Origin of the sequence: Clostridium liquoris (assembly GCF_002995785.1) — a bacterium.
Lineage (GTDB): Bacteria > Bacillota > Clostridia > Clostridiales > Clostridiaceae > Clostridium_AO > Clostridium_AO liquoris.
Window position 1 is genome coordinate 57672 of record NZ_PVXO01000066.1, and the last position, 57671, is coordinate 115342.

Sequence of the window (57671 nt, forward strand, 5' to 3'; positions counted from 1 at the left end):
ACGCCTTTTTTTTTAAAGTATTTTAACAATATGTAGGATGTTATAATCAATATTAAAAATATATTTTCAGGCATAAAAGCTATTATGATAGATGCTGAGTTATATAATATATAATCTAAATTTTTCTTTATAAGGAAATCGAAAATGGCAATTGCAGTGGTAACTATAACTACCATTTTGCTAAAATTATTCATTAATTTTTGCAATTTATCTTTTAACATATACTTTTCTGTCTTTTCTTCAAAAAGCATACTTATTATATTGGCTATTTGAGTATCCATTCCTGCGGCCACTACTATTGCAGTAACACTTCCTTCTATTATTACAGAAGATTTAAATAAAATATTTTTCATTTCACTTAAACTTATTTCTAAATCTTCAATTTTAGTATTATACTTTTCTATAGTATATCCTTGTCCTGTAACTGCACCTTCCTTAACTTTTAGTGAATCACTTTCGATAACTCTAAGATCTGCTGGAACTATATCCCCTTTGTTTAATACCACAATATCGCCCAATACTAAATCCTCAGAAGGTATTTTTACTTCTTTTCTATTCCTAATTACAGTAGTAAAGTGAGAATCTAACTTTTCAAGTTCCATTAAATTTTTTTCTTCTCTATATTCATCTTTTACCAAAAATAATACATTTAAAAATAAAATTAAAACTAAAGGTACGAAAACCTTTATTTCTCCTAGATACAAAAAAATAATCAATGAAATTAAAAGTAGTATTACCCATAACTTACCTAATTGTATTAAAAACATAGATATAAAGTTTTTACTTTTAGGAATATTTATAATATTTTTCCCATATAATCTTTGAAGTTCTTCAATTTTATCATCATTTAATCCACTATAAACATTACTATTTAATTTTTTTACTACATCATTCCAACTAATACTATACCATTCAGTCATGTATATTACCTCCGTAAACTGTATGCCCCTCCTTATTTATCATATGAAAGTTTTATGGATAAGTAAATATGTTTTTTAATCTTTTTTTAATTATTATTTAATTATTAATAAAAAGCAGTGAAATAAATCACTGCTTTTCATAATATCTCCATAGTTATATCTTCTACTACTGCTTCTGTATTACTCTCAATGTAGTCTAGTACATTTTGTATTACACTATTTGCATACCTTGAATCATTGCTAACGGAGGCTATTCCCAAAACTATAGATTGGTGTATATCCTGATTTTCTACTTCTGCTATAGATACATTGAACTTATTTCTTACTTTAGCTGTTATACTTTTCACTATCATTCTTTTCTCTTTTAAAGAATGTACCCAATTAGCTCTTAAATAAATTGTTCCTATGCCTATAATCATATTTTTCTCTCCTAAAACATTTGATAAATTTCCTAGTATTTCTTATTTAAATCCACTAAATTAATTAATTCCTCTCCATTTTTAATCTTTTCTAAATTCTCCATAAATATATTCACTGCTCTTTCCATATAATGCGGAGAATTTCCTGACTGATGAGGGGTAATTATAACATTGTCCATATGCCAAAGAGGGCTATCTTTATCTAAGGGTTCCTCTTGAAACACATCTAGAGAGGCTCCTTTTATTATTCCCTGTTGCAGAGATTTAATTAATGATTCCTCATGGACTATTTTTCCTCTGCCAATATTAATAAAATAGGCGTCCCTTCTCATGCTTTTAAAAGTTTCTAAAGTAAACAATCCATTTGTTTCCTCTGTTAATGGCAAAGCTATAACTACTACATGGGATTTACATAGCACTTCCTTTAGGTTATCCATTGAATACATTTCATCTACATATTCTACAGGTGTAGGAGTATTCTTTATGCCTAAAACCCTCATATCAAAAGCTTTAGCTTTTCTTGCAATTTCTCTTCCTATTTGTCCCACACCAATTATAGCCATGGTTTTATCCTTAAGCTCTTCTATAGGCTGCTGTCTCCAACATTTATTTAATTGCTGCTTATATAAAACATCTAATTTTTTTTCTAAAAATAAAAGTGTGGCAAATACATGCTCTGATATAGGTGTAGCATGTATTCCGCTTGAGTTAGTTACCTTTATATTCTTTTCCTTTAATTCCTTAAAGGGCAGCTTATCAACACCTGCAGCCAGCACATGAACCCATTTTAATTTTTTACTCATACTTATTCTTCTTGCTGTAAAATCATTAGTGTCTCCCCAGCCTATTAATATATCAGCATCCTGTAATTCTTTGTCACCTTTTTCAAAATTATTCTTATTTAAAGTTACTACTTTATTCTCTCCGTCTTTTTCAATATCTTTAATAGAATTTTTGTCTAATTCATCATAAACCAATATCTTCATTTTAGTCTCCTCCTATGTTTCAAGTCTATATGAAGCACTATTAATTTCCCCATAGTAACTTATCATATAATTCTATATATTTATTAGCGGATTTATTCCAACTATTATCTTCTCTCATAGATTTGTTTACCAAACCATTCCATATATCTTTATTATTATAAAAATCAATGCTTCTTTTTATAGTATATAACATGTCATAAGCATTATAATTTGTAAAAGAAAATCCATTTCCCTCTCCTGTACACTCATTGTATGAATGTACAGTATCTTTAAGTCCTCCAGTTTCTCTGACTATAGGTATACTGCCATATCTCATAGCAATAAGCTGCCCTATACCACAGGGCTCAAATTGAGAAGGCATTAAAAACATATCAGATGAAGCATATATCTTTTGAGCTAATTCATTGCTGAAAAAAATATTAGAGGATACTTTATTAGGATATCTGTTAGCATAATATTTAAACATATCTTCAAATTTAGATTCTCCTGTTCCTAAAATGACTAACTGCATATTTAAGTTCATTAATTCATCCATAACAGAGCATATCAAATCAAAGCCCTTTTGCTGAACCAATCTTGATATTATTCCTATCATAGGTATATCTTCTTTAACAGGCAATCCCAATTTCTTTTGTAATTCCATTTTATTCTTACACTTGTATTCAATATTATTCTCATCAAAATTAAAGTCTATTTCTTTATCATATTTAGGATTATACAAATCATAGTCTATACCATTTGTAATGCCATATAGTTTATAACCTACTTCATTTAATAATCCATGAAGTCCTTCACCATAATCCGGTGTTTTTATTTCTTTTGCATAGGTGTCACTTACTGTGGTTACTATGTCTGAAAATACTATTCCACCTTTCATGAAGGAAATCCCATCATAATATTTTAACTTATCTTCTGAAAAATAATTTTCTCCTAGGGATAGCAGCTCCCCCAATGTTTCTTTAGCAAATGCGCCTTGATACTTTAAATTGTGTATGGTGAATATAGTTTTAATTTTTTTATAGGTTTCATCAGAACTATAATGTTCTCTAAGTAGTACTGGAATTATACCGGTATGCCAGTCGTTACAATGAATTATATTTGGTTTGAAATCCTCTATATATTTAATAGATTCCAATACCCCCCTAGAAAAATATGCAAATCTTTCTCCATCATCATAATACCCATAAGATCCTTCATTCCTCTTGAAATAATATTCATTATCCATAAAATAGAAAGGAATTCCATCTTCTTCTAAATATAATAAACCTGCATATTGATTTCTCCAACCTACTGGTACAGAAAAGCTACAGATTTTTTCCATTCTTTCTTTATATCTAACGTTTATATCTCCATAATTGGGCATTATAACCCTTACATCTATTCCAAGTTGTCTCAAAGCTTTAGGAAGAGCATAGGCTACATCCGCGAGTCCTCCTGTTTTCATAAAAGGATATACTTCTGATGCTGCAAAAAGTACTTTCATTACTAACAACTCCTAACTTAATGTTCTCTTCTCTATGACTAATGGAAACTCACTATCTCCTTTTAATTCTTTTCCTTTTTCAATAATATTATTTTTATCAATAATTACATTTTTTAATGTTACATTTTCTTGTATTTCTGCCCCTTGCATTATAATACAATTTTCTATTTCAGCACCTTTTCCAATAATTACTCTTCTTCCTATTATGCTGTTTTTTACTGAGGCATCTATTATACATCCGTTAGCTATCAGTGAATTATAAACCCTTGCATTATCGCTGTATTTTGTTGGTGCTTCATCCTTTACCTTAGTATAAATTAAACCATTCCTATAAAACAATTCGTTTCTTATTTCCTCAGACAACATGTCCATATTAGCTTTAAAATAAGAGTTTATAGAATTTACGCATTGCAAATATCCTTTAAATTCATAGGTGTTAATATTTATTTTTTTAAGATTATTCTTTATATAATCTTTAATATTTTTTGCACATCCAGTTTGTAAACAGGTGTGTATTATATTTATTATAAATTCCCTTTCCATAATATACATTCCTGTAAAAATGTTTAATTCATTATCCTTTCCTATGTTTTTACCAATGCTTATTATATTTTTATCCTTATCAAGATTAATTGCATCACAACCGATAAAACTATTTTCACCATGCTGAATAGTTTTGTATATTAAAGTAACATCTTTTCCCGATTCCTCATGACATTTTGCAGCCTCTCTAAAATCTATATTACAAATCATATTTGAAGAGGCTAGTATAACATACTTTTCCTTACTTCTTGTAAAATACTCCATATTGTTTCTTAAGGACCCTACATCTCCATCATAGGAAGCTATATGACCAAAATTAAATAAAAATAATCCACTTATCTTCCTATCTAAATCCCAAGGCTTTCCTGACCCTAGATGGTCTAAAAGAGATCTGGAATTTGTTTTTGTAAAAATCCCCACATTTTCTATACCAGCATTAACTAAATTTGAAAGTATAAAATCTATAATTCTATATCTGCCCCCTATAGGTATAGAAGCTAGAGGTCTACACATAGTAAGAGGTCTTATATTATCTTCATTTTCATCTAAATTTAAAATCCCCATATAATTATTTAACACAAAATTCACCCTCTCTATAAAATTTTTTCCCCTTCACTAATTACAGTTATAGTATTACCATCACCTATGATTGTATTTTTGTCCACAGTCACTTCCTCACCAACTATGGCCCTTTGAATAGAAGTATTCTCATTTATTATAGAATTTGACATAACCACAGAATCACTAACCTTAGCATTCTTACCTATAAAAACTCCTGGAAAAATAACGGAATTTATAACTTCCCCATGTATTGTGCATCCTTCTGTTATTAAAGAATTTTTGATTATAGCTCCATTGCCAATATACTGGGGAGGTCTTATAGGGTTTACAGAATATATTTTCCAACTGCTGTCATATATATTTAAATCTTTATGGTCATTGATAAGATCCATATTAGCCTGCCAATAACTTTCTATGGTGCCTACATCCTTCCAGTATCCTTTAAAAGCATAGGCATAAATTTTTTTGTCCATATTAATCATATTAGGAATTATATTTTTACCAAAATCATTACTAGATTCTTTATCATTTTCATCTGCTTCTAAAAATGATTTTAATATTTTCCAGTTAAATATATATATACCCATAGAGGCTAAATTATTTTTAGGTTTTTCAGGCTTTTCTTCAAACTCATAAATCTCACCATTTTCCTTTGTATTCATTATGCCAAATCTATTTGCCTCCTCTAAAGGAACTTCTATAACAGCAATAGTAGCATCCGCTTTTTTCTCCTTATGGTATTTGAGCATCTTTGAATAATCCATTTTATAAATGTGGTCTCCGGATAAAATAAGTACATATTCTGGATTGAATTTATCTATAAAATTAATATTTTGATAAATTGCATTAGCTGTACCTTTGTACCAGTCTCCTCCACTTTTTGTCTGATAAGGTGGCAGCAAAGTTACTCCGCCATTTATTCTATCTAGATCCCAAGGAATACCTATTCCTATATGGGAACTTAAAATAAGAGGTTGGTATTGCGTAGGTATTCCAACGGTATCTATACCTGAATTAGAACAATTGCTTAATGTGAAATCTATTATTCTATATTTTCCACCAAATGGTACTGCTGGCTTAGCATTTTGTTTTGTAAGGGTTCCAAGTCTTGTCCCTTGTCCCCCAGCTAAAATCATAGCTATCATTTCCTTTTTATGCATTTAACCCCACCGCCTATCTCATTTTTTTATTATTAAGTAGATCCCGTTATTATACATTTTACCAAAATTCTGAAAAACATTCTAGTTTATAAAAGATATAACATTGAATAAACACGTATATTTAAAAAATATATGCACCTTGTTAAAAATTTATGTAATTAAAAATGTATAAAAAATTTATAAATTCTTAAGATATATTTAATATAATAATTAAGAAAGAAGTATTAAAATAAGCTTATGGTTAAATAATACCTTCAGGAGGCTAAAATGGAAAGAGTAAAAAGTAATTCCAATCATTTATTAGCATTATTATCAATTCCAATAATAAATGTTTGTTATCAACTGCTAAATAATAATCATAGGGGAGTTTTTACCATTATTACAGGCATAGATAGAAATATACCCTTTATAAAGGCATTCATAATACCATATTTACTGTGGTATCCTTATGTATTTTTAGTTTTAATGTATTTATGTATGAATGATTTAAACACCTATTATAAAACCATAATAAGCATAGATATTGGATTAGTTGTATGCTATGTAGCCTACTTTTTCTTTCAAACTACAGTCCCAAGGCCTGAACTTTATGGAAATGATTTATTAATAAAATTAACTGAGTTAGTCTATAGATTTGATAAGCCTTTTAATTGTTTTCCTAGTATACATGTATTAACCTGCTACCTAGTGATTAAAGGAATAAACTTTCAAAATAATCATAATATATTAAGTAAATTCCTTGTTTATTCTATTTCAATCATAATAATATTATCCACTCTTTTTGTAAAGCAGCATGTTATCATGGATTTAATTTCTGCCATAGTAATAGGTGAATTAATCTTTCATATGGTAGATAAGTTCCTTTGGAAATCCCTATTTATAGTGGATATAGAATAAGAGCATGGAAATCCCTCAAAAGATTTCCATGCTCTTCACTTTAAAAATTCTTTTCTTTTTCTAGAAGCCATCTTTGTATTTCATCTATTATTGTTCTTTCTTCATCATCTTTTGAAATGTGGTCTAAACTATGGATAACTTCAGATATATTAAATTTTATTCCTTTAAATGATGTTTTAATTTTATCTATTAGATTTGTATTCATAAAGTCTGAATATATAGTTACTTCATCTATTTCTCCATTTTTTAAAGTAAATCCAATTTCAATTCCTCCAAAAGAAAATCTTTTAGCAAAGCTTACATCAAACTGGGGGCTTTCTCCAAATCTCCACTGCCAAGAAGAATACTTTTCTATTAATTTCTTAAACTCTTCATTTTCCAAGGAAACATTTAATAATTCTAATTCTCCGCCATAAACTTCGCAAAAACTTTTTTCAAGGGCTTTTTCTGTTTCCTCTAAAGTAATATTTCTTTTAATCTCGGATAAATTTACTACTCTAGATCTTACAGAATCAATCCCTTTAGAAGCTATCTTTTCCTTAGATACCTGAAGATACTTTGTAAGCTTATTCATATCGCTGTTAATTAATATGGTTCCATGATGATATGCCTTATCATTATCAAAATAAAAGGCATTTCCAGAAAATTTTCTTCCTTGTACTGTGATGTCATTTCTTCCTGTAAACTCCGCATCTATTCCTATACTTCTTATTCCCTGCAATATAACCTGAAGCTGTTTTTCTAAATTGTATAACTCCTCTTTCATTAAAAAAGTAAAGTTTAAATTTCCTAAATCATGAAAAACTGCTCCCCCTCCAGATAATCTTCTAGCTATGTTTCCTCCAGCCTCTTCCAGATCATGCACCTTACATTCCTTCCAAGGGTTTTGATTTTTCCCAATGACAATGGTATCTTTATTCTGCCATAAATATAATATTACTTCATTTTCTCCCACATTATTTAGTAAATATTCTTCTAAAGCTAGATTATAATATGGATCTACTCTATGTGATTTTATATATTTTAATGCTAAACTATTCTGCAAAATGTATTGCACCGCCTTCTGTTGCCAAGGCAGCCTCATGGATTACTTCTGATGTAGTAGGATGAGCATGAATTGTTTCTATAATTTGCTCTGCTGTTAAACCATTCTTAACAGCTAAAGTAACTTCTGCTATTAAATCCGATGCATGTGGTCCTATTATACTGCAGCCTATTATCTTCCCAGAACTACTTTCTTTTATAATTTTTATAAATCCTCTAGTTTCTCCATAAGTCATAGCTTTACCATTGGCTGCAAAAGGGAATTTTCCTACTACTATATCCATACCTTCCTCCTTTGCTATTTTCTCAGTGATGCCTACAGCAGCTATTTCTGGCTCCGTAAATATAACACTTGGTACAGAATTATAATCCATTTCTTCAGCTGTACCTAAAATATTTTTTACAGCTACAATTCCCTGATGTGAAGCCACGTGAGCTAACTGCATCTTGTTAGTTACATCTCCTATAGCATATATATTAGGAATACTTGTTTCCATTTTATCGTTAACTTTTATTCCTTTTCCTCTTTCATTTAATTCTATATTTAAATTTTCTATTCCTATGTTTTCAAAGTACGGCTGTCTTCCAACAGACATAAGAACCTTATCACAGGAAACATATTTATATTCACCATTTTTATTGAATTTTACTATGCATTCATCTTCTTCAGCTGCTAATATCTCTTCTACTTTGCATCCAGTATATAATTTTATTCCCTTATCTTTTGATATATTGGTTATTTCATCAATTACATCTTGGTCTAACATAGTTAAAACATTATCAAAGTATTCCACAACATATACTTCTACTCCCATATTAGCATAAATAAATGCAAATTCCATTCCTATAACTCCACCACCAATGATTACAATCTTTTTTGGCAATTCCTTTAAATCTAGAGCTTCATCACTAGTAATAACATTTTTAAAATTTGCCCCTTTTATTGGTAAACAGCATGTTTTTGAGCCTGTGGCAATTATAATATTTTTAGCTTTTACTAATGTTTTATCATCTATTGTTATAGTATTATTATCTACTAATTTGCCCTTTCCTTTTATGAATTTTATATTATTTTTATTTAATAAGTATTCTATTCCGCCAACTAAATTATCTACAATTTTATTTTTTCTTTCAATTACTTTTGTCATATCTACAGAAGGATTTTCAATGGATATTCCAAAGCTTTCCGCTTCTTTTATATTGTTGTAAACTTCTGCTGAACGAACTAGTGCTTTAGTAGGTATGCAGCCCCTATTTAAACATGTACCACCTACCTTATCTTTTTCAATTAGTACTACTTTAGCGCCAAGTTTAGCCGCCTGTATAGCTGCAACATATCCTCCTGGGCCTCCCCCAAGTATAGCTATGTCTCCTTCTACAACATCTTTCTCTTTACAACAACACTTTTCTTGTATATTTTCCATAGCTGATTCATTACAGCCCTTATGTTCTTCATTATTTTTTTCCACATCTATTTTAAATAATACATCTCCAAGTTTCACCCTAGAGCCTTCCTCTACATCTAAGCTGCAAATTTTCCCCTCTATATTGGATTTTACAGGTATATTACCCTTTCTCCCTTCTACTTCTAATAGCACATCTCCAGCTTTTACTAATTGTCCAACAGTTTTATGAATCTTACCTACTTTTCCTTCCTTAGATCCTGGAGATAATTTTTCCAATTTAACCTCTATAATCATATAAACTCCTCCTAAAATATAAATTAAAACAACAAAAAACAATTGCCATGCTAATTATTAGTATAGCAATTGTATTTAGAAAAACCAAGACTTTTATATGAAATTTTATTTTTATATGGCAAAATTAATTATTCTTCATTGCTTACATTTTTAGTCATCTTTTTTAAAACTTTCTTAAATGTTTCAATTTCTTCTTCCGTCAAACCCCTTGAAGCTAATTTCCTCATTTTTTCTCCTTCAGGTAAAAGCTTCAATCGTAATTCTTTACCATCTTTCGTTAAAATAAGATTTGTCATTCTTCTATCCTTTGGGTCTCTTTTTCTTATAACATAGCCATCCCTTTCCATTCTATCTATTAGCCTTGCAACAGAAGAAGCTTTTATATCCATCTTCTTCCCTAACTCACCTTGGCTTATATTTTCGTATTTACCCATAAAATATAATGCAATCCATTGCACTCTTGTAATTCCTAATTTACTTAATCTTTCATTAAAACATTCCGATAATTTTTTAGCAGCATTATTAGTAATAAAAGCCACACACGTATCTAAATCAAACACCAAACCACTCCTTAGTTTCATAATAACATATTTTCCTATTTTAAGCCTGTAGATCCAAGACCATTTTCTCCTCTTTCACTATCTAGTAGTGTAGTAACCTCCAATATTTTCACTTTTAACACTGGTTTAATTACCATTTGAGCAATTCGCATATGTTTTTCCACTTTAAAAGTGTTATTTCCATGATTTATTAATATTATACATATCTCTCCCCTATATCCCTCATCAATAGTGCCAGGTGTATTTAAAACCGTAATAGAATGTTTTAAAGCTAGTCCACTTCTAGGTCTTATTTGAGCCTCTGTTTCCTCAGGCAACTGTATACTTATTCCTGTATGTATTAAAGTGGTTTCTCCAGGTTCTATGGTTTTCTCCTCAATTGAATATAAATCCATACCTGCATCGCCTTCATGAGCATATTTAGGTATAATTGCATCTTCATTTAGTTTTTTAATAAATAATTTGTACATTGCTGATAATCCCCTACCTTTATCAATTTGGTATATTAACATATTTTATTATTAATTCATCTTTTTCGCAACATAAAATTAAAAAAACCCCGTTTACACGGGGCAAAAATGAAGAGGTTATCTATTACTTTATTATTACCAACTTTAATATAATTATGATAACTATAAAAAAATTTAGTAAAAATAAAAAACCTTGATGTTTCAAGGTTTCCATTTATGATAAACAAAATTTTCATTTTTATACTTTAAATATTATATTCTCTGCCCTGCCTTCTTCAATTTCAATTTTAGACTTCTCTAGGAGTTCTTTTATTTTATCCATATCTGGTTTAAAATAAACTGTATTATTTATTATTTGTGGAGAACTTATTTTAAAGTATTTTACTATTATATTTATCCTTTTAATTACTTCCCCTGTATCAAAATCATACTTACCTTCATCTTTTAGACTAGCTACTGCTAGTAAAATATATAACCTTACTTTATTATCTTTACACCTAATGTATATATCTGTGTTCACAGCAATAAGCAAAATATTCCTGACTTTCAAAAAATCCAGTTGACTACTATTGCAAGAATTATTGTCAGCAGAATATATATATTGGGGAAAATCCCCTTCTTTTAATAGTTCTATTGATTCCAAGTCATATTCACTCATTAACTTCCCCCCTCCACAGCTCTCATATTTCTATATATTCTACATTGTTATTAAAACTCCTTCTAATATACATGTAAAAACTAAAATATAAGTTAATGTTTACCAAAATCGGGGTAAAAAAATAAACACCAGATTATACTGATGTAGTATTATAATATTTATATATAAGTTTGTCCATTTCCTTACTGAGTTCTAAAACTTCTCCCCTGCTTAAAATGGTTTCTTTTTCAGCTAGCTGATTTAATTTTTCCCTTAGTACTTCCATATACTCCTTATATTCCTTCAACGCTTTCATCTCCAATTGTTTTTTCAATATAATGTTATTATATATTACACTAAAGCATCATTCAATTAATATAGTAATAGTCCGAATATTTAATTTAGTTTACTTTTATACAATAAGCTTGGTGTTTTTACATTTTTTTCAACATATTAAGACAAATTTACACACAATAACAAAGCGGCCAGTAGGCCACGTTTTTTTGCTTTATCCTCTAAATTAGGCGATAGCCTGTAATTCAAACTATAATTCTGTATTAAAGTTGATTTAATTTAAGTTTTTTACATATTGATTTTATGCGCTAGCATCATGAATTTAAAAGTTTTTTCTTTTTAAATTCTTCATATACTTCATTACAATATCCATCTTATGTATAACATACATTTCCATAAATAATTTTGGTACTTCTGTTTCTAAACCACAATTTAGGCACCTATAAGTTATTGTTTCTCTTCAAAGAATTCATTTACTAAAGCTTTCGTTTTTCTTATTTTATTTTCATTACTTAATATTATTTAATTCTTTAACTTATCTCGTATACTTATTCCATAATAAACTATATCATTAAATTTCATCCGTGCTCCACACTTTGAGCAAGTCAAAGGATTTACTTTAAAAGTTAACTTTTCCTATAAAATCAAGTGCTTCTAATTCTTCTTCAACTTCCACTCCATCTTCATGCCTTTTATAATAAAAAGCTACCTTTTTACCACTATAGCTCTTGATTCTTGATTCTGCGATAACAGATCTTGATGTATATATGGTATCTTTCTCTATAGTGTTATATTCCTAGCTCCACCTTCTGTAACAATTAAATGTATGTGCTAAGGATACTATCTCCAAAAATGAAAAAGCTCAAGTTGAACGTATATCAGAATATGATATCGTTACTAATCTAAAATCTAAAACAGATACAGAATTAAAGCAAAATGGATTTAGCGATATTGAAATTAAAGAAATTAGATCATTTGACTATAAGAAAAAAATATTCGAGTTATCAAAACTTGGTAAAAGTGAATTAGTGCATAGGGGATATAGTGCTGATAAGGCTGAAGCTATAAGCAATTTTACTGGAACACAACAAGAAATTATAGCTTTAGCAGCTGGTGCAACAATATATTCTGGTTATTCTTATACTTCAGGCTCAGGAACAGATTGGTATATATCCTTTAGTTGGGGGTGGAGTAGCGAGCCATTTTTCAAAGGAACTGATTTAATAGGTATCAGAATATTGGGATCTGTTAACGGTACTACAGCTGCATGTACAGTATCATCATCTGGTTCTTATGCAATAGCAAATTACTATGTGCAAAATGATAGCACTGTATCCGGGGGACCTAATTATCTGACATTCTTTAAGCCAGATGTATCTACAGGACAATTCATATACCTATGCAAGCATGGTTTAAAGCATATCCTGATAATCCTAACTTAATACCCTGTTGGGTACAAGAATATTTTTGTAATTAGCTTAACTAACAAAACATATAGACTTTATATATAGTATTCGGTGAATGATTTTAAGACTCAGAATAAACGTTAAATACTTTATAACTATACTTTTCAAACATAGTCCAGCGACTCATATAAAAAGGAAAAGTGGTTTTTTGCTTAATTTTATAGAACCTTTTACTGGACAAGTATAGATAATTATAAATTCTGCCTATACTCATGCTACTTTGCATTTTATAATAAATACTTGTAAAACTGTAAAACAGATTGCAAACTCTTTATAAATCAACATTTCAGTTAATGGTATCCTATTCCTTTCTTAATAGAGGTTAATGCACATAAAAAATGCAAATCCAATTTGTTTTGGATTTATTTGAATTTTGATAAGTTGTAAATATCTATGTTAATAATAAGATCAATTAATTTAAATAATTATTTTTTGTTGCTTTCTTTAATAGTCGCAATAATTAAAGCTGTAGAACCAACAATAACAGCAATAATTAAAGTTATTCCAACTTCAATAAATGAAAAATCTGAAACAGTACCATCAGGTGATTTACTTAAATTTAAAATCAAAAAGGATATAATAAAATATGATATGAACGTTAAAAGCAATGACAGTATATACTTTAAATACTTCATAAAAATCCCCCCAACTAATAAATACAAGCAAAACGTTTAACATATTTCCAAATAAGTAAAATAGTTCCATTTAATAGTAACATACTCTATTAAATATAATCAAGATATGATACACTTATGATTAAGCTAATATTATAGGCTATAGGCTTTTTTTGTTTTGCTTTTGAATGTATTTTTGGTAGTATAATATAATAAGGAAATATTAGGAGGAAAAGATTTAGAAATAGCAATTCTCAAAGATTTAAAAACACTGTATTTTCAAACCCTATCGGGCTATTTCTCAAAGCAAACTTTTTTAAATTCCTACTAAATAAAAAAAGCCCTAAGGGCTATTAAATACTTGGCGGGAGCATGTGGGAATCGAACCCACCAATGACGTTATTAGCGCCACAACACAGTTTTGAAGACTGGTAAGTACACCAGTACACATCTACTCCCATATTAAATATAATCTAATGTGCAGTAGCTAAATTATGCTTACGATTATTAATCTTATATTAAAATCTTAATTATGTCAATACTCTTTTATCATCTACTCTTTTAGTTAATTTAATATAATCAAAATATTCTATAATGGCTACCGCATATTTTCTACTAGTATTAAGTAAATCTCTAAACTCACTTAAGGTAATAGATCCTTTTTCATTTATATACCTTATTACTGTATCCTTTGCTTTATTATAGCTACTGAATGAAAGGGATATATCCTCATTAATTTTTATAATTTCACCATTTTCAATTAAGGAATCATATACCATCTTAAATGTTTTTTTATCCTTTTCTTTGCTAGCTAACTCTTCATACTTTGGAGGTGAAAAACCCGCCTTATTATATATTAATATCAATTTTTCCTTTATTTCCTTTTGTTCTTTCGTATATTTTATACTAAATGTATTTAAAGAAATATAATTACCATTAATATTTATTATGCCCTTCTCAGCTAATATGTGCAAAATCTCATCATATATTTTTTGTTTTAATTTCTTTCCAAAGACTTTGCCTTTTATTTCCTCTTTTGTCATACCAACTTTTAAAGGGTTATCCATATGAAATTTTTCTAATTGGTGAACCATGAGTTTTGCTTTTTCATCCATATATTTAACATGAATATATATGGGATTATTGTCAATTAGCAATTCTATTATTTTTCCATGTTGTTTTAAATTATTTATTTTCTCTTCTATGATATTGGGTTTTAAATCTATGGATTTTTGTATTAAAGATTTATCAGGAAATTTTGGGCTTAGATTTTCAATAATATTTTCTAATATACTTTCTGTACTCCCACTTTCTTTAATCTTTAATTCATCAATGTGGCCTTGGTCAAATTGTTTAGCCTTCTTACTTAAAGGTTCTATTATAATTCCCCCGCCTATAGTATACATGGGCGAATAATTTCTTATAACAAATCTATCATCTTTTTTGCAAGCAATAGGGCTTTCAAGCCTTAATTGCACATAAGCATTTTCCCCTGGTTTTATCTCTTGTTTATCTAATATTATTACTCTACACAATAATTCTGAAGTACCATGATGAAGTCTTACTCTCTGTCTATTCTCCAAAGGCCTATTATTACTTTGTAAATAATGCAGATTACAGTCTACCATAAGGGATGGTTCCATACTATCAACAGCCGATACAACATCTCCTCTTCTGATGTCCTTCACCTTTATATTAGATAAGTTCAAAGCAGATCTTTGTCCAGCTTCAGCTAGTTTTACTTTTTCATCATGAACCTGTATTTCTCTAACTTTACACTGAATTTTAGAAGGATATATTTCTACCATATCGCCTTCCTTTACGCTGCCATTTAATATGGTGCCAGTAACTACAGTACCAAAACCACTTACAGAAAAGACTCTATCCACAGGAAGTCTTAAACTTCCTACAGTATTTTTACTTTCAACTTCCTCTGTAATAGAATCTATAGCATTTACTAATTCTTCTAACCCCTCTTTAGTTGTAGAAGAAACTAATTGTATCTTTGCATCCTGCAGAAAGGTTCCTTTCATTTCCTCTTTTACTTCTTCTATTACCATGTCCAGCCACTGACTATCTACTAAATCTATTTTAGTTATAACTATAATACCCTTTTTTACATTAAGAAGCTGTAGTATCTGTAAATGCTCTTTGGTTTGAGGCATTACTCCCTCATCTGCCGCTATAACCATAAGCACTAAATCTATGCTGCTTACTCCTGCTAACATATTTTTTATAAATTTTTCATGTCCAGGTACATCTATTATTCCCCCCCTTCTCCCTGATGGCAAATCAAAATAAGTAAATCCTAAATCTATGGATATACCTCTTTCCTTTTCTTCTTTTAAATTATCTGTATTTCTTCCTGTCAGAGCCTTTATAAGTGTTGTTTTACCATGATCAATATGCCCTGCAGTTCCTATAACTATATGTTTCATTTTTTATATTCTCCATTTCACTTTAAAGCTTATCCATAACCTTAAATGCCTCAGAAATTACATTAAAATCATCATCATCTATTGTCCTTAAATCCATTATTACCTGTTCCTTATTCACCCTTGTGATTATTGGAATAATATTTTTTCTAAGGCTTTTTTCTATTTCCCAAGCTTTATACTTATTGCTATTAATTTTCAAAACAAAGGTTTCTATTGTTTCTTCTGGCATGGATCCTCCACCCACCATGGAATAATCCTGTTCTAAGGAAAAAGTAAAATTATTAAGCCCTCTTAATTTTCTTTTAAGCTTTTCTCCCCTTTTTTTATGTACTTCCTTTGGAGTTAGAAGCATATAAAGAGTAGGAATATTTTCTATTGCCTTTTCCTCATTTAAATACATCTTTAAGGTTCCCTCAAGGGCAGCTAAAGTCATTTTGTCTATTCTAAGCGCTCTTGTCAATTGATTTTTTTTAATTTTTTCTATGAGATGCTTTTTCCCAATAATAATTCCTGCTTGAGGTCCACCTAGCATTTTATCTCCACTAAAGGTTACTATATCCACACCTTCTTTTATGCTATTTCCAACTGTTGGCTCATAGTGAAATCCATACTTTGTAAAATCTATTAAAGTGCCGCTGCCTATATCCTCTATCACTGGTATATTATTTTTCTTACCCAATTGAACTAAATCTTTTAGAGGGACTCTTTCTGTGAAACCTATTATTTTAAAATTAGAGCTATGAACCCTTAACAAAACCCCTGTATTTTCATTAATATTATTTTCATAATCATAGAGATGAGTTCTATTAGTAGTGCCCGCCTCTATTAATTGTGCACCACTAAAGCTCATCACATCAGGTATTCTAAATGAACCACCTATTTCTACTAATTCCCCTCTGGATACTATGGCTTCTTTATCTTTGCATAAAGTGTTTAAAACTAAAAGCACCGCTGCTGCATTATTATTAACCACCATGGCAGCTTCAGCTCCTGTTAATTCTTTAATCAGCTCTTCTACATGATCATATCTAGAGCCTCTGCATCCTTTATCTATATTATATTCTAGATTACTATAACCTGACGCAATCTGTATTACATTTTTTATAGCTTCATCACATAGAATTGATCTTCCTAAATTAGTGTGTATTATAATACCTGTAGCATTGATAACCCTTTTTAAATGTAAGTCATTTTTCTTGCTTATGCAAGACAATATAGTTTTTATAATATCCTCATGGGTAAACTCAGTTATTTCCTCATTGATTATTCCATTTCTATACTGCTCTATACTTTCCCTTATACACTGAAGGATTAAAGTCCTAGAATTTTTTTGCATCTCCTCTATGAGTATTTTTTCTTTCAATAGTTCATCAATTTTAGGCAGACTTCTTAACAATTCATTTTTATTCATCAGCTAATTCACCTTATTCCACTATTATAATTTTTTCATCTAATGGAATTACTTCTCCTATAATTGAAGATTCCAATTCTAAATCTGATAACTCTTTCATTATATTTTCACTATAATCTTTAGATATTGAAAATAAAAGACCTCCTGAAGTTTGTGGATCAAATACTATATCCTCTAGCCATTCAGGTACATTTAACAAATCATATTTTCCTTTTAAATAATCTTTATTTCTATAAGTTCCTTCTGGTATAATCCCCATATTAGCGTATTCTTTAGCCGTTGCATAAAACTTATAAAAAGTTATAAATATATAAATTTTACTTGTGCTATTCATTGCTGAATAACATTTCCTGTTCATAGAATTCTATTTCAAATAATTGCTTATTCTACTCTAGTTTGGTGTAATTCTCCAAGGACTTAAATTCCCCTACAACGCAGGGTACACATAACATAATTTTTTTAAATCACCAATTATGCTATTTGATAATTACCAAGATTAATTGAAGCATTTTTATCTCTATCTATTTCTAAGCCGCATTTATCACATACATAAACTCTATCTTTTAACTTTAAATTTTCTTTTTTACTGCCGCAACAGCTGCAAATTTTACTTGAAGGATAAAATCTATCTGCTGTAACAAACTCTATTCCATTAAACTCACATTTATATTTCATCTGCCTGATAAATTCATAAAATTTTTGTTCCTGTATGCTTTCTGATAAATGTTTATTTTTCATCATGCCGCTGATATTTAAATTTTCCATAACAACTCTATATGGTTTTAATTTAACTATCATATTAGTGGCTTGATGTATGTGATTAAGTCTTATATTATTTAGTTTTCTATGGATAAGCTTAATTTGTTTTTCTAACTTTATTATATTTTTAGTTTTGACAAATTCCTTACCCTTTTTATTTGCTTCATATTTTCTTGATACTTGTCTTTGTAATCTTTTTAATTTCTTTTTAAGTTTTCTAATTTTTACAGATTTATTAACGTTTTTTATTGGCTTATCTAAACAATTTACTATAGCTAGATTAGAAACTCCTAAATCAATCCCAACAGATAAATCCTTGTCTAGCTCAACTTGGTTTTCGTTGTGTTCAAAGCCTAATGTTAAATACCAATACCTGCCGTCAAAATAGCACCTAGGATTAATATACTTAGGTAAATTAGGAATATTATAATTAGTTTCGTATTTGGCCTTACCTATCTTCTCTATATTTACCATTCCATTTTTAAATTTAATAGCATCATATCTAACGTAAAAGGATTTTCTAGAATGTCTTTTAGTTTTAAATTTAGGATATTTTGATAAACCTTTAAAGAAATTATTATAAGCATTATCTAAATCTTCAAAAGCATGCTGTGTAACTTGAGCAGATACTTCATTTAACCATACATAACTGTCATCCTTTTTGATTGTATTATTAAATTCAGCTCTTATTTTTGCTTTCGAAGGCTTACCGCCTTGCTTATAGATTTCCTCCCATTTTGAAAGTCCCCAGTTGTAAGCAAACCTTGCACAACCTACGGATTTAAACATTAATATTTCTTGTTCATTAGTGGGCTTTAACCTTATTTTTATTGCCTTTATCACATTTTCACCTCCCCTCCATTATTATTATCCCCTATATTACTAGAGTATATAATGAAACTGAGGTAAATTAAAAAGACTACTGAGTGTTTTATATACTTATAACTTCCTATAAGTTTTATGCCTCATTCACTTAGTATCGCTATCACTAAGCAGTTCTCAAAGTCTTGTAAAACTTATGAACTTCTCATACTTTCATATGAGCGTAGACTATATCATCACCTAATCGGTGTCCTCCACTTCCACTACCAAAGGCTTGTAGTGTACTCCCATTACAGGATAGTCGTTGAAGTTTCCTCTTTTCGAGGTTTACCTGCTGATTGCCCATTATCGCAACCTAACGGTTTTTAACCATAAGGTCAGTGCACTTAGGATTTAACCTTATGCCATCTAACTAATTTTTTCTACTTTCGTGACTATCACGCTTAGGCTTATTTCATCCTTACGTTGTAGTTTAGTTAGCTTTAGGGGTTTCCAGCAATTCAAAGGATTTTGGATGTATGTAATACATCACTCCATGCTCTTTACGAACATGGGAGGCTGTCAACAATTTTCTAAGTTATAATTTTATTAATGTTTTATAACCTTTTATAACTTATTTGTAACTGTTAGTTACCTCTTCTATATATGGAATTAATTCTTTATAGATTTTAAAGCTCACCTTAGACGCATATGCCATTTCATAGCTATGTCCCATAAGTCCAAAGCCTGTTATATCTGTGCAAGCTGTTACATCATATTTATTTATAATTTCTCCAGCATATTTATTTAAGGTTTTCATTACCCTTACAGCCTTTTCATATGCTTCCTTTGAAGCAATTTCACCTTTTATAGCTGTATTAATTATGCCCGTACCAAGAGGCTTTGTTAGGATTAATACATCTCCTACAAGTGATCCAAAATTTTTTAAGATTCTATTTGGATTTACTATTCCTGTAACAGACAGTCCATATTTAGGTTCATTGTCATCTACTGAATGTCCTCCAACAACTACCGCTCCAGCCTCTAACACCTTATCTGCTCCACCATTTAATATCTGGCCCAAAATTTCTATAGGCAAACAGTTAGGGAAACACACTATATTTAATGCAACAACAGGCTTACCTCCCATAGCATATATATCACTTAAGGCATTAGCTGCAGCTATTTGGCCAAAAGTATAAGGATCATCTACAATTGGTGTAAAGAAGTCTAAAGTCTGTATCATCGCCGTGTCTTCATTTAATTTGTAAACCGCTGCATCATCAGAAGTTTCTATTCCAATCATTAAGTTTTTATCTTCCATCTTAGGTAAACTGCCTAGTATTTTTGAAAGGACCTCCGGCCCTATTTTAGCTGCTCATCCTGATGTTCTAGACATAGAAGTAAGTTTTACCATGAAATCCACCTGCTTTCCGTCATTCTAATTATAAGACTAATCTTATTATATATTATCGATAAGTTTTTTTAAATACTGCAGCAATATATGAATCTTATCTAACATCAATTTTATCTTTTAATTTTTCAAAAGTTTTTTCTCCAATTCTATCCACCTTTTTTAGCTCTTCTATAGAGTTAAAGCCTTTATTTTTCTCCCTATAATCTATTATCTTTTGTGCTGTTACTTCTCCAACTCCAGGAATAGTTCTTAATTCTTCTTTTGATGCTGTATTAATATTAATTTTCCCTTGATTATTAATACCATCTTTTTCAGCTTCCAAAGTATCCCCTTGGTTTTTTATTTTATCTACATATATGTAATCTTCATCCTTAATTAATTTTGCTAAATTCAATTTGTCTTTATCTGCATTTTCTGAAAATCCTCCAGCAATTTTAATTGCATCCTCTATCCTGCTATTTTCTTTTAATTTGTATACTCCTGGCTTTTCAACTGCACCATTTACGTAAATGGTAATGATATCATTGGTATGTTCTTTTTCAATGCTATCTGTAAATATCTCTTCTTTACTATTTGCCTTTCCAGATGAAGATATAATGTATCCTACACCCATAAAAAAAATAAACATGGTCAATATTACTATAGAGCCTATTACTTTTTTCTTTTCCTTCAAATAAATACCACCTACTCCATATATTCTTTAACTAAATTATTGACAATTTTGAAAAATTTAATATCGCATATTAGAACAATTTTTGATATAATTACTTTTAAGAACGCAAAGGAGGATGAAATGAGAAAGTTATGTATTTTTTTATTAAGTTTATTATTTGTTTATAGTATAAATTTAAATACAACAGTAAAGGCTCAAGGTGTCCCGCCTAAAGTTTCAGCAGATGGGGCAGTTTTAATGGATGCCGCTACTGGTAAAATATTATATGGAAAGAACATGGATAAACCCTATCCACCTGCTTCTACAACTAAAATAATGACCGCACTATTAACTTTAGAAAGATGTAATTTAGATGATGTAGTAGTAGTAGGCAAGAACCCACCTCTTGCAGATGGAAGCAAAATATATATCAATGAAGGGGAACAATTTAAAGTAAAAGATCTATTATATGCTTTACTCTTAGCATCTGCCAATGATTGTGCTGAAGCCTTAGCCGAACATATAAGCGGATCTAATGAACAATTTGCCAAACTTATGAATGAAAGGGCAAAAGAATTAGGCTGCACAGATACCAACTTTGTAAACCCCAACGGTTTATATAATGATAAACATAGAACTAGTGCCAAGGATTTAGCTCTTATAATGAGGGAACTTGTAAAGCATCCTGAATATACGAAAATAGCCACTACACCTTCTTATAAAATTCCACCTACTAATAAGTCTAAAGAAGCTAGACCTCTTTGGAATGGAAATAAATTAGTTCAAAAATCTTCTATATATTATTTTAGTGGCTGTGAAGGTGGTAAAACTGGATACACAGTTCAATCAGATCATTCTTATGTAGCTAGTGCAACTAGAAATGGACAAAGACTTATAGTAGCTCTAATGCATGATAAAAACAAAACCTTTTTCCCAGATTCAATAAATCTTTTTAACTATGGATACAATAATTTTCAACTAGTTAAAATGTATTCTAAGGGTGATGTTGTAACTAACTATAGTGAAAAGGGTTTAAATATAAAGTTATTAGCTGGTGAAGATTTTTATTATGTAAAAGATAAGAATGATGCTGCAAAAGCTACATTAAAAATAGAAAATAAAGATTTAAGTTCACTATCCTTCAAAAATGGTGATAATGTTTTAAATGCTTCTGTTACTTTGAAAGGTGCTCCTATAGAGAATTTAAAATTATTAAGTGATTCGGATCATATTGTAAACATTTCCACAGCCTATCAAAGTATGACAAATAATGTAGGCAAAGTTATAACAGCTATGGTTTCTGTGGTTATACCTATAATTATTATAACTTTTATTATAAGACGTATAAAACTAAGAGCTAATAATTAATTTTTAATTATTAGCTCTTTTTCTTAATATATCTATTAAGTTATTAATATCCTTCGGTAGATCACATTCTAAATTGATTATTCTTCCGGTTCTTGGATGAGGAAAGGATAATCTGTAGGCATGCAAAGCCTGTCTATTAATATAATTTGAATCATCAAATCCTTCTCCATATAAAGCATCTCCAAATAAAGGATGACCTAAATGGGTCAAATGCACCCTTATTTGATGGGTTCTTCCTGTTTCTAAACTAAGGCTTATCAATGAAGCTTTATCATAATTTTCTACCACATTATAGTGAGTTATACTTCTTTGTCCCTTATCATCTACTATTCTTTTAATATTGCCTTCTCCTGGTCTATAAATAGGCAAATCAATTATCCCTTCAGGCTTCTCCATAACACCATGGGCAACTGCTAAATATCCCTTTTTAAATGTATTTTCTCCCATATCCCTTGCCAAAGCCATATGAGAAAATTGATTTTTAGCAACTATTATCAAACCTGATGTGTCCATATCCAATCTACTTACTAATCTTACTATACAGTTTTCACCCTTACTCTTAAAATAATATAACAAGCCATTGGCTAAAGTTCCATTTGGATGACTCTTAGTTGGATGAACTACCATACCTGGGCTTTTATTAACCACTATTATATCTTCATCTTCATATACTATACTTAAATCCATTTTCTCTGGCTCTATATTCTGACTTTCTTTCCTTTGTACACATATATCTACTATATCACCTTGATTTAGTATATGTTTAAGATCAGCTCTCTTTCCATTGACTCTAATTCTTCCTTCTTTAGCTGCACCTCTTATCAATCTACCAGAAAGCTTTAAATCAACTCTTAAAAATTCTTTTAACTTCAGTTTTTCACTCTTATCATATTTGAAGTTTAACAAACTACTCATATGCCACTCCTCAAAATTATTTATTAAAGTTCTCTCCTATTAACACAGTAATACTTATATCTCCATTTCTAGAATTATCAATTTCCACATTATTTATATGGAAATCCCTTTTAATTAGAGGTATAAATTTTTTATCTATGCCACTTACAATTATCTTGGACTTAGCAGTTTTTTCTCCATTGCCTGTTGTTACATTGGAATATCCTTTTTTCTTTACTTCAGAAGACAAATTTCCTGCTAATCCGGTTATATTAGTGCCATTTAATATGTGCACTTTTATATTGCTTTTATCCATTGAATTTTCATTACTACTGCCTGGGACTTCCTGTAAAGCCAGCAGTAAGTCTCTATTTGCCTTTTCATCATATATAAAATATGAAACTCCGCCAATATATTTTGACTCACCCTTCAATGTAGTTATATTCATTTTTTCTTTATTTACTTTAAGAAAATTATAAGCATATTTTATTATTTCCTCTGGCCTCATATTTGTTTCTGCATATTTAGGCAAAGTTGCCATTATGCTTGGAAGCCTAGGTATAATAGCTGGGCTTTTAAATTTATCTATAACTTTATTAATGAATATTTGCTGATTTTCTATCCTTCCCAAATCTCCCTCTACTAATCCTGTACCATCATTGTTTTTTCTCCATCTAAAAAATTCTTCAGCTTTTTTCCCGTCTAAATGTACAGTTTCTCCCTTTTTAAAATGTATATGAAGATCTTGAGAAGCATCATCATAATTCATATTACGTGTAATTTCCATATCAATTCCGCCAATACTATCTATAATATTTCTAAATCCATTGTAATCTACTTTTCCATAATAATTTATATCTATATTTAAAAGTTTTTCTACTTGTTTTATAAGATACTCTGGGCCCCCTATAGCGTGAGCAGCATTTATCTTTTGGCTTTTCCCATTTATAGTTACTAAGGTATCTCTTGGTATGGAAACAATATTTAACTGTTCATTAATTTGATCATAGTTAATTAATATAATACTATCTGTTCTCTTAGGTTCATTTTTATTATTTGGATTTCCTATGTCCACTCCCATTAATAATATGTTTATGGCCTCACCTGCTAAAGCTTCTTTTCTTTCCACAGGAGCTAATCCCTCTCCAAGGTTTGAATTTTTACTAAAGCTCAACAGATAACAGTAGAAAAATACACCTAAGACAGCTATTATAAATAAACATATTAAAGAAACAAGTCCAGCTTTGCTTTTTCTTTTCTCTTTCATCTCTATTCACCTACTATTTTAATTAGATAATTTCTACCTTCTATAGTATTTAGATGAAGCATTTGACCTTTATCTATAACATATTTTATAGTTATATCAAAGGATTTAATCAATGCAATGTCCATATCCTTAAAAGCTAATTCCCTTAACTCCTCCACACCAGGATATTTTCTTAAAGGCTCTACATAATCAGCTAAATATATTATTTTTTCTAATAAGGTCATATTCTTTCTTCCTGTAGTATGATACGCTATAGCATTAAATATGCCCTTATCTTTTATTTCCATAGTATCTCTAGCAATTATAGCCCCTACTAAACCATGCAGAAGTTGAGGACTCTCTTCATAAATTGCATTAATTTTATATCCATGTTTTTTTGCTATATTTATTAATTCATATCCATTTATATTTTTAGCACAATCATGCACTAAACCAGCTATTCTAGCCTTATTTTCATCTTCTCCATAGTACTTAGCCATTGCAACAGCTGTATCTCTTACACTTAAACTATGAAGGAATCTTTTATTATCCAACTTATCCTTTAGATAAGTTTCCATATGCTCTTCGCTCCACATCCCTTAAATCACTCCTAATAGTAAAAATACAAACAAAAAACCCCCGTTATATATAAGACTTTAGATTAAATATAAAGCTTTAACTCCTTTATTGTATTATAGACACCTTCTGGGAGAAAATATCTCACATTTTTATTTTCCTTTATTAACCTTCTAACATCTGTAGATGATATATCTAATAATGGAATATCTAAAAAAATTATCTTTTTATTATATTTTTTTTCTACTCTCTCTTTTTGTCTTAATATAGCCCATTTGTTAAATCCTGGTCTATTGAAAACTACAAGCTCACATATCTCCATTATTTTATCTATATTTTTCCAACCATCTAATTCCATTAGACAATCCACTCCAGTAAGAAAGTACCATTGAATATCTTGGAAGCTATTCTTAAAATATTCTAAAGTCTCATAGGTATAGCTGAATCCGCTTTTTTTTATTTCATAATCACTTAATTCAAATTTTTCTTCTTCCCTTATTGCCATATTTACCATTTCATATCTAATGTATCCATCAGTTATTTCTCTATAGAATTTATGAGGGGGATTTCCTGAGGGAATAAATATTATCTTGTCAAGATTTAATTTATACAGCGCCTCATAGGCTATATGAAGGTGCCCATTGTGAATAGGGTCAAAGGTCCCTCCAAATATAGCTTGTTTTTTCATGATAAATCTAACCTCTCAATTATATTTCTATGGTAACTCTATTTTAGGTTTCTTTTTGGATCTTCTATACAATACCAATTTATTTCCTATAGCTTGAACGCCTTCACATTTTAATTCTTCACATATAATATCTGATGCCTCACGAGCAGTTAAACCACTATTGTTTAGTACTGAAATCTTAATTATCTCTCTTGCTTCTAATGCATCTTCAACTTGGCTTAAGAAGCTTTCCTCTACTCCATCTTTACCTATCTGAAATATAGGCTGAATTGTGTTAGCAAGAGATCTTAAGTAGCTTCTTTGTTTACTAGTTATCATACTCTTCCTCCTAATAGTCTTCTAATCTTTTGTAAATTTTAATTTATTATTAATATTATAATACAAAATCAAATTCAAAGTTATTAAGTCTTACTGTATCTCCATCTTTAATTCCCATTTGAATTAATTCATCTAAAACGCCTTTATTTTTAAGCACAGTATGGAAATATCTTAATCCATCAGGATCATTTACATTAACACTATCAAGTAATCTATCTACAAAACTGCCTTCAACTATATACACATTTTCTTCTTTTCTTATAGTATAAGTAAATTTCTTTTCTTCCTCAACATATTTATCTTTTTCATCTATTTCTAAATCTGTTAATGGTATTGTTGATAATATTCTAGCTGCTTCCTTCATTACTTCAGCTACTCCGCTATTTGTAGCTGCAGATATCTTAAATACACTTTTATAGCCAAGTTCCTCTACTTTTTTCTTAAACTCTAAGAAAACTGTATTGTCCTGTAATATATCACTTTTATTTGCAACTATTATCTGAGGTCTATCCCATAACTTTACGCTATATTTTTTAAGTTCTTCATTTATTTTTAAGAAATCTTCAAAAGGATCTCTTCCCTCTATACCAGAAATATCTACTACATGTATAAGTAATCTTGTTCTTTCTATATGTCTTAAAAAATCTAAACCTAATCCTATACCCTCCGAAGCTCCTTCTATTATACCTGGAATATCCGCCATAACAAAAGGCTCAATACCTGACATTGCCACAACTCCCAAATTAGGACTTAAAGTAGTAAAATGATAGTTAGCAATTTTAGGCCTAGCATTAGATGACATTGAAAGTATAGTTGATTTTCCTACATTAGGGAACCCTATTAATCCAACATCTGCAAGTACCTTTAATTCTAAAGCTATATTCCTTTCTTCTCCAGGCATACCTGGTTCTGCAAAGTTAGGAGCCTGTCTTGTAGAGGTAGTAAATTTCACATTTCCTTTGCCCCCTTTTCCGCCTTTAGCTACTACAAACCTATCTCCTGGATGAGATAAATCTGCCATTATTTTCCCAGAATCAACATCTTTTATAACTGTTCCCATAGGAACCTTTATTAATAAATCTTCTCCAGCTTTTCCATAGCATTTAGACCCGGCTCCATTTCCCCCTCTTTCTGCTACATACTTCCTCTTATAAGTAAAATCCAAAAGAGTAGTCATATTAACATCTGCTATTAAAACTACATCTCCACCATTTCCACCATCTCCACCGTCTGGACCTCCTAGTGGAATATACTTCTCTCTTCTAAAGGATACTGAACCATCTCCACCATCTCCAGATTTCACGAATATTTTTGCTCTATCTATAAACAAGTTCACTTCACCCCTTTTTATAATTTTCAACCTAATTTGTTAAATTAAAATACTAATCTGTATGCTAAATTATCTCCATATTCACATTTATATACTTTAATATCATCTATAGATGTATTTATAATGCTCCAACTTTCCATCCAATTGATTTCATCTATCATAGAATTATTATTGGAAATAAATACACTCTCTCCAATAGAATCTTCAAAAATATATATATAAATACATTCTGGTTCATTTTTTTCTAATTCATTAAATATATTATTAACTAAATTTATTTTTTTATTGTATTCAAAATCAAAAGGTTTTTTGCTTAATTTTGAAATCTCTATATCTATATTGATTTCTATATGTTTAGAACTACATTCTTTTATATTCTTTTCTAAGCTGTACCCTAAGTAAAGGTCTCCTAAACTGTATATTTCACTTAAATATTTATTTTGAACACTTAACTTATCTATATATTCCTTTGCCTTATCCTCTTTATCAACTTGCAAATATCCATATATAATTTGAAGGTCATTCATAAAATCATGCCTTTGCACTCTTAATGATTCTATAAGCTTATATAGATCCCCCATATCAATAACACCCCTATAAAAATTTTAAAAAAAGCACCCTAAACCAAGGGTGCTTTATAACTATTCAGCTGCAACTGTTTCTTCAACGTCTATTGGATAAACAGATGCTCTTTTCTTGTCCTTACCAATTCTTTCGAATTTAACTATTCCATCTGCCTTTGCAAATAAAGTATCATCGCTGCCTTTACCTACATTTGCGCCTGGATGAATCTTTGTTCCTCTTTGTCTAACTATGATGTTTCCAGCTAAAACAAACTGACCATCTGTTGACTTAACTCCAAGTCTCTTGGATTCACTATCTCTACCATTTCTTGAGCTACCTACTCCTTTTTTATGAGCAAATAACTGAAGGTTCATAAGTAACATACTACTCCACCTCCTCCATTTTAACTTTTATATATTCACCGTAACTATTTTCTACATTCTTTAATCCAAGCAACATAGTTTCCATTAAAACTCTACACTTATGTATAACTTCAAAACTTTCATTTTCCAAGCTTAAGCTTAAAAAACCATCTTTTACTTCCACATAAGCTTTTGCCTTTACAACCTCAGTTATTCCATTGGCTATAGTCAAAGATATAGCTGAAACAGCTGAGCATACTAAATCATAGCCTTCATCTACTGAATCTGCATGACCATCTATTGTAAAAGAAACTATATCATTATGTCTCTTCTTAAATACAACCTTAATCATAATTATGCGTTAATTTTTTCTATCTGAAGTTTTGTGTAAGGCTGTCTATGTCCCTGTCTCTTTCTGTAGTCTATCTTTCTCTTATATTTGAATACAAGTATTTTCTTAGCTTTGCCCTGCTTTACAACTTTAGCAGTAACTTTAGCTCCTTCAACTACAGGCTTTCCAACTACAAATTCTCCATTTTCCTTGCTTACTGCAAGTACATTGTCTAATTCTATAGTTGCTTCAGCTTCAGCATCTAATTTTTCAACGTAAATTACGTCTCCTTCAGATACCTTGTATTGTTTTCCACCAGTAACTAATATTGCGTACATTAAAAACACCTCCTCGTACCAGTCTCGCCATTTAAGGTACATAATCAAAATTATGGTTTACAAACCCTTTCTGAGCGGTCTACAAAAGCCATTTTAACATATCTAACATGCTTTGTAAAGTTTTTTTATCCATATACCTTATACATTTGTAAATTTTCTATTTGATTCATAAAAATAAGGGGTTCCACTTTAAAATAATCTTCTGTATTAACAAAATTTATGTAAACAGTTTTATCTAAAGCGTTTATATCCCTAACAAAGGATACAATATCTCCTTTTATCTGATCTTTGTATATTTCGCTAATTTCTATATATACATGCTTTATGTTCTCTTCTTGATGAATTTTATTTAATTCATTTTTCATAAGAGAACTTATATAAGATAATTTAAGGCTTCTTCCTTTACCATGACATCTTCTACAAGGTTCATCCATGTATTCATATATAGCTTTGCCTACTCTTCTTCTTGCAATCTGTACAAGATTTAACTCTGTAAAAGGATATATGACTGTTTTACTTTTATCCCCATCAAAGCCTTCTTTAAGCTTATATAATATTTTTGATTTCTCTTCTTCTTCAGTCATGTCAATGAAATCTATCAGTATAATTCCACTTAAATTTCTAAGTCTTATTTGGGAAGCTATCTCCTCTGCTGCTTGCATATTAGTAATAAAAGCAGTCTTCTTTAAAGAATTATTGTGGGTATTTTTCCCTGAATTCACATCAATCACATACATAGCTTCTGTTTTTTCAATAATTATATATCCACCACAGCTTAACTGAACTTTACTATTTCTAAGCTTTAATATTTCCTTTTCAATACCATAATAATCAAATAATCCCCTTTCTCCTTCATAAGGATCTAAATATACATTTATATCCTTTGTATTTGATATATAATTATTTATTTTATTATGATCCTCTAAATTATTAACATATATCTTTATAGTGTCCTCGTCTAGCTTATCTCTTAATATTCTTCCAAGCACTCCGCCAGTTTTAATAAGAAGACCTGGTTTTAAAGAATATACAGCCTTTTTTTTAATGTTCTCATATACTTTGTATATACTTTCTATTTCATCATTTATTATTTCTACTGGAACCCTTTCCCCATTTGTCCTTATCATAAATCCAATATCTTTGGGCTTTTTTAGATTTTCCCTTATATATGTTTTAATATTTTCGTCTTCTATTTTTTTTGAAAAGGTTAAAGAAGTATCCAATGTATTTAATACACAATATCTGCCCGGTATAGATACAGCATTAGTAACCTTAGGGCCTTTTTTGCCTATGGACTCTTTTACTACTTGAACTAATATATGATCATCCTTTTTAATATTGGTATTTTTAAATTTCCTATCAATATACATATAGCAATTTTCTTTATATCCAATATCCACAAAAGCACATTTTATACCTGGTACTATGTTTTTCACTACGCCTTTATAGATTTCTCCCGGCATAGGTTCTCCTGTATCTTCTTCTATAAAACATTCTTTTAGTTTATTATTTATTTTTATCGCAATTCTTAATATATTCTCTTGGCGTTCCACAAATATTTCTTTCAAACTCAACACCCCTTTCTTCAGATTACAGAATAACAAAGATTCAAATAATAAGTTATAAATTTCCAAGGAACTTATAAAGGGGTACATATTTTTTATTCTCAAGAGCATACATTTCTTCTCTTTGTATTTGAACAAAAGCATCTAAGTCAGCATTAGAAGTGTTCTCCTGTACAAATTTTGATAAAAGGTCAGCTGATAAATTTTCTTTACTTCCACAACTTACAAGAACCTGTAAATTCAAATTATTACCTTCTACCTTATACTTAAATTCTTTTAGCATTGGTCTTATATCAACTTCTTTTTCTCCGCTCTTTCCTTTTTTAATAATATTCCACTGTTTCATTTTAGGCAATGCTTTAATTTCTTCATCAATTTTTGAAGCATCTTTATATTTTATTGTTATTGAATATCTAGCTCCATCTACTGCAGCCATAGATTGAGGTATCTTTTTTTTATTATCTTCAATTTGTCGTATTTTCACTACCTCAATAAATCTTATTGTCATTGGGGAACTTTCATTAAGTTTATCCTTTATATAAAAATTACTTAAAGGCTCTTTAAATATTACATCCATATACTCACCCTTTGAATACATACCTACTGAAAGAGGTTGAGCTATAGAAATATTCATATGTGGATTAAATCCTTGGGAATATTCTATAGGAAGGCCTGATCTTTTTATTATTTTTTGTAAGGTCCTCATCAAATCCAAATGAGATATAAATTTTATATTACTTTCTTTACTGAACTTTATTAGATAACGCACCTTCAAAGCACTTCCCTTCTAGATTTACATTTACTCCACAATTCGTACATCCTAATCTGCAGTCTGGTGTAATTATTCCTTCTTTTGCCTTATCATTTTCCCTAATAAGGAACTCTTTGTTCACTCCAATATTTATGAAATCCCAAGGCAATATTTCATCATAACTTCTCTCTCTATAAGCATAAAATTCTGGATCCACCCCACATTTTTTAAAAGCATCCATCCATATTTCATAATTAAAATATTCAGACCAGCCATCAAACTTAGCACCATTTTTAAAGGCTTCTACCAATACGTCGCAAACTCTTCTATCTCCTCTCGCAAAAACGGCTTCTAAAAAGCTTACCTTTGATGCATGATAATTAAAAGATATAGCTTTACTCTTTATAGAGTCCTTTATAGTATATATTCTTTCCATAACATCCTTTTCTCTAAGTTGAGGAGCCCACTGAAAAGGTGTAAACGGCTTCGGAACAAATATAGAAGCGCTAGCTGTTACCCTTAAACCTTTTTTCCTTTTATCCTTTGGTAAACTATAATATTCATTTACAACCTTTTCTGACGTATATGCAATACCTTTGGCATCTTCTATAGTTTCATAAGGAAGGCCTATCATATAATAAAGTTTTATGGTTGACCAACCAGATTCAAAAGCACTTCTTGTAGCATTTAAAAGATTTTCCTCTGTAACTCCCTTATTTATAACATCTCTCATTCTTTGGGTACCTGCTTCTGGAGCAAAAGTTAATCCTGTTTTTCTAACCTTTTGAATTTCATTGATTAGATCCACATAAAAAGAATCTATTCTAAGGGATGGTAGCGACACTCCTACTTTTTCGTCTTTATACTTCTCTATTAAAGAATAAATAAGATTTCTTATATCAGAATAATCACATATACTCAAAGAGGTTAAAGATATTTCATTATATCCTGTAGTCTTTAAAAGACTTTCTGCTAGCTCCATAAGCTTATCTGTTTTCTTTTCTCTAATTGGTCTATAAATCATACCTGCCTGACAGAATCTGCAGCCTCTAGTACATCCTCTAAAGGTTTCAAGCATTATTCTATCATGAACTATTTCTGTATATGGCACTATAAGCTTATCAGGATAAGGCACTTCATTAAAGTTAGTTATTATCCTCTTTTTAACCTTCTTTGGCACATCGTCATATAAAGGTTTGAATTCTTTTATAGTTCCATCTTCTTTATAAGATACTTCATATAAAGATGGTACATAAACTCCTTCTATTTTGCACACAGCTCTTAAAAATTCTTTTTTAGTTTTACCCTTATATTCTTTATATAAATCCAATATTTCATTTGAAACCTCTTCTCCTTCTCCCATAACAAACATATCTGGTATATCATACAGAGGTTCTGGATTACAGGCGCAAGGTCCTCCACACACAACTATTGGATCTTCTTCTCCTCTTTCTGAAGCTCTTACATTTATTCCAGCCATATTTAACATATTTAGTATATTTGTATAGCTCATTTCATATTGAAGAGTAAATCCTAACATATCAAATTCTTTCAAAGAATCTTTAGTTTCTAATGTAAAACAAGGTATATTATTTTCCCTCATTAGCTTTTCCATGTCTGGCCATGGTGCAAAAGCCCTTTCACAATATGTATCTTCTCTCTGATTTAAAGTATAATAAAGTATCCTTGATCCTAAATGAGACATTCCCACCTCATAAACATCAGGGAAACAAAATGCATACCTTATATCCACTTTTTCTTTATCTTTTTTATATGAATTAAATTCTTCTCCTATGTATCTAGCCGGTTTTTCTACTTTGTAAAGAATATCATCTGGAATTAAGTTCATTAAAAATTCCTCCTCATAGGTTATTCAATTTTATATTCTAACATATAAATTAGTAAATTGAAAATTATTTATATGTGATTTTCATCTTCAGCTTTCATTAATTCTTCTAAGGTTATATTTCCATAAAGTTTTAAAGCTTCTATTATTTCCTCTTCATAAATTATATCCATAACTTTCATTTCATCATCTAATATAAAAAAAATATTATACTTGTTTTTTTCTACAATGCTTAAAACACTAATTAAATCCTTTTTATAGAAAACAGAAATGCTTTTATTTTCTATATATCCTCTTTTTTTAAACTTATATTTCTTTTTTATAATATCTCCCATGATTAAATATACTATCCTTTTCCTTTCTTTTAATGAAGATACTATTATAAATACAGATATAATACCTAAATTTATACTTGTTACCCCTGCAAAAAATAAAAAAAGATAATAAAAAATTAATAAGCTTCCTATGCCTATACTAATATAAACCGTTATTTTATTAGCAATTTTATATATACACCTGAAGTTTATTAAATCTCTTAATATCCTCCCCCCATCTAAAGGATATGCAGGAATTAGATTGAAGATTCCTATAACAAAATTGCATTGAAATAATAAATAATATAAATCAATAGGGTACTTCATATGAAATTTATAAAAAATAGCTGCCAGTAATAGATTTACAATTGGTGCAGACAAAGAAATCATTAAATCTTCCATAGGTGTTGCTTCATCAATATCCTTAAGTATTAAAACTGTACCTATAGGCAATATCTCTATATCAAACCCTGTAAATCCCAAATGCCTAGCAGCTAAATAATGTATTAATTCATGAAAAAAAACTATTATAAAAGATATTAACAGCTTCCCTTTAAATCCGATGAACATCAATACTAATATGTATGGAATGAAATATCTGTTTAATTTAATCAATTTGCCCTTCCCCGTCCTATTTAATTGCTATATAATTTTCCGGATCCTTACTTTCTCCCATATAAAGAAGCTCAAAATGAAGATGAGGTGCTGTAGATTTCCCTGAATTACCACTCTTACCTAGAGTATCTCCTTTTTTAACCCCTTTTCCCTTTTCTACTAAAATGGAATTAAGATGCCCATACTTTGTTTCTATTCCTTCTCCATGATCTATTACAATGTATTTTCCAAGAGTTTTATCTTCTCCACTATCCTTAATCTTTCCATCAAAAGATGCCTTTACATCTGTGTTTTCACTTACATTTATATCTATACCTTCATGAAACTTTTTACTCTTATCTATAGGATCTACTCTGTATCCATAACTGGAAGTAATTTTTCCTTCTACAGGCAGCTGAAACTGATTTTCTATCTTCTCTTTTATGGTCTTTCCTCCAGTAATCTTTGCTTTTGCCTTTTCAATAAAATCTGTAGCTTCTTCCTCTATAGTTTTTATATTAAAAGATTTAATTTTTGTATATATTTGTTTATAATCATAACTTTCATTTACAACCTTTTTAGAATAATTATAAACAGCTTGAGTTTGCGGAGTAACCACCAATTTACATACAATTACCATAAAAAATAACACTGCAGCTCCTATCAAATCCCTTATTATTCTTTTCCCAATATAGCCAGCTGCTGGACTATAGGATCTTTTACTAAAATAATTTGATTCATTTCTATCTTTTCTTTTCTTTAAATTTCTATAATACTCTTCATATTGAGAATTATAGCTTCCCATTTTATTTCCCCTTTCTTAATTAATAAGGTCTCAAGTTTTTTCTATGGTTGCTCACTACTTATATATATTTAATAATATTTTTAAATATTACCTAGGATAGTATAAAAAACATAGATCACTTTTTGAAATAATAAATAAAAAATAAAAAAGAATAAATAAGGAGTATTTTCTTCCGCCGTGCTGCAGAAAATCTTTAATTAAAAGTTTTTCGCAGTGTAACGAAGAAAAATCGTCCAAATTTATTCTCTATTACCTATTACCTATTACCTATTACCTATTACCTAAAAATTATGTGCCTTTAATGCTTTAATAAACACTTCTGCTGAGCCTAAATTTGTAGCAAGAGGTATACAATGAACGTCGCAAAGTCTTAAAAGTGCAGTAACATCCGGTTCATGAGGTTGTGCAGTTAATGGATCTCTTAAGAAAATTATAAAATCCATATTGCCTTCTGCAACCTTTGCTCCAATCTGCTGGTCTCCGCCTAAAGGTCCTGAAAGAAATCTGTGAACATGAAGGCCAGTATTTTCTGAAATAAGTCTTCCAGTTGTGCCTGTAGCATAGAGTTCATGTTCCTCAAACACCTCTCTATATCTCTTTACAAAATCAATCATGTCTTCTTTTTTCTTATCATGTGCTATCAATGCTATTCTCATATGATGCTCCCCCTAAAAATTAATTTTTTTCCTTCTCATCCCTATATTTAAAACCAGTGCAATACCCATAATACTTGTTATAAAAGAACTTCCTCCATAACTCATTAATGGTAATGTAATGCCTGTTATTGGAGTAACTCCAATAGTCATACCAACATTCTGTAATATGGAAAATAAGAATGTAGAAACTACTCCAATAGAAATCATGGAGCCAAAAATATCCTTAGAAGTTCTAGCTATATTTATAAATTTATAAATTAAAATTCCATATAGAGTTAATAAAAATGTTTCACCTAAAAGTCCCCACTCTTCACCTACAACAGAAAATATAAAATCCGTATGGGATTCAGGAATAAATCCTCCAGCTACCTGAGTTCCTTTTAAGAATCCCTTTCCTAAAATTCCTCCTGAACCAATGCCTATTTGGGATTGAACAAGCTGAAGTCCAGACCCTAGCTCGTCTGCTCCTGGGTTTAAAAAAGAAAGCAGTCTTACTTTCCAATATTCAGGCATTAGAGGGGAGTTCCATATTATAGCAATCAATGCTATTATCCCTGCAAATCCCCACCCTATTACTTTTAGATTCAATCCTGCTGCAAAAAAAATTCCTAAGACTATAAAGAAACATACCATAGTCATTCCCATATCCGGTTGTATTACAATTAAAATCATAGGAATAGCTGCATACATGACCAAAGTAAAAAAATTCTTGGGATTATTAATATTCCCTTCCATATCATCTAACTTTTTAGCAAGCATTATAATCATACCTAATTTGGCAAATTCAGAGGGCTGTCCTATAGTTACAGAACCTATTTTCATCCAAGAACCAGCACCATTAACAGTGGACTTAAAAATAGTATCATTTAAAAGTAGCAATATAACTCCAAACCAATAAATAATATTAGCATATCCCTGTAATAAAGAATAGTCGAAAACAAGCATAAAATACATTATAACAATTCCAAGTAAAATCCATATTAATTGTGATCTAAAAACGCTGGCCCCTGATTTCATATGAGTAGCACTATAAATATTTAAAGCACCAAATAATCCTATAATTAAAACTATTATTATGGCACTAAAATCCAATTCTCTAAGTAACTTTTTACTAATCTTTAGTTTATCAAGCATGGTTTAAATCCCTCCAATACAAGTATGATTATAACAGTGTAATTCGAAAAAAGCTATGTATAATTTATACATAGCTTTTAAATTTTATATGAACTTTATCTTCTTTTTTTCATCCTTTTTATTGGAATACTAGCTATTAGGGCAGGGGAATTGCCCTCCATTTCATCAGTATTAGTTATTTTTACTTCCAATTCTTCTCTATCTATTTCTGCATATTTAGAAATTACGCCCATTATTTCTTCTTTTATATTTTGAAGAAGTTCTGGTGATAAATCCGCTCTATCATGAATTAAAATTAGCTTCAATCTTTCTTTGGCTACTTCCTTAGAGGCAGGTTTTTGACCAAATAAACTAAAAAAATCCATCTGTATCCCTCCTACTTAATGCCAAAAAGCTTTTTTAAAGAATATAAAAACCCATTTTCACTGTTACTATCAAAATTTAAGAATGGCACCTGCTCTCCCATAATTCTTCTTGCTACATTTCTAAAAGCCTGACCTGATAAAGCCTTATCATTTAAAACAATTGGTTCCCCTTTATTTGTTGATATGGTTATATTTCTATCATCTGGAATAATCCCAATAAGTTTTACCGCTAAACTATCCAATATATCATTTACGTCTAACATATCACCACTTTTTACCATGTCACTATTTATTCTATTTACAATTAATTGATGATCTTCTAAACCCTTTGCTTCTAGTTTTCCTATAACTCTATCAGCATCCCTTACTGAAGTTACCTCAGGATTGACAACAATTAAAGCTCTATCAGCACCAGCTATTGCATTTTCAAAGCCCTGTTCTATTCCTGCGGGACAATCTAATATTACATAATCAAATTCCCCCTTCAATTCATTTACCAAGCTTAACATCTGCTCTTTAGTAATATCTGTTTTATCTCTAGTTTGAGCTGTTGGTAATAAAAATAAGTTTGGTAATCTTTTATCTTTTATAAGAGCTTGTTTTAATTTACAATTTTCTTCTAATACATCCATTAAGGTGAAAACTATTCTATTTTCAAGTCCCATAAGGACATCTAGATTTCTGAGGCCTGTATCTCCATCTACAACTACAACTTTCTTTCCCATAGATGCTAATGCCGTTCCTATATTCGCGGTTGTTGTAGTTTTTCCAACCCCCCCTTTACCAGATGTTATTACTATTGCTTCTCCCATATATATTCCCTCCATTAAATAAATTTGTTAGGTAAATAAGGTTCTACTACTATGGTATTTCCCTTTATTCTTGCTACCTCAGGATACTGAGGTTTAACGCTATCCTCAGGTGATCTAGTAGCTATATCTCCAATTTGTAGTATTTCAGGTTGTAGGTAAAAAGCCGCTACTATAGCCTTTTGATTTCCTCCTACCCCAGCATGTACATATCCTCTTAAAGCCCCAATGACTATTATATTTCCTCCTGCATATATTTCAGAGCCAGAATTAACATCTCCTACTATCACAAGATTTCCTGAGTAATTAATTACCTGTCCACTTCTTACGGTTCTTCTTATAAACTTGGTTCTGCCCTCATATATTCCCGAGAAAATCTTATTGTTATTTTCTTCAGAGTTCTCGAAGATACAATCCTTAATTAAAAATTCATCAAAAAGTACATCTTTCAGCCTTCTTAAATCCTTTTCATTTATGTACTTGAGTTCGGTAGTTATTTTAAGAGTACAGCCTTTATAGAAAATCTTTCCCTTAGATAACCTTTCAATTAAAGAATCGAGCATTTCGTCAAAATCTTTAAATTTATTCATATTTATAACTGCATTAAGTCCTTCTTTATTACCTTTTATGATTATAGTTTCATCTAACATACATTAAACCTCCAAAAGTCGGCATATGTTTATATTTCAACAAATATCCTCTAATTCCTTCTGCAAATTAATAGTTTTTTTAATAAGGGCATATACCTTATGTACATGCCCTTATAATTATTTATCCTAATTATATTGGAAATGATAATTCATATTTTTTAGTTCATCCTTAAAATATGCCTCATACATAGCTTCAGCTACCGGAATTAAATATCCTCCATGACCTCCATCAAAAACAAATACACATACAGCTATCTGTGGATCATCATATGGGGCAAAACCTACAAAAACTGCTGAAGAGGTTCTTCCTATTTTATCCTGAATTTTTTCATTAAATGTAGCTGAACCTGTCTTACCTGCATTTTTAATAGGAAACTGACTAAGACTGGAAGCTGTACCATCTTCATAGGATGTAACCGCCAACATTCCCTCTTTTACTGCCTTTAAAGTCTCAGGTTTCATATTTACCTTCTCTATTACTTCTGGTTTAACATCTTGAATTACATTGTTATTTGAATCTAAAAATTGATCTACAAGATGAACCTTATATCTAGTTCCTCCATTAGCAATAGTAGCAATATAATTTGCTAACTGTAATGGTGTAAACTGATCAGAACCCTGACCAATAGCCGCATTATAAACATTACCAGGTCTAGTGGCTTCTTCTTCTACAGCATTTACTGCTTCAAAAATCTTATTCATAGCTGTAGAAATATCTCCATCAGAAAAATTCTTATCTTGTATGGAAGGATCTTTTTGTATTAATTCTTTCAATAATCCTTTAACGGTATCGGAAAAATTATTTACATTATTAAATTTCATTTGCTGTTTTATTGTATCCTGTATTTTTCCTTTTAAGTCACTTATTTCTTTACTATCTTTAGTTTGTATTTGTATATCGATGCCACTATATCCACCGCCATCTTTATTCTTTCTAATCTTTTTTAACTCATCATAAAGTAACCACATATGTGGATTAGCTGCATTATTCTTTGCTGATTGCACATTAAATACCTGGCCAAAGTTTTCTGGTATTTCGATTCCTGTTGATGGAGTAGCCTTTCCTTTAGGGTCTACACCTAAACCAAATTTCCATGCATAGTTAGCCAAAGTATCTAAACCATTTTGATATAATCTATCACCAACTTCAAAGAAATAATAGTTATTTGAGCAGGCAAGAGCATCTATAACAGTTAGCGCTCCTTTACTAGAAGTATTCCAACTGTGTCCGTTATACCCATGTTTAGTATATACTAAGTTATCATATATTGTTTCCTCTGGAGTTATTACACCTTCTTCTAATCCTGCAACAGCTGTTAAAGGCTTAAAAGTTGAACCCGGTGGTGTTAAAGCTGAAGTAGCATAATTGAAGAAAGGCTTAGGATATATATCGTATTGATCTTTTCTTTCAACTTTTCCAGATTTATTATCGCTATTATTAATAGGTGGAAATAAATCATCCACTGTAACCTGTAAACTTCTATTAGCAATATAATTCTTGGCAAACTTTTCTAAGTCAGGATTAAAAAACTGATTATACATATCTGTAGTAAGCTTTCCTGGAGTTGAAAATATATTAGGATCAAATCCTGGTCTGCTTGCAAGAGCCAGTACTCCTCCTGTTTTAACATCAATAGCTACTGCTGCACCTCTTGTAGCATTAGCGGTATTTGCACCATCAGAACTTACACTAGGATTATTTTGTAAATCTTGCATAACCTTATCTAAGGTTTTCTCTGCAGCATTTTGCACATCCTTATCAATAGTTAACTTAAGAGTTTGTCCTGGATAAGGTTCTCTTCTGCCCAACTCTTCTATAACCCTTCCCTGTTTATTTAATTTTACAATTCTTCCACCATTGGAGCCTTTAAGTCTATCTTCATAAACAGATTCAAGTCCTGCAGTACCAATATAGTCAGAACTTACATCATATCCCTTTTCCTTATACTTTTCTGGATTATTACTTATTTTAGATATATAGCCCAAGAATGATGAACCTAATTCACCATATGGATAATTTCTTAATGGCTGAGTAGTTACATCTATACCTGGAAGATCATTTAATCTTTCATAGAAAATAAATGCTGTATCCTTTTTAATATTAGCTCCAATCACTACTGGCTTATATCCTGAAAAGCTCTGCATCTTCATTGTGTCCCTTATTACCATATATTTTCTTTGAAGCTGAACATCATATTCCATTTTATCTATACCATATTCTGATATTAGATTATTAAGTATCACCTTTGCATCCTTAGAGTTACTATGTGCATATTGCTCTAATTGAGCCTTCAGATCACTACTAGGCTTTATATGAAATCTTTCTTGTATAAGCCCATAAGCTTCATCTGCATTAATTTTATATTGCTCTAAAAGGTTCTTAAAATCTTCAGCAGGAGATATATTATACTGTTTTACCAATAACTTAAAAGTCTCCTCTGGAGATATTTTCAGTAACTCTTTATCTACAGTATTGATTTGTCCTTGTGTAAGCTTACCCTTACTGTCAGGGAATAGTTTTTTTTCTATTGCTTCATTTAATCCTCTATCCCTCTTAAATCTTATTTCTTGAGCTTTTCTTGTAGCTTCATCCTGTGTTTTGAACTCAAATCTAAAAGGATTTATCTTTAATTCAAAATCGTCCTGCTGCATTTCTCCGTTTTTATCCAAAAGGTTAAATACCTTATCCATAGTTTCAAAAAAGTATTTCTTATTATCACTGGTCTCATTGTACACAAGCATATAACTTTGATAATTGTTAGCGAGAACAACACCTTTTCTATCCACTATGTTACCTCTAGGAGCAGGATCTGGAATCTCCGTTATAGCAGCCATATTGGCTCTTTCATTGTAATATTCTCCCTTTACTATCTGTAAATCTATAAGCTTATAACCTAAAACTGAATAAATTATAGCCATCAACAAGAAAAAAGCTGTATATCTGTTAAACCTTTTTTTCTTTTCTTTCATAAGTCACCATTCCTCTAAAATTTCCACTTTCTTTGCATATATTCTTTGCTGCACAGCCAATAAACAAATTTATACATTGGTATGGAAACTATCATATTATATAAAGCATTTAAAAATATAATCTTTATCCCCATGCTTATTCCTATGCAATATAGTATTACAAACACTGTGAATCCTTTAAATATACTTAAAAAAAAGCTAGATATAACGGGAATTAGTATCTTTTCTTTAAAAATATTGATACCTATAAATCCTGCTATTACGCAGCTTAGCATATTGGCAAAGGCATTTATTCCTATAATATTAGAAAAGTATAAATCTTGAAATAACCCCGAAATAACGCCAAGCCATAAACCTTCCCAGCTTTCATTTATAATAGAATAACTTATTATAAAAAGAAACAACAAACTAGGGCTATAACCTTTAATAGCTATAAAGGGAACAAAGGAGTTATCCAATATTAATAATAGTATAGTCATTGAAAATAAAGTAATTAATTTCTTCATATTACATCACCCTAGTTTTTCATATCCAATTTATTTTTAGGAACCACAACAAACACTTCTTCTAATTTATTGAAATCTACATATGGCTGAACAATTGCATTTTTCATAACTTTACCTTTGTCCTCTTCTACATCTACTACATATCCTATTTTAATACCTTTAGGATATAATCCGCCTACTCCAGTACCTGTTTCAGTGCCTATTCCAGAAGTTAATATTGAATCTCCTTTTTTTACCTTAGAATCCTCTGGAAGATAATAAAGTTTAGCAAGCTGCTTATTATTACTATCCTTATAACCCTTTATTATACCAACGCTTTCCCTAGTACTTTGAACAATACCGCTAACTGCCATATTCTCATTTGATAAAGTTTGTACAACTGACCAATTGCTTCCTACAGAGGTAATTTGTCCAACAAGACCATCATTGGTTATAACCACCATTTGTTTTTCAATACCATCATTTCTTCCTTTATTAATTACAAACTCATCTAAAAAAGTTCCTCCGCTTTTCCCAATTATATCACAGCCAATATAGTTATATTGTGAATTTTGATTTTTAAAATTAAACATTTTCCTTAATCTTTCATTTTCAGCTTTTAACACATCATAGTCAGCTGCTTTACTTTGTAATTCATTATTTTCTTTTTTTAATTCTTCATTGTCTTTCTTCACCTGAGAAAAGCTTGAAAAAAACTCTACAAACCCCTTAACCTTGCTATTCATATTATAAAAAATCCCTTGGACAGAATTTATTGTTACACCTACGCCATTTTCCACAACAGATACTTTATCTCTTTTATAACTATAACCAATTAATGTTAAAAATGTAACTGACAGTACAATTATTGTTACTGCCAGTTTATTCTTCAAGAAGTTCATATTTATCTTTTCTTATTATTCAATAAAGTATCTAAAGTATCTAACGCTTTTCCGGCTCCAAGGGCAACGCAATCCATAGATGATTCCGCTATATGAACGGGCATATGTGTTTCTTCATTTATAAGTAAATCTAATCCTTTTAACATTGCTCCTCCACCAGCAAGCATTATTCCTTTGTCAATAATATCTGATGCAAGTTCTGGTGGTGTTTTTTCTAATGTACTTTTTATTGCCTCTACAATAGAGGATACAGGCTCTCTTAAAGCTTCCCTAACTTCGCTTTCTGTAATATTTATTACCTTTGGTAATCCAGTTATTAAATCTCTTCCTCTTATTTCCATTGATTCTTCTGCTTCTCCAATATCATAAGCAGATCCCAATTGAATTTTCACAGTTTCAGAAGTTCTTTCACCTATCATCAAATTATATTGCTTCTTTATGTAACTAATTATAGACTGATCAAGTTCATCTCCTGCAATTCTTAAAGACTTACTTGTAACTATTCCTCCTAAAGATATTATAGCTACTTCAGTTGTTCCTCCACCTATGTCTACTATCATGCTGCCTGTTGGTTCATTAACAGGTAATCCTGCCCCAATTGCTGCTGCCATTGGTTCTTCCATTAAAAGAACTTCTCTTGCTCCAGCCTGCTTTGTTGCTTCATCTATGGCCCTTTTTTCAACTTCTGTAACCCCTGATGGAAAACATACTACTATTCTTGGGCTAGTAAAAGCACTTTTGGGGCTCACCTTTTCTATAAATCTTTTAAGCATAGATTGAGTAACATCAAAGTCTGCAATAACTCCATCTTTTAAAGGTCTTATAGCTACTATATTTCCAGGAGTTCTTCCTATCATCTGTTTTGCTTCGTCCCCTACGGCTAATACTCTTTTAGTATCACTATTTATAGCTACAACTGAAGGTTCTCTTAAAAGCACACCTTTTCCCTTTACATATATTAGCGTATTTGCTGTTCCTAAGTCTATTCCCATATCTCTAGATATTCCAAATAATCCCATTAAATATTTCTCCTTTCGCTGTTACAATATACCTTTTTCTTTTAAGCTTATATAAACTCCATCTCCAATAATTATGTGATCTAATAATTCTATACCAATTAGTTTGCTGCATTCTTTAAGTCTATTAGTTATGCTAATATCTTCATTGCTTGGCAAAGGATCACCTGATGGATGATTATGGCATATAATTATAGATGAGCTACTATTTTTTATAGCTTCACAATAAATTTCCCTGGGATGAGCTATAGAAGAATTTAAACTTCCTATAAATACATCCTTTACTTTTATAACAAAATTTTTAGTATTAAGCATTATAACCTTAAGAAATTCTTGCTTTAAACATCTCATATCTTCCATAACTAAAAAAGCTGCATCGCTAGGTTTAGTTATTTTAAAATTTTCTCCTGATTTAAAAGATTTAAATCTTTTGGATAGCTCAGCTAACGCTAACAACTGAGATGCTTTTGCATTTCCTATTCCTTTAATTTTCATCAATTGTTCTGAAGAGGAATTTAAAATACCATTTAATCCTCCACATTGGTCAATTAATTTTCCACAAAGATTAAGTATATTTTCTTTATTACTACCAGTTCTTAAAATTATAGCTAATAATTCTACATTGGAGAGATTTTCAGCACCGTATCTTAAAAGTCTCTCTCTGGGTCTTTCATTTTCAGGTAAATCAATAATTCTAAACCCTTTTTCCATTGATTCAAACTCCTTTTAAAGATTTACCCCCATATCCCTTAAAAGAAAATATAGCCTATTTAAAGGAAGTCCTATAATATTATAATAGCATCCATGAATTTTTTCAACAAAAATACCTCCATAGCCTTGTATGCCATAGGCACCGGCTTTATCCATAGGTTCCCCTGTTTCTATATAGCTTGTTATAACTTCATCAGGTATGGTTGAAAATTTTACTTCTGTGCAAACATAGTCTGTAATTAACTCTTTAGTTAATGTGTTATAAACTGCTAAACCAGAATATACTTGATGAATCTTTCCACTTAATAATTTAAGCATGTTAAAGGCTTCTTCCTTATCTGCTGGTTTCCCTAGAACTTTATCCTCCAAAAAAACTATAGTGTCAGACCCTATTATTATAGATTCATCTTTATTTAGCTTTGAAGCTACACTTAAAGCTTTTCCCTTAGCCAGATCCATTACATAGGAGCCACAATTACCATTAAATTTTACTTTAGTTTCATCAAAGTCGCTTACTATTATTTGAAAGTCGTTTACAATCCTTTTAAGCAGCTCCCTGCGTCTTTCAGAAGCAGATGCTAGAATAACATTCATTTTCTCACTTCCTATGTCAGTTATTTTGTATTATTGCCATAATTATACAAAATATAGTGCTATTTCTATATTCATATAAACATAAATGTTTATAATCCTATATCTTTTATAGTTTATCATTTAATAAAATGTTAAACAAGTATATATAATGTATTGTTAATAATTTTTTTATAAATAAGTTTATTTTAATAAGAATAAAATAAAAAATTAGGGAATCATACCGATAAATCCCTAATTTTTCTGTAAAAACATGATTTTTTTATATATTTTCCCTACACTAATCTTCTTAATAGATTATATAGAAATATATAATTTTCAGAAGCCTTATCTCTTGTGACTTTATCTGGAAGTTTATTTATTCTGTCCTTTAATTCATTCAATAATTTAATATTTTTATTATTTATTTGCACCTCTTCAAGCGAAGCACACCAGCTTTTAAGTTCTTTAGTTTCTATGGCTTTAACATTCTTTTCAGATAGTTTACCAAGTACCTGTATATAGGCATTGATTATTTCAACAATTTCTAAATCACATACATCTTCACATTTAATTGTAAAAACCATTTTTGAATTTTCTATTTTCTTATCATTTAATCTCTTTATTATATTTGCACTGTCTTCCTCTCCATAAATACCTAAAAGAACTCTTTTCCCATTGCCTTCCGGTATTATAAATGGGGCACCAAAATCCTCTAGCTTCTTAATACTTTCCTTAAGATATGCATCATTTTGATATATTCCCTCTTGGATAGCTACGTATTTTATTGTTTTCCCTTTTGAGGGTATTATTACCTTATTGTTTTTCATATTCTCGGGTTTTGGCTGGCTTTTTTCCACATATGGTGTTTCTTTTATATTAGGAGAAGTTTTTGTTAATGCATCTTTCATAAAAATCTTAGAAAATAAGCTTCCTAATATTAGTGATATGATTAATATTAATATTACTATAATAAAAAACAAGAAACTATCCTTCTTTTTTCTTTTTAAATCATATCTGGTATATTTAATTTTTATCACCCCCGCTAATAAAATTTTACTCTTACTTTAATAATATTTTATGCCGGTACTATTTATGATAAATAAAAAAATACCCAACTTAAAAAGTTGGGATAGAATCTATTTTAATATTCTTCTGGCTCCAGCATATCTGGAACTATAATAATCTGCTGAAAGTTCACTTACTGTTATTTTTCCACTTCCTGATGAAGCATGGATAAATTGTCCTCCACCTGAATAAATGCCTACATGGGATACATCTCCATAAGTATTAAAGAAAACTAAATCTCCTGGCTGAAGATTGTTCTTTGATACAGATTGTCCAGCCTCAAACTGTGAACCAGTATAATGATCTAAATTTATACTAAAAGCACCATAGATGTATGCAGTAAATCCTGAGCAATCAAACGAGGACGGACCTGATGCTCCCCAAACATAAGGTTTTCCCATAAACTTATAGGCATAGGATACTACATCGCTTCTTCCACTACTTCCTCTACTTACTGATGTCTTTGAGCCACTTTTAGGGCTTTCTGAATCAGCACTCTTTTTAGGAGTTACTATTACCTTATCTGTTTTTACGCTGGCAGAGCGTACTGCTGTTGCCTTGCTATTGGAATTATTAATTATAGCATCGGCTTTTACATGATTTACTTTGTTTGATCCAAAGATTAAAATAGAAAACATAAATAGAGCAAACAACATGATTTTTTGTTTTGAAAATTTCATTTTTCCCCACCTTTCTTGCTTCCGAAGTTAGCTGACGGGTTCGGGATAAGGCTTCCCTACTTAACATGGCATATGACTATGTTAAGATTAACCCCAAGTATTGGTTCCTCCGTACCTAAGTATTATCTTAGGATTCAGCCTTCTTTTATTATAGAATATGGTTCATAAATAAGTCAAGAATATTTGGTAAATTTTTTAAAATCAGCATTATTTTATGAAACCTCTTGATTTATTCTACGTATTATTTTAGTTAGAGACTAATTATTAGAACCTACTAATATCCTAGTTCCTTTCCAACAATAATAACCTTAATTCTTCCCTTTATCCTCTGCTTTTTCATAACAACATAGTCACAGCAAATTCTATCTTCACTATTGCAATCCATACAATAACCTAGTTTAACACAAGGAGTATTTTTATTTAGCCTTTTGGCATTGGTAGGTGAAGCAATTCTTTTCAACCTTTCTTCAGCTTCCTTTAAATCTTTCACAATTTTATTTACACCAGCAATAATAATAACCTGCTCTGGCCCAAATATCATGGAAGCTACCCTATTTCCAGTACCATCTACATTAAATAATTCCCCTTGCTCTGTTAAAGCATTGGTGCTTGATATGTATGTGTCAGCAAAAAAAGTTTCCCTGAATATTTTCTTACTATCCTGCGGAGTTAAATTGCTTTCATATCTATCTAAAAAATTATATTTCCCACTTCTTAAAAGATCAATAACTCCTGTTTCAAACAAAGTCATTGATCCACCTACAGAGATGGTGGAATTTTCGCTGATTAGCTGTTTTATTTTTTCTATTAGTTCACTTTCATTTTCAACATAAAATCCTTCCATGTTGTTCTTTTTTAAATTTTCAATGGTTCTTTCTACTTTTTTTTCTACATTCCATAAAAGATTTTTGTCCATTATATCACCTTACCCTTCATTTTTAATATAATCATGTCCATATCCTCTCCATTTATATTATAATAATTTTTAGAAATTCTCAATATTTCATAACCATTTCCTTTCCAAAAGTTCATTATTGAGTCACTTTTACCAACAATGGTTGCATAAAAATCCTTTATCCCATATTCATTTTTAACATATTCCATAAGTTTCTTAAGAATCCTGCTGCCAATTCCTTTACATCTTAAATTTTTTTCAATAAAGAAATACCATATCCATGCTTCATTGCTACTTTTAAACTCTAATCTTCCTTTTAATGACCCTATTAATCTATTTTCTTTATTTATTTTTAAAAAAAATTCATTTTCGCTTATATAACATTCTAAAAATCTTTCATATAACTCATCTAATTCCATAGTGCAATTCACTTCATGATCTAAATACCGATTCTGCGAATTAATTAATTCCTGTATGGATACTATATCTTCCTTTTCTAAATTTGACATTTTAATATCATCAAAGGCTACTTTTATATCTAACATATATTCACCTCACTTCTTTTTATTTTTATTCTACATATATTAATAAAAATCCTTTTATTTTTTATATTTGCAAAAACAGTTTCAAATATGTTAGATATTTTAACAGCATCATATAGTACAAGGTTAAAAAAGCACTGTCAATTGTCAACTATCTTTTAAAATTAACCTGTTAAAGAATCACCATTTGAATTTCTTCCATTCTTATACTTATACCAAACAAATTTAATAGATGTATAATCCACTTGTTCTGGCAAAGCCTCTTTTATGGGCTTTAATTTATTTCCACCAATACTTTTGATTGCATCTAATATGATTTCTTCATAATCCTTCTGAATAAAATCATCTATATTAATATCCATTCCTTCGGATAAACATTTAAATAAATGTTCTTCTACAGTTGTATTACTTAAATTTCTTTCTTTTGCAATTTCTTCAACACTTTTTCCTTCTTTATATAAATTATATGTTAATATATGGGTTTTAATTTTAGCCTCTTTATGTGAATCATCTATGTTATCCTGTTGAATTTCATCTTTGATTTCTATATTATTTTCTTGTATATACTTAGCAATTGACTCTAAAAATTTCTCTCCATAAACCTCAGCTTTTCTCTCTCCTATACCCTTAATTTGCAGCAGTGAACTTTTATCCTTAGGCATACGCTCACTAAGCTCTTTTAATGTAGAGTCATGAAAAATCATGAAGGGTGGAACCCCTTCTTCCTGGGATATTTCTTTTCTTAAGTTTTTTAAGATCTCCAATAGCGCATTGTCTGGCTTTGACACCTTTTTAACTTTTGTAATCTTCATAAATACCTTTTCTTTTCCCCTTAACACATCATAGGATTTCGACCTCAGCTTCACAACTGGGTACTTCTCATCTGTAGTTAACAAAAATTCATCTGCTATTAATTTATTTATTAGTGCTACTATATGTCTTTGAGAAAATTCCTTCATTATGCCATAAGTAGAAAGCTCATCTAATCCTGAAGTTAAAACCTTTTTATTTTTTGATCCTTTAAGCACATCCGCTATCATATTTACCCCAAATCGTTCTTTCATTCTATACACACAGGAGAATATCTTTTGAGCTTCTATAGTAATATCTTTTTCTTCCCTCTCATCCTTACAATTACTGCAATTATTACAGTTCTCCATCACATTTTTTTCACCGAAATATTCAAGTATATAGGCTCTTAAGCATTTTGATGTGTAACAATAATCAACCATTGTTCTTAATTTATTGTATTCATAGTTTTTTCTATCTGGAGGCAGATGACTTTCATCTATAAAATACTTCTGAATTCGTATATCCTGAGGTGAAAATAATAATATGCATTCACTTTCTTCTCCATCTCTTCCTGCACGTCCTGCTTCTTGGTAATATGCCTCCATGTTTTTTGGTATATTATAATGTATAACAAATCTTACATTGGATTTATCTATTCCCATACCAAAGGCGTTGGTTGCAACTATTATATCTATATTATCAAAGGAAAAATCCTCTTGAACCTTTCTTCTTTCCTCATCACTTAATCCTGCATGATATACTCCTACTTTATATCCTCTATGGCTAAGCTTATTATACAGAGATTCTGCTTCTTTTCTCGTAGAAGTATATATTATTCCTATTTTCCCTTTATTATTTTCCAAATAATCATATATAAACTTTTCTTTATCTTCTCCTTTTATAACGGTGAAACTTAAATTTTTTCTATCAAATCCTGTTATGAATATTCTTGGATTTTTTAAAGCTAAAAGGGTTATAATATCCTTTTGTACAATTTCCGTAGCTGTAGCTGTAAATGCTGCCACTACTGGTCTCTGTGGTAATTTATTTATAAAGGAAGTAATTTTTGTATAACTAGGTCTAAAATCGTGCCCCCACTGTGATACACAGTGGGCTTCATCCACTGCTACTAATGAAATATGCAGGTAAGCTAAACTGTTACAAAAATCATCAGTTTCTAATCTTTCAGGTGCAACATAAATAATTTTATATCTTCCCATTTCAGCATTATGAAACCTTTCTTTCATCTCTAAACTACTCAAAGAACTATTAATATAGGTAGCTTCTATTCCCAATTCTTTTAAGGAATCCACCTGATCCTTCATAAGAGAAATAAGTGGTGATATTACTATGGTTACCCCCTGCATTAATAAAGCAGGTATCTGATAACAAATAGATTTTCCCGCTCCAGTAGGCATGATAGCTGCAGTATCTTCTTTATTTAAAATACTTTCTATAACATCTTCTTGAGCCCCTCTAAATTCATCATATCCAAAATATTTTTTTAAAACCTCTTTGGCCTTTTCCAATACGTCTCCTCCTTTGAATTATCTAAATTTAATTCTTATGAGCAACATACTTTTATAATACATTTCGATTATACCCTATTATACAACATTTTTTCACTTTTCTTGATAAATGCCAATAATATAACTATAATTGTAATAGGGGTATTTAGATATTTCCACTTAAATATGCTCCATAACAATATATGAAAAATGGATGAAAGCTATAGACGGGAGAGGATAATATGTTTAATATGAACTACAAACCCACAGAAAAAATAGTTTGGCAAGGAAGAATTGATAGTGAAAGCAATTTTGATGCCTTCAGGTGGCACCAATGGATTGAAAATATTGATTTAAGTGATGATGATTTAATTCCATTTACAGGCAAATTAGGTTTCGCTTTTATTGGCTTTTGTTGTGATGAAGGTGTTAGACGTAATGGAGGCAGAATTGGAGCTGCTAATGGACCTATAAGCACTAGAAAAGAAATGGCTAATTTACCTTGCTGTTTCACAGAGGAAGTTAAGCTTTTTGATGCTGGAAATATATCTTGTGAAAATATTACTTTGGAAGAAAGTCAAGCCCTACTTTCAGAAGCAGTAGAAAAAATACTAAGTTTAAATCTATTTCCAATAGTATTAGGCGGCGGTCATGAAACTACTTTTGGACATTATAATGGTGTTTTAAATTATCTATCCAAAAATAATCCTAAACCAAATATAGGCATAATAAATTTTGATGCTCACTTCGATCTTAGACCTTACCCAAATGGCGGAAATTCAGGAACCATGTTTAGACAAATTGCAGATATATGTGCAGAACGGCATCTAAATTATTCATATTTCTGTATGGGAGTTCAAAAACATAGTAACACCGTTGATTTGTTTAAAACTGCAGATAAACTTGGTGCAAAATACATATTAGCAAGGGATATAACAAATGGCGATCCATGGACTGCTTTAGAGAAATTAGATCAATTCATAAAACACCAAGACCATATTTATATTACAGTTTGTTCCGATGTATTTACCTCAGCTTTTGCACCTGGAGTAAGCGCAACTCAATCCCTAGGCTTAGACCCAGAAAAGGTATTAAAGTTTATTAAATATATATTAAAATCCAATAAAGTTGTAAGCTTTGATATATCAGAAGTTTCACCAAGATTCGACCATGATAATACCACTGCAAACTTAGCTGCGGTAATAATATTTGCATTGGTTGATACTATATCAGAGATACATAACTTGTCCCTTTAATATAAGGGACTTTTTTCAGTAGCTCTTCAATGTAGAAAATAGTTCAAATATAATAAAAAGAGAGGTAATTGTACCTCTCTTAATTGCTAGTAAAATCCAAAATACCGTTGCTCTAATTTTGACACCTATCCTCCGATAGGTGGGTGCCCTCACAGATGATTCTATCGCCTTCAACGCCATATAGAGGTCTCATAAGAAAGTACATATCCACATCTAAATCTTGAACTCCCTTTTTTATAATGTAGGTTCAAAATATAGAGCCATCGAATATTTCAGAAATTATACAATTTTATCTGGTGCGAAGAAGGGGACTTGAACCCCTACGGTCTCCCACACGCCCCTCAAACGTGCGCGTCTGCCATTCCGCCACCCTCGCATTACAACTTTATTATACTATCCTATAGAATATTGTCAATATCTATTTACTGTATAGATATCTATAAATATTGTAATTTACCTTTACTCTCTTTACATATTTATCTGTTTCCTTAAAAGGAATGTAATGGAGGCTTTTCCCATCCTTAGAATGATCATTATCATTTAACCATTTCTGCACATTTCCTCGCCCTCCATTATATGCAGCTAAGACTAAATCAATATTATTATTGAATTCTTTTTTTAAGTCATTCAGGTACCAGCATCCCATCAGAATATTGTATTCTGGCTGGAAGAGTTTATCTACATCATAATCCTTTAACTCCATCTGTTCTGCAATCCAATTTCCTGTACTTGAGGTTATTTGCATAAGCCCATAAGCATTTCTATTAGATACTGCATTAACATTAAAATTACTTTCAGCTTTAATTATTGATGCTACAAGATATGGATCTAAATCATATTTTTTGGAATATGTATATATGTTTTGCGAATATTTCATAGGATATATCATTCTTAATACTTTTGGTACTCCATTATAAATTGCTGTTATTACAAGTACAAATATTATAATCTTTAATAGTTTCTTCAATTTTAATAACCACTCCCTACAAACCATTAATTAGATTAACTAATGTATCTACTTGTGCTTCTGTTTCCGTTAATGTAAGTGTGTTGTCTATTATAAAATCTGCTATTTCTTTTTTTTCATCTAGAGACATCTGTGAATTTATTCTATTCATTACTTCATCCATATTTAATTTATCTCTTCCTTTTATCCTTTTAATTTGAGTATCCATATCTACCCAAACTAAAATTGTAAAATCCATATCTTTATGAATATTTTGTTCTATTAAAGTTGGAGCATCTAAAATACAAGCTTTCTCAGCTTTTTTTTCATGTTCATGAAAGGAAATAATTATTTCCTTTTCTATATAAGGTATTATCATATCCTCATATTTTTTTCTTTTAGCTTCAGAAGAAAAAATATAACTTCCAAATTCTCTTCTTTTTAGATTTCCATTTTCATCAATAAATTCAGTTCCAAATTCCTCTGCAATATTTTTTAGAATGATTGGATATTTATCTAGCACCTGCCTAGCAATTATATCTGCATCTATTATGGGTATTCCCTTTTTGCTTAACATTCTAGATACAGTGCTTTTTCCGCTTCCAATTCCTCCTGTTAAACCTATTCTCAACGTTTTTCTATTGTATGCTTTAAAGCCTTGTTTATTTAAGCTATCTTCCTGAAGTATCCTTAAATCATTTAGCTTCATACCAATTTTCACCTTCATTTATATCAACTTCTAAAGGAACACTAAGAGGCATAACATTTTCCATGGATTCTTTTACAATAGTCTTTACCTCTTCTAATTCGTCTTTATAAACATTTAATATAAGTTCATCATGAACCTGTAGTATTAATGTACTTTTTAAGTGTCTTTTTTCAAGCTCATTATAAACTTTTACCATAGCCATTTTAATAATGTCCGCTGCACTGCCCTGTATTGGACTATTCATTGCAAGTCTTTCCCCTAATGCTTTGATCATCTTTTTAGAGTTGGCTATTTCTGGAATAAATCTTCTTCTATTTAATATTGTGGTGACATACATATCTTTTCCGGCTTTTTTCACTGTATCATCCATATATTTTTTTACATTTGGATATCTTTCAAAATAAGTGTCTATATACTCTTTAGCTTCTTTTCTTGATACTTTGATATCTTTTGCAAGACTAAAATCTCCTATACCATATACAATACCGAAGTTTACTGCTTTAGCATTACTTCTCATGGCAGGGGTAACTTCATCTATAGGAACCCTAAACACCTCTGATGCAGTTTTTGTATGAATATCATCATGATGCTTAAAGGCATTAATAAGATTTTCGTCATGTGCAATATGAGCAAGAACCCTTAATTCTATTTGTGAATAGTCCGCAGACACAATAACAGAATCCTTATCGTTTGGTACAAATACCTTTCTTATCTCCCTACCCATTTCATATTTTATAGGTATATTCTGCAAATTTGGCTCTGTACTTGAAAGCCTTCCTGTAGTAGTTACTGTTTGATTAAAACTGGAGTGAATTTTTCCGTCTTCATCAATTACATTTTTTAGTCCTTCAACATAGGTGGAATAAAGTTTTGTAAGTTGTCTGTAATAAGTGATTTTTTCAATTATAGGATGTTTTCCTTCTAGTGCTTCTAACACTTCTGCATTAGTAGAATATCCCGTTTTAGTCCTCTTAATAACTGGTAAGTCTAATTTTTCAAAAAGAATTTTACCCAACTGTTTTGGAGAATTTATATTAAATTCTTCTCCTGACAGAGAATAAATCTCCTTTTGAACCTTTTCAATTTCCTTTGCAAATTTATCTCCTATATGGGTTAACATATCCTCATCCACCTTAAATCCATGGCTTTCCATAGAAGCTAAAACTGTGGTTAGCGGTAATTCTACTTCATAAAAAAGTTGCCCCATATTTAGCACATTTATTTGATTTTCCAATTCCTTATATACTTCCTTTAATAAGGATGTTTCTCTTATTTTACCTTCATCATCATCATCGTTTATTATAATCTTTAAATATTGTTGGATTATAGTATCTAATTCATAATCCCCCCTAGAGGAATCTATTAAATAAGCAGCTATTTTTGTATCAAATTTTACTCCATTTAAGTCTACACCCATTTTATGGAGTATAGTGTGAGGTATTTTTATATCATGGCATACTTTTTCTATTTTTTCATCTTCAAATATCTTTTTTAGGCATTTTATAGTTTCTTCATGATTTTCATTTAAAATTTTCTGCAAAGAAATAATATAATTTTTTTCTTCAAAGTTAATGAATATTTTTTCTATATAACATTTAGAATATACATTTTCATTTAATATCTGAAATGTAATATATAATTTACTATTTTTATATTCGGAACTTATTACATTAAATAAAGCTTTTAAATCTAATAGACACTCTATAAAATTATATTCTATTTTAATCTCATTATTCTTTTCTTCTACTTTTTCAGAGTGAGGTAATTTATCTAACAAAGACTTAAACTGCAAATCTATAAAAATTTTTTTTACTCCCTCTTCATCATAGTTTTCATTTGATTTTATAGAATCCAAATCTATGTCTATAGGAACTTCTCTCATTATGGTTGCTAGCTTTTTACTAAAAATCGCCTGCTCACTATATTCTATTAAATTTTCTTTTATCTTTTTGCCGCTGATATTATCTATATTTTGAAGAACATTTTCTATACTTCCATATTCTTTTATAAGCTTAAAGGCAGTTTTCTCGCCTATACCAGGAACCCCTGGTATATTATCCGATGAGTCTCCCATTAACCCTTTTACATCTATAAACTGACTTGGAGTAACCCCCATTTCCTCTATCATTCTAGATTTATCATATATTTCTTTTTCTGTTATACCTTTTTTAGTAATTATAACCTTTGTGCTGTCTGAGGCTAATTGAAGAGCATCCTTATCTCCTGTAACAATGTAAACTTCTATTCCTTTCTCCTCAGCAAACCTTGAAAGGGTTCCTATTAAATCATCTGCCTCAAAGCCATCTATTTCAAATATATCAATAGCCAGTTTATGCAAAAGATCCTTTACCAATGGGAACTGTTCTGCTAATTCTTCCGGCATTCTTTTTCTTCCAGCCTTATAGTCTTTATACTCATTATGTCTAAAGGTAGGTGCACTTCTATCAAAAGTACATACTATATAATCTGGAGCTATTTCCTCCTTCATTTTTAAAAGCATGGTAGTAAAGCCATACACTGCATTAGTATGTAATCCCTCATTATTGGTAAGAAGGGGTAATGCGTAAAAAGCTCTATTCATTAAACTATTTCCGTCTAAAATCAGTAATCTTTCTTTTCTTTCCATAAATAATCTCTCCAATCAGATATCTATCTTAAATAAACTGTTCCTCTATAATAATTTATGCTTCTTTTAAGTTCAAAAAACTCATCTGCAGTAAATTTGTTCATAATTTCTCTTAAAATATAAAAAGCTACTACATTTTCTAGCACTATAGAAGCTGGTATTACAGCAGATACATCTGAACGTTCATATCTGGTGCTAGTTTCTTTCTTTTTTCTTAAATCAACAGTACCTATATCTTTCTTTATAGATGGTATAGGTTTTATATATACTTTTATTTCTATATTTTCACCATTTGATACCCCTGCCTCTATTCCACCACAATTATTTGTCTTTCTTTTAATATTTCCATTTTCATAGATAATTTCATCATTAAAGGTGCTGCCCCTTAAATTCAAATCTAAACCATTGCCAAATTCTATAGCCTTTACTCCTTGAACAGACATGATACCATAACTTAATATAGCATCTAATTTTCTATCCCATTGTGAGTAACTGCCAACCCCTATAGGAACACCTTTTATTGAAAGAAATACACTTCCTCCTATAGTTTCTCCCTGTTCTTTACAAATATCAATCTTTTTAATAAAGCCCTTTTCTACTTCTGCATTATAACATCTAACTGGGCTCTTATTTATTTTTCCATATATGGTATCATCATAGATATCCACTGCATCATCATAAAGATTTCCTAAACTATGTACTTTACTTCTTATTTCTATACCTAATTCTTTGAGTATTTCTTTGCATAGAGCACCCACTGCTGTTCTTATGGAAGTTTCCCTAGCAGAAGTTCTTTCAATAGTGTCCCTTATATCACCAGTACCATATTTAAAATATCCAACTAGATCCCCATGACCTGGTCTAGGTACAACTATTTTTTCCTCTGACTTTGGTTCCTTGCCAATTATTTCTTTCCAATTTTCGTAATCCTTATTGTATATCACCATAGTTATAGGATTCCCTGTAGTATTTTTCCCTCTTACACCTGATAAAAATTCTACTCTATCCTCTTCTAAGTTCATCCTTTCTCCTCTACCATAGCCACTTTGTCTTCTTTTCAGTTCATTATTGATAAAATCTATGTCAATATTAAAATTTGAAGGTATTCCATCTATTATAGATATCATAGCCTTTCCATGAGATTCACCTGCATCTAAAAACCTAAGCATATTTATCTCTCCCATTTGAAATAATAATTTATATATACTATTTTACATATTATTTTACTATAAATCAGCTTTTTATTAAAATTAATGATT

At 30.2% G+C, this 57671-nt stretch carries 57 protein-coding genes, 2 tRNA genes, 1 other RNA gene, 2 pseudogenes and 1 riboswitch (1 of these 63 only partly in view); of the genes and pseudogenes, 4 read left to right on the forward strand and 58 right to left on the reverse strand.

The window, feature by feature from the left end:
• The 6 genes from CLLI_RS12145 to CLLI_RS12170 all read right to left on the reverse strand — a co-directional run.
• Positions 1 to 920, reverse strand: the 5' portion of a protein-coding gene (locus CLLI_RS12145) for a P-type ATPase actuator domain-containing protein (RefSeq protein ID WP_106064473.1). It extends 1579 nt beyond the left edge of the window; the window shows 920 of its 2499 coding nt (coding positions 1-920); the start codon lies at positions 918 to 920; its stop codon lies beyond the left edge, outside the window.
• 137 nt (positions 921 to 1057) lie between these two features.
• On the reverse strand, positions 1058 to 1339 hold the full coding sequence (locus CLLI_RS12150) for a DUF503 domain-containing protein (protein ID WP_106064474.1): 282 nt from the start codon (positions 1337 to 1339) through the stop codon (positions 1058 to 1060).
• 32 nt (positions 1340 to 1371) lie between these two features.
• A complete protein-coding gene (locus CLLI_RS12155; protein WP_106064475.1) occupies positions 1372 to 2325 on the reverse strand; it encodes a D-2-hydroxyacid dehydrogenase in 954 nt (317 codons plus the stop codon).
• A gap of 40 nt (positions 2326 to 2365) precedes the next feature.
• Complete coding sequence (gene glgA / locus CLLI_RS12160; protein WP_106064476.1) at positions 2366 to 3808, reverse strand: glycogen synthase GlgA; 1443 nt, start codon at positions 3806 to 3808, stop codon at positions 2366 to 2368.
• Between the two features lie 12 nt (positions 3809 to 3820).
• Positions 3821 to 4930 (reverse strand): glucose-1-phosphate adenylyltransferase subunit GlgD, encoded by a 1110-nt coding sequence (gene glgD / locus CLLI_RS12165; protein ID WP_106064477.1) that lies wholly within the window; start codon positions 4928 to 4930, stop codon positions 3821 to 3823.
• A gap of 14 nt (positions 4931 to 4944) precedes the next feature.
• Positions 4945 to 6072 carry a glucose-1-phosphate adenylyltransferase gene (locus CLLI_RS12170; RefSeq protein ID WP_106064478.1) on the reverse strand — a complete coding sequence of 376 codons (1128 nt, stop codon included), beginning with the start codon at positions 6070 to 6072 and terminating at the stop codon, positions 4945 to 4947.
• Positions 6073 to 6339: 267 nt separating this feature from the next.
• On the opposite strand from CLLI_RS12170, the gene CLLI_RS12175 reads away from it, so the two are divergent.
• The gene (locus CLLI_RS12175; protein ID WP_106064479.1) at positions 6340 to 6969 is read left to right on the forward strand and encodes a phosphatase PAP2 family protein; all 630 of its coding nucleotides are present in this window, start codon (positions 6340 to 6342) and stop codon (positions 6967 to 6969) included.
• A 40-nt stretch (positions 6970 to 7009) separates the two neighbouring features.
• On the opposite strand, the gene lplA is transcribed toward CLLI_RS12175, so the two are convergent.
• The 7 genes and pseudogenes from lplA to CLLI_RS15135 form a co-directional block, all read right to left on the reverse strand.
• Positions 7010 to 8014, reverse strand: a complete 1005-nt coding sequence (lplA, locus tag CLLI_RS12180) for a lipoate--protein ligase (RefSeq protein ID WP_242975597.1) — start codon at positions 8012 to 8014, stop codon at positions 7010 to 7012.
• Positions 8004 to 9713: a dihydrolipoyl dehydrogenase gene (lpdA, locus tag CLLI_RS12185; protein WP_207655109.1), complete on the reverse strand. Its 1710-nt coding sequence runs from the start codon at positions 9711 to 9713 to the stop codon at positions 8004 to 8006. The genes lplA and lpdA overlap by 11 nt, the downstream gene beginning before the upstream one ends.
• Positions 9714 to 9841: 128 nt before the next feature.
• A complete protein-coding gene (locus CLLI_RS12190; RefSeq protein ID WP_106064481.1) occupies positions 9842 to 10273 on the reverse strand; it encodes a MarR family winged helix-turn-helix transcriptional regulator in 432 nt (143 codons plus the stop codon).
• 35 nt (positions 10274 to 10308) lie between these two features.
• Complete coding sequence (gene dut / locus CLLI_RS12195) at positions 10309 to 10743, reverse strand: dUTP diphosphatase (protein ID WP_106064482.1); 435 nt, start codon at positions 10741 to 10743, stop codon at positions 10309 to 10311.
• Between the two features lie 238 nt (positions 10744 to 10981).
• The gene (locus CLLI_RS12200) at positions 10982 to 11401 is read right to left on the reverse strand and encodes a hypothetical protein (protein ID WP_106064483.1); all 420 of its coding nucleotides are present in this window, start codon (positions 11399 to 11401) and stop codon (positions 10982 to 10984) included.
• 133 nt (positions 11402 to 11534) lie between these two features.
• Positions 11535 to 11687 (reverse strand): aspartyl-phosphate phosphatase Spo0E family protein, encoded by a 153-nt coding sequence (locus CLLI_RS12205; RefSeq protein WP_242975598.1) that lies wholly within the window; start codon positions 11685 to 11687, stop codon positions 11535 to 11537.
• A gap of 512 nt (positions 11688 to 12199) precedes the next feature.
• Positions 12200 to 12440, reverse strand: a pseudogene (locus tag CLLI_RS15135) (transposase); the annotation flags it as partial.
• Between the two features lie 262 nt (positions 12441 to 12702).
• Here CLLI_RS15135 and CLLI_RS12215 point away from each other — a divergent pair.
• Entirely contained in the window at positions 12703 to 13116 is a 414-nt protein-coding gene (locus tag CLLI_RS12215) for a hypothetical protein (RefSeq protein WP_106064484.1), read from the forward strand.
• 449 nt (positions 13117 to 13565) lie between these two features.
• Here CLLI_RS12215 and CLLI_RS12220 read toward each other — a convergent pair whose 3' ends face one another.
• The 8 genes and pseudogenes from CLLI_RS12220 to CLLI_RS12250 all read right to left on the reverse strand — a co-directional run bounded on the left by CLLI_RS12220 (position 13566) and on the right by CLLI_RS12250 (position 21253).
• A complete protein-coding gene (locus CLLI_RS12220) occupies positions 13566 to 13775 on the reverse strand; it encodes a hypothetical protein (RefSeq protein WP_106064485.1) in 210 nt (69 codons plus the stop codon).
• Positions 13776 to 14116: 341 nt separating this feature from the next.
• Positions 14117 to 14213 (reverse strand) — tRNA-Sec (locus CLLI_RS14605).
• A 71-nt stretch (positions 14214 to 14284) separates the two neighbouring features.
• Positions 14285 to 16192 carry a selenocysteine-specific translation elongation factor gene (gene selB / locus CLLI_RS12225; protein WP_106064486.1) on the reverse strand — a complete coding sequence of 636 codons (1908 nt, stop codon included), beginning with the start codon at positions 16190 to 16192 and terminating at the stop codon, positions 14285 to 14287.
• Between the two features lie 22 nt (positions 16193 to 16214).
• On the reverse strand, positions 16215 to 17603 hold the full coding sequence (gene selA, locus CLLI_RS12230) for an L-seryl-tRNA(Sec) selenium transferase (RefSeq protein ID WP_106064487.1): 1389 nt from the start codon (positions 17601 to 17603) through the stop codon (positions 16215 to 16217).
• 13 nt (positions 17604 to 17616) lie between these two features.
• A complete protein-coding gene (locus tag CLLI_RS12235; protein WP_146127098.1) occupies positions 17617 to 17961 on the reverse strand; it encodes an AIR synthase-related protein in 345 nt (114 codons plus the stop codon).
• 113 nt (positions 17962 to 18074) lie between these two features.
• Positions 18075 to 19205 carry an RNA-guided endonuclease InsQ/TnpB family protein gene (locus tag CLLI_RS12240; protein WP_106064489.1) on the reverse strand — a complete coding sequence of 377 codons (1131 nt, stop codon included), beginning with the start codon at positions 19203 to 19205 and terminating at the stop codon, positions 18075 to 18077.
• A 613-nt stretch (positions 19206 to 19818) separates the two neighbouring features.
• Positions 19819 to 20580, reverse strand: a pseudogene (gene selD / locus CLLI_RS12245) (selenide, water dikinase SelD); the annotation flags it as partial.
• Between the two features lie 94 nt (positions 20581 to 20674).
• Positions 20675 to 21253, reverse strand: a complete 579-nt coding sequence (locus tag CLLI_RS12250) for a ComEA family DNA-binding protein (protein WP_106064491.1) — start codon at positions 21251 to 21253, stop codon at positions 20675 to 20677.
• 120 nt (positions 21254 to 21373) lie between these two features.
• Here CLLI_RS12250 and CLLI_RS12255 point away from each other — a divergent pair, with 120 nt between their 5' ends.
• Positions 21374 to 22600 carry a D-alanyl-D-alanine carboxypeptidase family protein gene (locus tag CLLI_RS12255; RefSeq protein ID WP_106064492.1) on the forward strand — a complete coding sequence of 409 codons (1227 nt, stop codon included), beginning with the start codon at positions 21374 to 21376 and terminating at the stop codon, positions 22598 to 22600.
• Positions 22601 to 22603: 3 nt separating this feature from the next.
• Here the strand turns inward: CLLI_RS12255 and CLLI_RS12260 are convergent, their stop codons facing one another.
• From CLLI_RS12260 to recQ, 31 genes are all read right to left on the reverse strand, one after another.
• Positions 22604 to 23515, reverse strand: coding sequence for an RluA family pseudouridine synthase (locus CLLI_RS12260; RefSeq protein ID WP_106064493.1), 912 nt, complete (start codon positions 23513 to 23515; stop codon positions 22604 to 22606).
• A 16-nt stretch (positions 23516 to 23531) separates the two neighbouring features.
• Positions 23532 to 24761 (reverse strand): LCP family protein, encoded by a 1230-nt coding sequence (locus tag CLLI_RS12265; protein ID WP_106064494.1) that lies wholly within the window; start codon positions 24759 to 24761, stop codon positions 23532 to 23534.
• Positions 24762 to 24763: 2 nt separating this feature from the next.
• The gene (gene yqeK / locus CLLI_RS12270) at positions 24764 to 25336 is read right to left on the reverse strand and encodes a bis(5'-nucleosyl)-tetraphosphatase (symmetrical) YqeK (RefSeq protein WP_106064495.1); all 573 of its coding nucleotides are present in this window, start codon (positions 25334 to 25336) and stop codon (positions 24764 to 24766) included.
• Positions 25337 to 25401: 65 nt separating this feature from the next.
• A complete protein-coding gene (gene nadD, locus CLLI_RS12275) occupies positions 25402 to 26004 on the reverse strand; it encodes a nicotinate-nucleotide adenylyltransferase (protein ID WP_106064496.1) in 603 nt (200 codons plus the stop codon).
• Between the two features lie 27 nt (positions 26005 to 26031).
• A complete protein-coding gene (gene yhbY / locus CLLI_RS12280; protein ID WP_106064497.1) occupies positions 26032 to 26322 on the reverse strand; it encodes a ribosome assembly RNA-binding protein YhbY in 291 nt (96 codons plus the stop codon).
• A 55-nt stretch (positions 26323 to 26377) separates the two neighbouring features.
• Positions 26378 to 27652, reverse strand: a complete 1275-nt coding sequence (gene obgE / locus CLLI_RS12285; protein WP_106064498.1) for a GTPase ObgE — start codon at positions 27650 to 27652, stop codon at positions 26378 to 26380.
• Positions 27653 to 27696: 44 nt separating this feature from the next.
• Positions 27697 to 28233 carry a Spo0B domain-containing protein gene (locus CLLI_RS12290; protein WP_106064499.1) on the reverse strand — a complete coding sequence of 179 codons (537 nt, stop codon included), beginning with the start codon at positions 28231 to 28233 and terminating at the stop codon, positions 27697 to 27699.
• A gap of 60 nt (positions 28234 to 28293) precedes the next feature.
• Complete coding sequence (rpmA, locus tag CLLI_RS12295) at positions 28294 to 28599, reverse strand: 50S ribosomal protein L27 (protein WP_106064500.1); 306 nt, start codon at positions 28597 to 28599, stop codon at positions 28294 to 28296.
• A gap of 1 nt (position 28600) precedes the next feature.
• Positions 28601 to 28930, reverse strand: coding sequence for a ribosomal-processing cysteine protease Prp (locus CLLI_RS12300; protein ID WP_106064501.1), 330 nt, complete (start codon positions 28928 to 28930; stop codon positions 28601 to 28603).
• Between the two features lie 2 nt (positions 28931 to 28932).
• Positions 28933 to 29247 (reverse strand): 50S ribosomal protein L21, encoded by a 315-nt coding sequence (gene rplU, locus CLLI_RS12305; RefSeq protein ID WP_106064502.1) that lies wholly within the window; start codon positions 29245 to 29247, stop codon positions 28933 to 28935.
• 125 nt (positions 29248 to 29372) lie between these two features.
• Entirely contained in the window at positions 29373 to 30815 is a 1443-nt protein-coding gene (locus CLLI_RS12310) for an Rne/Rng family ribonuclease (RefSeq protein WP_106064503.1), read from the reverse strand.
• A gap of 52 nt (positions 30816 to 30867) precedes the next feature.
• The gene (locus CLLI_RS12315) at positions 30868 to 31587 is read right to left on the reverse strand and encodes a TIGR03936 family radical SAM-associated protein (protein ID WP_242975599.1); all 720 of its coding nucleotides are present in this window, start codon (positions 31585 to 31587) and stop codon (positions 30868 to 30870) included.
• Positions 31556 to 33412, reverse strand: a complete 1857-nt coding sequence (locus tag CLLI_RS12320) for a TIGR03960 family B12-binding radical SAM protein (protein ID WP_106064504.1) — start codon at positions 33410 to 33412, stop codon at positions 31556 to 31558. The genes CLLI_RS12315 and CLLI_RS12320 overlap by 32 nt, the downstream gene beginning before the upstream one ends.
• A gap of 68 nt (positions 33413 to 33480) precedes the next feature.
• On the reverse strand, positions 33481 to 34338 hold the full coding sequence (locus CLLI_RS12325) for a M50 family metallopeptidase (RefSeq protein WP_106064505.1): 858 nt from the start codon (positions 34336 to 34338) through the stop codon (positions 33481 to 33483).
• A gap of 16 nt (positions 34339 to 34354) precedes the next feature.
• Positions 34355 to 35122 (reverse strand): M23 family metallopeptidase, encoded by a 768-nt coding sequence (locus tag CLLI_RS12330; RefSeq protein WP_106064506.1) that lies wholly within the window; start codon positions 35120 to 35122, stop codon positions 34355 to 34357.
• A gap of 281 nt (positions 35123 to 35403) precedes the next feature.
• The gene (gene mgsA / locus CLLI_RS12335; protein WP_106064507.1) at positions 35404 to 35778 is read right to left on the reverse strand and encodes a methylglyoxal synthase; all 375 of its coding nucleotides are present in this window, start codon (positions 35776 to 35778) and stop codon (positions 35404 to 35406) included.
• 12 nt (positions 35779 to 35790) lie between these two features.
• Complete coding sequence (rodA, locus tag CLLI_RS12340; protein ID WP_106064508.1) at positions 35791 to 36912, reverse strand: rod shape-determining protein RodA; 1122 nt, start codon at positions 36910 to 36912, stop codon at positions 35791 to 35793.
• Between the two features lie 95 nt (positions 36913 to 37007).
• Positions 37008 to 37277, reverse strand: coding sequence for a cell division topological specificity factor MinE (gene minE, locus CLLI_RS12345; RefSeq protein WP_106064509.1), 270 nt, complete (start codon positions 37275 to 37277; stop codon positions 37008 to 37010).
• 11 nt (positions 37278 to 37288) lie between these two features.
• Positions 37289 to 38089 (reverse strand): septum site-determining protein MinD, encoded by an 801-nt coding sequence (minD, locus tag CLLI_RS12350; RefSeq protein WP_106064510.1) that lies wholly within the window; start codon positions 38087 to 38089, stop codon positions 37289 to 37291.
• A 14-nt stretch (positions 38090 to 38103) separates the two neighbouring features.
• Entirely contained in the window at positions 38104 to 38736 is a 633-nt protein-coding gene (gene minC / locus CLLI_RS12355) for a septum site-determining protein MinC (RefSeq protein WP_106064511.1), read from the reverse strand.
• Positions 38737 to 38862: 126 nt separating this feature from the next.
• A complete protein-coding gene (locus tag CLLI_RS12360; RefSeq protein WP_106064512.1) occupies positions 38863 to 41706 on the reverse strand; it encodes a penicillin-binding transpeptidase domain-containing protein in 2844 nt (947 codons plus the stop codon).
• Positions 41707 to 41720: 14 nt separating this feature from the next.
• Positions 41721 to 42212 (reverse strand): rod shape-determining protein MreD, encoded by a 492-nt coding sequence (gene mreD, locus CLLI_RS12365; RefSeq protein ID WP_106064513.1) that lies wholly within the window; start codon positions 42210 to 42212, stop codon positions 41721 to 41723.
• 11 nt (positions 42213 to 42223) lie between these two features.
• Complete coding sequence (mreC, locus tag CLLI_RS12370) at positions 42224 to 43093, reverse strand: rod shape-determining protein MreC (protein ID WP_106064514.1); 870 nt, start codon at positions 43091 to 43093, stop codon at positions 42224 to 42226.
• 2 nt (positions 43094 to 43095) lie between these two features.
• Positions 43096 to 44112 carry a rod shape-determining protein gene (locus CLLI_RS12375; RefSeq protein WP_106064515.1) on the reverse strand — a complete coding sequence of 339 codons (1017 nt, stop codon included), beginning with the start codon at positions 44110 to 44112 and terminating at the stop codon, positions 43096 to 43098.
• Positions 44113 to 44133: 21 nt separating this feature from the next.
• Positions 44134 to 44820 carry a RadC family protein gene (gene radC, locus CLLI_RS12380; RefSeq protein WP_106064516.1) on the reverse strand — a complete coding sequence of 229 codons (687 nt, stop codon included), beginning with the start codon at positions 44818 to 44820 and terminating at the stop codon, positions 44134 to 44136.
• A gap of 15 nt (positions 44821 to 44835) precedes the next feature.
• A complete protein-coding gene (locus CLLI_RS12385; protein WP_106064517.1) occupies positions 44836 to 45414 on the reverse strand; it encodes a Maf-like protein in 579 nt (192 codons plus the stop codon).
• Positions 45415 to 45686: 272 nt separating this feature from the next.
• Positions 45687 to 46430, reverse strand: coding sequence for a hypothetical protein (locus CLLI_RS12390; protein ID WP_106064518.1), 744 nt, complete (start codon positions 46428 to 46430; stop codon positions 45687 to 45689).
• 99 nt (positions 46431 to 46529) lie between these two features.
• Positions 46530 to 47138 (reverse strand): C40 family peptidase, encoded by a 609-nt coding sequence (locus CLLI_RS12395; protein WP_106064519.1) that lies wholly within the window; start codon positions 47136 to 47138, stop codon positions 46530 to 46532.
• A gap of 1 nt (position 47139) precedes the next feature.
• A riboswitch (cyclic di-AMP (ydaO/yuaA leader) is annotated at positions 47140 to 47288 on the reverse strand.
• A 124-nt stretch (positions 47289 to 47412) separates the two neighbouring features.
• Positions 47413 to 48054, reverse strand: coding sequence for a lactate utilization protein (locus tag CLLI_RS12400; RefSeq protein WP_106064520.1), 642 nt, complete (start codon positions 48052 to 48054; stop codon positions 47413 to 47415).
• Positions 48054 to 48578: a GNAT family N-acetyltransferase gene (locus tag CLLI_RS12405; protein ID WP_106064521.1), complete on the reverse strand. Its 525-nt coding sequence runs from the start codon at positions 48576 to 48578 to the stop codon at positions 48054 to 48056. Before CLLI_RS12405 ends, CLLI_RS12400 begins: the two co-directional genes overlap by 1 nt.
• A 161-nt stretch (positions 48579 to 48739) precedes the next feature.
• Positions 48740 to 50896, reverse strand: coding sequence for a DNA helicase RecQ (gene recQ / locus CLLI_RS12410; protein WP_106064522.1), 2157 nt, complete (start codon positions 50894 to 50896; stop codon positions 48740 to 48742).
• A gap of 221 nt (positions 50897 to 51117) precedes the next feature.
• Here recQ and hutG point away from each other — a divergent pair, with 221 nt between their 5' ends.
• Positions 51118 to 52131 carry a formimidoylglutamase gene (gene hutG, locus CLLI_RS12415; RefSeq protein WP_106064523.1) on the forward strand — a complete coding sequence of 338 codons (1014 nt, stop codon included), beginning with the start codon at positions 51118 to 51120 and terminating at the stop codon, positions 52129 to 52131.
• An 89-nt stretch (positions 52132 to 52220) separates the two neighbouring features.
• Here the strand turns inward: hutG and ssrS are convergent.
• The 6 genes from ssrS to aroC all read right to left on the reverse strand — a co-directional run bounded on the left by ssrS (position 52221) and on the right by aroC (position 57581).
• Positions 52221 to 52413: non-coding RNA, 6S RNA (gene ssrS, locus CLLI_RS12420), on the reverse strand.
• A 12-nt stretch (positions 52414 to 52425) separates the two neighbouring features.
• Positions 52426 to 52507, reverse strand: a tRNA-Leu gene (locus CLLI_RS12425).
• A 42-nt stretch (positions 52508 to 52549) separates the two neighbouring features.
• Entirely contained in the window at positions 52550 to 53098 is a 549-nt protein-coding gene (locus CLLI_RS12430; RefSeq protein WP_207655110.1) for a lytic transglycosylase domain-containing protein, read from the reverse strand.
• Positions 53099 to 53114: 16 nt separating this feature from the next.
• On the reverse strand, positions 53115 to 53804 hold the full coding sequence (coaE, locus tag CLLI_RS12435; protein ID WP_106064525.1) for a dephospho-CoA kinase: 690 nt from the start codon (positions 53802 to 53804) through the stop codon (positions 53115 to 53117).
• Positions 53773 to 56412, reverse strand: coding sequence for a DNA polymerase I (polA, locus tag CLLI_RS12440; RefSeq protein ID WP_106064526.1), 2640 nt, complete (start codon positions 56410 to 56412; stop codon positions 53773 to 53775). The genes coaE and polA overlap by 32 nt, the downstream gene beginning before the upstream one ends.
• Positions 56413 to 56435: 23 nt before the next feature.
• Positions 56436 to 57581 carry a chorismate synthase gene (aroC, locus tag CLLI_RS12445; protein WP_106064527.1) on the reverse strand — a complete coding sequence of 382 codons (1146 nt, stop codon included), beginning with the start codon at positions 57579 to 57581 and terminating at the stop codon, positions 56436 to 56438.
• Positions 57582 to 57671: the final 90 nt, after the last annotated feature.

What these genes read in the sequence shown, in the direction of transcription:
- CLLI_RS12150 (WP_106064474.1), bottom strand. Translation starts at nt 1,339, where the DNA reads ATGATTATAGGCATAGGAACAATTTATTTAAGAGCTAATTGGGTACAT.
- CLLI_RS12155 (WP_106064475.1), bottom strand. Translation starts at nt 2,325, where the DNA reads ATGAAGATATTGGTTTATGATGAATTAGACAAAAATTCTATTAAAGAT.
- glgA (WP_106064476.1), bottom strand. Translation starts at nt 3,808, where the DNA reads ATGAAAGTACTTTTTGCAGCATCAGAAGTATATCCTTTTATGAAAACA.
- CLLI_RS12170 (WP_106064478.1), bottom strand. Translation starts at nt 6,072, where the DNA reads ATGCATAAAAAGGAAATGATAGCTATGATTTTAGCTGGGGGACAAGGG.
- CLLI_RS12175 (WP_106064479.1), top strand. Translation starts at nt 6,340, where the DNA reads ATGGAAAGAGTAAAAAGTAATTCCAATCATTTATTAGCATTATTATCA.
- lpdA (WP_207655109.1), bottom strand. Translation starts at nt 9,713, where the DNA reads ATGATTATAGAGGTTAAATTGGAAAAATTATCTCCAGGATCTAAGGAA.
- dut (WP_106064482.1), bottom strand. Translation starts at nt 10,743, where the DNA reads ATGTACAAATTATTTATTAAAAAACTAAATGAAGATGCAATTATACCT.
- CLLI_RS12200 (WP_106064483.1), bottom strand. Translation starts at nt 11,401, where the DNA reads ATGAGTGAATATGACTTGGAATCAATAGAACTATTAAAAGAAGGGGAT.
- CLLI_RS12220 (WP_106064485.1), bottom strand. Translation starts at nt 13,775, where the DNA reads ATGAAGTATTTAAAGTATATACTGTCATTGCTTTTAACGTTCATATCA.
- selB (WP_106064486.1), bottom strand. Translation starts at nt 16,192, where the DNA reads ATGAAACATATAGTTATAGGAACTGCAGGGCATATTGATCATGGTAAA.
- selA (WP_106064487.1), bottom strand. Translation starts at nt 17,603, where the DNA reads ATGAATAAAAATGAATTGTTAAGAAGTCTGCCTAAAATTGATGAACTA.
- CLLI_RS12235 (WP_146127098.1), bottom strand. Translation starts at nt 17,961, where the DNA reads ATGAACAGGAAATGTTATTCAGCAATGAATAGCACAAGTAAAATTTAT.
- CLLI_RS12255 (WP_106064492.1), top strand. Translation starts at nt 21,374, where the DNA reads ATGAGAAAGTTATGTATTTTTTTATTAAGTTTATTATTTGTTTATAGT.
- CLLI_RS12260 (WP_106064493.1), bottom strand. Translation starts at nt 23,515, where the DNA reads ATGAGTAGTTTGTTAAACTTCAAATATGATAAGAGTGAAAAACTGAAG.
- CLLI_RS12265 (WP_106064494.1), bottom strand. Translation starts at nt 24,761, where the DNA reads ATGAAAGAGAAAAGAAAAAGCAAAGCTGGACTTGTTTCTTTAATATGT.
- yqeK (WP_106064495.1), bottom strand. Translation starts at nt 25,336, where the DNA reads ATGTGGAGCGAAGAGCATATGGAAACTTATCTAAAGGATAAGTTGGAT.
- nadD (WP_106064496.1), bottom strand. Translation starts at nt 26,004, where the DNA reads ATGAAAAAACAAGCTATATTTGGAGGGACCTTTGACCCTATTCACAAT.
- yhbY (WP_106064497.1), bottom strand. Translation starts at nt 26,322, where the DNA reads ATGATAACTAGTAAACAAAGAAGCTACTTAAGATCTCTTGCTAACACA.
- CLLI_RS12290 (WP_106064499.1), bottom strand. Translation starts at nt 28,233, where the DNA reads ATGGGGGATCTATATAAGCTTATAGAATCATTAAGAGTGCAAAGGCAT.
- rpmA (WP_106064500.1), bottom strand. Translation starts at nt 28,599, where the DNA reads ATGTTACTTATGAACCTTCAGTTATTTGCTCATAAAAAAGGAGTAGGT.
- CLLI_RS12300 (WP_106064501.1), bottom strand. Translation starts at nt 28,930, where the DNA reads ATGATTAAGGTTGTATTTAAGAAGAGACATAATGATATAGTTTCTTTT.
- rplU (WP_106064502.1), bottom strand. Translation starts at nt 29,247, where the DNA reads ATGTACGCAATATTAGTTACTGGTGGAAAACAATACAAGGTATCTGAA.
- CLLI_RS12320 (WP_106064504.1), bottom strand. Translation starts at nt 33,412, where the DNA reads ATGAACTTAATTCCAGATGATATTCTTTACAAAGTAGAAAAACCGGCT.
- CLLI_RS12330 (WP_106064506.1), bottom strand. Translation starts at nt 35,122, where the DNA reads ATGGGAAGCTATAATTCTCAATATGAAGAGTATTATAGAAATTTAAAG.
- mgsA (WP_106064507.1), bottom strand. Translation starts at nt 35,778, where the DNA reads ATGAGAATAGCATTGATAGCACATGATAAGAAAAAAGAAGACATGATT.
- rodA (WP_106064508.1), bottom strand. Translation starts at nt 36,912, where the DNA reads ATGCTTGATAAACTAAAGATTAGTAAAAAGTTACTTAGAGAATTGGAT.
- minE (WP_106064509.1), bottom strand. Translation starts at nt 37,277, where the DNA reads ATGGATTTTTTTAGTTTATTTGGTCAAAAACCTGCCTCTAAGGAAGTA.
- minD (WP_106064510.1), bottom strand. Translation starts at nt 38,089, where the DNA reads ATGGGAGAAGCAATAGTAATAACATCTGGTAAAGGGGGGGTTGGAAAA.
- minC (WP_106064511.1), bottom strand. Translation starts at nt 38,736, where the DNA reads ATGTTAGATGAAACTATAATCATAAAAGGTAATAAAGAAGGACTTAAT.
- CLLI_RS12360 (WP_106064512.1), bottom strand. Translation starts at nt 41,706, where the DNA reads ATGAAAGAAAAGAAAAAAAGGTTTAACAGATATACAGCTTTTTTCTTG.
- mreD (WP_106064513.1), bottom strand. Translation starts at nt 42,212, where the DNA reads ATGAAGAAATTAATTACTTTATTTTCAATGACTATACTATTATTAATA.
- mreC (WP_106064514.1), bottom strand. Translation starts at nt 43,093, where the DNA reads ATGAACTTCTTGAAGAATAAACTGGCAGTAACAATAATTGTACTGTCA.
- CLLI_RS12375 (WP_106064515.1), bottom strand. Translation starts at nt 44,112, where the DNA reads ATGGGATTATTTGGAATATCTAGAGATATGGGAATAGACTTAGGAACA.
- radC (WP_106064516.1), bottom strand. Translation starts at nt 44,820, where the DNA reads ATGGAAAAAGGGTTTAGAATTATTGATTTACCTGAAAATGAAAGACCC.
- CLLI_RS12385 (WP_106064517.1), bottom strand. Translation starts at nt 45,414, where the DNA reads ATGAATGTTATTCTAGCATCTGCTTCTGAAAGACGCAGGGAGCTGCTT.
- CLLI_RS12395 (WP_106064519.1), bottom strand. Translation starts at nt 47,138, where the DNA reads ATGAAATTTTCAAAACAAAAAATCATGTTGTTTGCTCTATTTATGTTT.
- CLLI_RS12400 (WP_106064520.1), bottom strand. Translation starts at nt 48,054, where the DNA reads ATGGACAAAAATCTTTTATGGAATGTAGAAAAAAAAGTAGAAAGAACC.
- CLLI_RS12405 (WP_106064521.1), bottom strand. Translation starts at nt 48,578, where the DNA reads ATGTTAGATATAAAAGTAGCCTTTGATGATATTAAAATGTCAAATTTA.
- hutG (WP_106064523.1), top strand. Translation starts at nt 51,118, where the DNA reads ATGTTTAATATGAACTACAAACCCACAGAAAAAATAGTTTGGCAAGGA.
- coaE (WP_106064525.1), bottom strand. Translation starts at nt 53,804, where the DNA reads ATGAAGGTGAAAATTGGTATGAAGCTAAATGATTTAAGGATACTTCAG.
- polA (WP_106064526.1), bottom strand. Translation starts at nt 56,412, where the DNA reads ATGGAAAGAAAAGAAAGATTACTGATTTTAGACGGAAATAGTTTAATG.
- aroC (WP_106064527.1), bottom strand. Translation starts at nt 57,581, where the DNA reads ATGCTTAGGTTTTTAGATGCAGGTGAATCTCATGGAAAGGCTATGATA.